The following is a 56,960-nucleotide window of genomic DNA, read 5'->3' as shown; positions in this document are numbered from 1 at the left end:
GCCACGGGGCGAGTTGCAGAGTGCCCTGGCGAGTTTCCCGGAGGTTAACGGTGCCCTGGGCATGAGCACGCTCGCGGACCTGTTCCGGACGGACCGTGTACGCAGCGAGTGGGATGTGGGTGTCGCGGCGCTGGACGGTAACCCGGAACTGGTCCGCGAGGTGGAGGCTGCACTGCAGGCGCTGCGGGATAACGGCACCCTTGAGCAGGTCTTCGCCGACTACGGCATCCGCTGGGTGGCGCCGGGTGGATCCGGGTTGAAGGCCATGTCGGGCGGTGATGGCCCGGTGGGCCTTACCCGTCAGGGGCTCGATGCCGAGCAGCTGTGCCGGAAGCACGTGCCTGCCGGGCTACTGTAATGGACGAGGCTGCGCTGCCGTCTTGCCGGAGGTGACGCCATGAAAGCGGTTCGTACACTCGTTGCGGGACTCGTGCTCGGTGTCGCGTGGACCCCCTCGGCCACGCTCGCCGGTGACGACCCGCTCCGCTCGCCGGGCTGGCATCTCATGGAGGACCGCTTCTTCCCGGATGCCGTGGTGGTGCATGACGACCGTGTCCGGGTCATGGCGCCTCCCGGTGCGGAAGACGCCACCGCGGTACACGGGTTCGTTCGCGTGGATGGCATTGATGACATCCAGCGACTGCTCGTGTTCGCGGACCTCAACCCCATCCCGCGTATCGTCGACATGCGGCCCCATCGGGCAGCGTCCGCAATCGGCTTCCAGTTCAAGGTGCAGCAGGCGACGCCGTTGCGCGCGGCCGTACAGACCGCTGACGGCACATGGCACGTGGGCGGCACCTGGGTGGACGCCGCCGGAGGCGGGTGCTCCGCACCGAGTATCGCCAGCGCCAACCCCGAGTGGCAGGACCGCCTGGGTGACCTGCGCGGCAGGAGCTGGCAGTTGGCCGACGGGCGCCAGCGGCTGAGTTTCTCCGTGATCCATCCCATGGATACCGGCCTGGCACCGGGCATCCCGCTGTTCTACGTGGAAGAGATCGGGGTTCACGGGGAAGACGGCGAACGCCTGGCCACCCTGGAGATCGACGCCTCCATGGCCGAGAATCCGGAGATCACGCTGGAGATCCCCGGCCAGGGCGTGGTGCGCGTCAGCGGCCGGGACAACAACGGCAATCGTTTCGCGGGAGCCTTGCGATGAGCCGGCCCTGGATGCCCTTGTTCGCGCTGGTGTGCTGTATCGGAAGTGCGAACGCCTACGATCTGCAACCCCGCGAGGTGGCTGACGGTGTGTGGGTCATTGAAGGGGCTCGGGAACACTTCACCCGTGAAAACCAGGGTGACATCGTCAACACGGGCTTCCTGACGACAGGGGCCGGCGTGATCGTCATCGATACCGGGCCTTCGCTCCGTTACGGTGAGGCCATGCGCGGTGCCATACGCGATGTCACTGCGGAGCCGGTGGTGGCGGTCTACATTACGCACCACCACCCGGATCACTTCCTCGGCAACCTCGCTTTCGAGGACGTTCCCATCATCGCGCTGCCCCATACCATCGATGCCATTGAGCGTGACGGCGATGCGCTGACGGACAACATGTACCGGATGGTGGGCGGCGCCATGCAGGGTACAGAGCCGTTGGTGCCCGACCAGGAGGCCAGCCCGGATGTCGACCGCTTCGGCGACCGGGAACTTGAGTACATCGCCGCTGGCGGGCACAGCGGGGAGGTTGCTGCCGACCTGGTGATCTTTGACCGGACATCCGGAGTGCTGTTTGCCGGTGACGTGGTTTTCCATGACCGGGCGCCGACGACACCCCATGCCGATCTCGACGCGTGGATCGCGGAGCTGGATCGCCTGGAGGGGGTCGACTTCCGGACGCTGGTCCCGGGGCACGGACCGGTGGCCAACGATGCCAGGCCGATCCGCCAGACCCGCGCGTATCTGCAGTGGCTGGATCGGCATCTCGATGAGGCGGCCGAGGCCGGCCTGCACGCCGCGGAAGTCATGGAGCTGGCCATCCCGGAGGCGTTCCGTTCATTGGCTGTGGTCGAAGCGGAATACAAGCGGTCCGTGGCCCACCTCTACGATGCGCGCCGCCGCAACCTGTTCGAACCCATGGAGGCGGATTGAGGTCCGCGGCGGCTGTTTTGGTGAGCGGGTTTCTCGTGGCATTGATCGCGATGCCGGCGACGGGCGAAGACCGTGTCCGGGAACTGGATTTCATCAATGACCACGGGTATCGAGAGGCGCGCTTCCGCGCACCGCTCCCGGACTGGCATCCGGAAGCGACGGTGCTGGATGCCGCTGCGCTGACGGATCTGATCCAGGGCCAGGACCCCCTGCTCCTGGATGTGATGCCGCGGATCGAGCCCGGTCACCCCGTGCACGTCATGGGGTTGCCGCCGGGCGCGCCGCGCGTCTCCCTCCCCGGAAGTGCGTGGTTGCCCAACGCCGGGCATCCGCGGCTGGATGCCCGCGTCGCGGACAGGCTGGAGCGGCTGCTTGAAGAACGGGTCCGATCGCGTGAGGGGGCGCGGCCGGTAGTGGTGTTCTGCGTGACCAACTGCTGGATGGGCTGGAACGCTGCGCGGCGCATTGCCCGTAGCGGGCATGAGGCCGTGTACTGGTACCCGGGTGGTGTGGACGACTGGGGCGGGCTGGGTGGCGACACCGAGGTGCGTACGCCCTTGATGGAGTAGGAGGATGAGCGCGTCTGGCGACCCCGTGACGCCGCTTGCGTACCTGTACGAGCACGGTGTGGGGGTGGAAAGAAACCGGCGCGTGCCGGTTTCTGGAGGGAAGCAGTAACTGGTTGATGACACGAAATAACGACGCTGCTAGCGTCAAAGACGGGCGTTGTCTATCGCCCGTCAGTCGCAATAGCGATCACAGGACCGTAAGAGTCCGTACAAGGAGGAGGGGCCATGGGGCAGACCGTGGAGCGGAGGACGAGCGCCCGGAGCGGTGATGCAGAACGAAGCGGTGCGTCTCTGAGCGAGCCGAAGGCGGTCAATGAGTCGATCATTGTCCGTTCCTGGGGGCGGTGCTGGGATGACTACCGGATCGATCGATCCACCCGATCCGGTCCCGCCGTAGTGGAGCAGCAGCGGCTGAACGAGCGCGTGGACCGATACGGTGAGTTCGTGCAACTGGCGCGCGCCGAGATGCACGCGCTGTATCAGCAGATTGCCGGCTCCGGGTATGCGTTGCTGCTCACTGATGCAGACGGGCTGATACTGGATTACGTGGGAGACCCCACGCTCAAGCGCACGTTCCAGTCAGCGGGATTGTGGCGTGGCGCGATCTGGAGCGAGGCGAACGAGGGTACCAACGGTGTTGGTACCTGCATCGCCGAGCGTCGCCCGGTGACTGTCCACCGCGACCAGCACTTCCGGAACCGTCACAATATGCTGAGCTGCTCCGGCGCACCGATTCTGGATGCACACGGGGAGCTGTTCGCGGTGCTGGACGCCTCGTCGGTCAATGCCAGGGACACCCCGGAGAGCCAGCTGCACACGCTGGCGCTGGTCACCATGTCGGCCCAGCTCATCTCCAAGTGCCGTTTCGTGGCGAGCTTCCCGGAAGGCATGATTCTGCGCTTCCACAGCCGTCCGGAGTATGTGGGACTCATCAACGACGCAGCCATGGCACTGGACGGTGACGGAAAGATCCTCGCGGCTGATCCCAATGCCGTTGCATACCTGGGCCTCGCGCATCGCTCGGATCTGGTGGGGCAGCGTATCGACCAGGTCCTTGATATCGAACCCGCAAACCTGCCGGAGCACGCCCGTCGACGTCACATGCCTTACTGGCCGGTGCGTTGTGTCAAACGGGGGACGCGCTATTTCGCCACGCTTGAGTACGGCGATCAGCAGGGGGTGCCGGGTGATCGGGTGCACAGGGCGGAGCAGGTGGTGCGCAGCAAGCCGCGTGGGCAACGCCGCCCGAGCCTTGAGGCGCTGGCCGGCCATGATCCGTCCATGCAGCGGCAGGTCGAGCGAGCGCGGCGTGTTGTCGGCCGTGGCATTCCGGTGCTCCTGCGTGGCGAGACGGGAACGGGCAAGGAAGTGTTCGCCCGCGCTCTGCATGGTGCCTGCGCGTGGTCTGAGGGGCCGTTCGTGGCCGTGAACTGCGCCGCCATACCCGAGAACCTCATCGAGAGCGAGTTGTTCGGGTATCAACCCGGCGCGTTTACCGGGGCCCGTAAAGGCGGCATGAAAGGCAAGGTGTTGCAGGCCGATGGCGGGACGCTGTTTCTCGACGAAATCGGGGACATGCCGCTGGATCTGCAGACGCGGCTGTTGCGGGTGCTTGAAGAGCAGGAAGTGGTCCCGCTCGGGGGTGAGGTGCCTATTCAGGTGGACCTTAACCTCATCAGTGCAACGCACTGCGATCTGATGGAACGGGTCGCCGATGGCCGGTTCCGGCAGGACCTCTACTACCGACTGAACGGGCTGGAGGTTGCGTTGCCCGCACTGAGAGACCGTCTTGATCGCCGGGAACTTGTTCGCGCAGTGCTCGCCGAGGAAGGGGGGGAAGGGGTCGTTGTCGAGGATGAGGCCATGCGGCGGATCATGGCCTGTGACTGGCCGGGTAATCTGCGACAGCTGCGGAACGTCCTGCGCACGGCGCTGGCGCTATGTGATGATCAGATCATCCGGGTGGATGATCTCAGTGCCGAGCTTGGTGCGCTTGAGCTGAGGTCGCTGAAAGGCACTGCCTCCGCGCGCGAGGAATCAGCCCTGGTGTCGGCCGAGCGGGACGCTCTCATCGAATCGCTGGAGCTGCATCGCTGGAACGTCAGCAAGACCGCCGCAGCCCTCGGAATGAGTCGCAACACCCTGTACCGGAAGATGCGTCGGCACGGGATTCAGCAGGACGAGCGCTGACGTGGGCTGGCTGGGTTCCGCGGCGAGGGGCGTCAGACCAGCGCCTGGGCGAGGCTGAAGACGACCACCCCGCCCACGACCGTCAGGGTGATGCTGCGGCTCGCGGCGGCAATGGCCACCACGGTGACCCCGGCGCTGACGTGTGGCCACGACCACGTGATGCCCGGGTCATCGCCCACCAGCAGCACCTGATCCACCAGCAGTGCCGCGATCACGGCCACCGGCACGTAGGTGAGCCACGCCTCCACCAGTGGCGGCAGGCGCATGCGGCGCGCCAGAGCCAGCGGCAGAATGCGCGGGATCACCGTGACCACCACACACAGGGCGATGGCCAGAAGGACCTCCGGGCGCAGGCTCATGCTGCCTCCTCGCTGCGACGTCGCCCCGCCGCCTGCTCGATGAGCACGCCGGCACTGGCCGCAACCACCGTGGTGAGCATCAGGTTGAGCGGATGGGGCTGCCAGCTGTCCAGGGCAATGATGATCACCCCGGCGAGACCGGCCACCGCGCAGCGGATGCCCATGCGCCCGCCGGCGCGGATCTGTCCCACCAGGAGCGCGGCAAACATGCCCGCCAGCGCGAATTCCAGCCCGATGGCCTCGATGGCGCCCGCCAGGGCACCCAGCAGGGCGCCGGCCACGTTGCCGGTAACCCAGGCGCTGTAGGCGGTGACGTTGAGCGCGATCATCCAGGCTGCGTACTGCAGCCGCTGGCCCATGAGGCTGGTGCCCAGGGCAAAGGTTTCGTCCGTGAGCTGTGCACCGATGACCACGCGTGCACTCAGGGGCAGGTGCTGCACGCGCGGCGACAGTGCGGTGGCATAGAGCAGGTGGCGGAGGTTCACCAGGAACACCGTTCCCACCAGCGTGACCAGGGCGCCGGCGTAGAGGTCCGCGAACACGAACTGCGCCGATCCGGCGAACAGCAACAGCGACAGCACGCCCACCTCCGCCGCACTTAGTCCGGCTTCGGCGCCGACGACGCCGGCCGCCAGGCCGATACCGGCATAGGCAATGGTAACGGGGCTGGATGCGCGTGCGCCGGCGAGAGCCGCCTGAGCAGTTGTCGTAGGTTGTTCCATGCCGGTCCTTTGCATTGGAAGGGGAAAGCTCGGAAGTATAAACAACCGGACATCCGTTACGGGAGAGGGCATAAGCTGACGGCGATGCCGTGATTGGGCTATATTGCGATGCAGCATTTATCGAGGAGAGGTTCATGGCAACGCGTGATCGCAAACTGATCGATCTGGCCCTGCAGGGGGGCGGTTCCCATGGCGCGCTCACATGGGGCGTGCTGGACCGGCTGCTGGAAGACGAGCGGCTGGAGATCGATGGCGTCAGCGGCACCAGCGCCGGGGCCATGAACGCCGTGGTGCTGGCCGACGGTCTGGAGCGCGATGGCCGCGACGGTGCCCGCGAGGCGCTGGCGGCATTCTGGCGCGCCGTGAGCCAGGCGGCGCTGTTCTCGCCCCTGCAACGCACGCCGCTGGACTGGCTCACGGGCAATTACGGCCTGGATCGTTCACCGGGGTATCTGTGGTTCGAGCACATCACCCAGATGGTGCCGCCCGCCATGCTCAACCCCCTGGGTGTCAATCCGCTGCGGGATCTGGTCACCCGGCAGGTGGACTTCGAGCGGGTGAACCACTGCAGCAAGACCAAGGTGTTTGTCACGGCCACCAACGTGCGCACCGGCCGCCCGCACATCTTCCGCCAGCCCGGGTTGACCGCCGACGCGGTCATGGCGTCGGCCTGTCTGCCGTTCATGTACGATGCGGTCACCATCGACGGCGAGGCCTACTGGGACGGCGGCTACACCGGCAACCCGGCACTCTACCCGCTGGTGGAGGACCAGGGCTGTCGCGATCTGGTGGTGGTGCAGATCAACCCGCTGGTGCGCGAGACATTGCCGCTCGGCGGGCGCGATATTCTCAACCGCCTCAACGAGATCACCTTCAACTCCAGCCTGGTGAAGGAGCTGCGCTCCATTCATCTGCTGCAGCAGCTCATCGACGCCGAAGGGCTCAAGCTCGAGAGCTATCGCGCCATGCGCCTGCACCTGATTCACGCCGAGAAGGAAGTGGAGACCCTGGGCGCGTCCAGCAAACTGAACGCCGAGTGGTCGTTCCTGACAACCCTGTTCGACAAGGGGCGTGCCTGGGCCGACCACTGGTTGACCGAGCACTTCGATGACATCGGCGAGCGGGCCACCTTCGACCTGGACCAGCTCTTCCAGGACTCCTTCCGCCCGGTCATGCACGACGAGGTTCGCGACGCGTCGAAGGGGGGCGACTCGTGATCGGCATACTGGCCATCGTCGTTTCGCTGGCGCTGCTCATCGTGCTGGCCTACCGCGGGCTCAGCCTGCTGATCCTGGCGCCGGCACTGGCCGCGTTCGTGGCGCTGGTATCGGTGGAGACGCCGCTGCTCGCCAGCTACACCCAGGTGTTCATGGGGTCGGCCGGCGATTTTATCGTGCGCTTCTTCCCCCTGTTTCTCCTGGGAGCGATCTTCGGCAAGCTTATGGAAGACTCCGGCAGTGCCGAGGCGCTGGCCCGGGCGCTGGTGGCGCGGCTGGGCGATGGCCGCGCCATTCTCGCGGTGGTGCTCGCCTGCGCCGTCATGACCTACGGCGGCGTGTCGCTGTTTGTCGTGGCCTTCGCCGTCTACCCCATCGCCGCGGCGCTGTTCCGTCAGGCCGATCTGCCCAAGCGGCTCATTCCCGGCACCATCGCCCTGGGCGCCTTCACCTTCACCATGACCGCGCTGCCGGGGACGCCGGCCATCCAGAATGCCATTCCCATGCCGTATTTCGGCACGTCTCCGTTTGCCGCACCGGGGCTCGGCATTCTCACCGGGCTGGTGATGCTGGTGCTGGGGCAGGCGTGGCTGAACTACCGTGCCGGCAAGGCGCGGCGCGCCGGGGAGGGTTACGGCAGCCATGCGGATGAGGCGCAACCGTCGGTGGACCGCACGCTGCGGGAGCGCGCCGCCGGCGAGGGCTTTGACGTGGCGGAGATCCCCCCGGAGGCGCCGCCGCGGGATCTGCCACCGCTGACCCTGGCTGTGCTACCGATTGTCCTGGTGATCGCCCTGAACCTGTTGTTTACCGCGGTGATCATCCCGGCCATGGAGACCGACTACCTGGCGGATCCCGTCTACGGCGCCACCACCATCGAATCGGTGCGCGGGCTGTGGTCCGTGGTCTCGGCGCTGGTGATCGCGAGCCTGGTGCTGGTGGCGTTGAACTGGCGCCGGCTCGCCGCGCTGACGCGCACTCTGGACGGTGGTGCCAACGCATCGCTGCTGCCCATCTTCAATACCGCCAGCCTGGTGGGGTTCGGTTCGGTGATCGCTTCGCTCACCGCCTTCGACATGATCAGCGCCTGGGTGACCACCGTCGGCGGCGACAACCCGCTGATCTCACTGGCCATCGCGGTGAATCTGCTGGCCGGCATGACCGGCTCCGCCTCCGGCGGCATGAGCATCGCGCTGGCGACGCTCGGGGATACCTATCTCGCCATGGGGCAGGCGGCCGGCATCGCACCCGAGCTTCTGCACCGGGTCACGGCCGTAGCCACGGGCGGGCTGGATGCACTGCCGCACAACGGTGCCGTGATCACACTGCTCTCCATCTGCGGGCTCACCCACCGCCAGGCGTACCTGGATATTGCCGTGGTGGGCGTGCTGGTGCCGATCATCGCCCTGGTGTTCCTGATCATGACCGGCACGTTTGTGGGGACGTTCTGATGCCCCGCCCGCCCGCCGGTCAGGCTAGAACCGGTACCGCAGCCCGGTGGTGAGGAAGTTCGAGCCGCCCGAGACGCCGTAGACGCCGAACATGCCGGAGCGGTGGTGCACGCGCGCCACCAGGCTCAGGCGCTGGTTCCCGGGCGGGCTGAACGCCAGCTCCGCGTGCATGTAGTGCAGCATGCGGCGGGACTCACTGTCGTTTTCTTTCTCCAGTGGTGGCCGCCTGGAGGCGAAGGACACACCCTGTCCGAATGCGGCACTGGTATCCACCCAGTCGTCCCAGGGAAAGTGGTTCCAGCGCACGGTCACCGCGACGTTGCTCTCCCACAGGGACTGCTTGCCCCAATGCCGCACGGCCTGCAGTTCCCCTTCCCAGGCCACGGGGCCGGGCCATTGGCCGAGATCCCGGGCAAGGATGGCTGCTCCGAGATAGGAGGCGCGCCGATGGCCGCCTTCCAGCGCCAGGATCTCCAGAAAGCGGCTGTCGTCGTACTGACCCACCAGGCCGGTGAGCGTCCAGGGGCCCGGCGTCTTGTTGGCGCCGGCCGGTACGCATGCAATCAGAAGCACCAGCGCCAACCCGGCAATACGCCGGCCGCCGCAGCTCCATGCGCGGATCGGTCCTGTTGTCGCCGGCCCGATGGTCGTCATTCGTCGTGTCAGTACTGCGTGTACACCTGCGGCTCACTGTCGGCGGCGGTGATCCGGTAGACGGTCCACGGCTCCTGCTGCTCTCCGGGCATACCGGGGGAGCCGACGGGCATGCCCGGGAGGGTAATGCCGCGGATCGGAGGGCGCTCGTCCAGCAGCTGCTCGATCACCTCAGCCGGCATGTGTCCGATGACCGTGTAAGGGCCGATATCGACTGTATGACAGCTGGCCATTGTCCGGTCAATGCCCAGCTCCCGGAAGATGGGGTTCATGGTGTCGTGATCCACAACCTCCACATCGAATCCCTGATCCTCCAGGTATTCAACGTAGACATCGCAGCAACCGCAGGTGGGCGTCTTGTGGACCGTGGCCGTGGTGGCCAGGGCGGCGCCGGGCAGCATCAGGACGGCGGTTACGGCCAGGCGTCGCAGGGTGTGATGATTCATGGTTGTATCCTCTTGAGAAATAACGGATTCAGGAGATCTTGCCGCCGAGCCGTGCCCGCTTGAGAAGCACCGAGTTGCCGATCACCGACAGCGAGCTTGCCGTCATGGCGATGACGCCGATCATCGGGTGCAGCAGCCCCACGGCGGCGATGGGGATGGCGGCCACGTTGTAGCCCCAGGCCCAGAACATGTTCTGCACGATCTTGCGGAACGTCAGCCGTGAGAGCTCCACGGCCTCCACCACCTTGGTGAGCTCGCCGCTGACCAGCGTGACGTCCGCCGCCTCGATGGCCACATCGGCGCCGGCGCCGATGGCAATGCCCACGTTGGCCTGCTTGAGCGCCGGGGCGTCGTTGATGCCGTCACCCACCATGGCCACGTGCTCGCCGTAGCGCTGCTGGAGCTCGCGGATGGCGTCCACCTTGCCTTCGGGCAGGACGCCCGCCTGGACCTCGTCGAGCCCCACCTCCCGGGCCACGGCCCGGGCGGTGCGCTCGTTGTCGCCGGTGACCATGACGCAGGCGATGCCCAGGCGGTGGAGCTCCGCGATGGCCGCCGCGGAGTCGTCCTTGATGGTGTCGGCCACCGCCACGATGCCGGCGGGCCGGTCACCGATGGCCACCAGCATGGCCGTCTTGCCCGCGTGCTCGAGTTCGGTGAGCTGCTCTTCCAGGGCGGTGACATCCATGCCTTGCTCGGTGAGCAGCCGGCGGCTGCCCACGAACACGCGCTCGCCGTCGAGTTGCGCCTCCACGCCGCGGGCGGTGTGGGACTGGAACCCGGTGACCTTGCCCACCTCCAGCCCACGCTCTTTCGCGCCCTGGACGATGGCATCGGCCAGCGGGTGGGCGGAGCCGGCTTCCACGGCGGCGGCTGCAGCCAGCACCTGTTCCTCCGTGAAGCCCGCGGCGGGCAGGGCATCGGTCAGGGCCGGCTCGCCCCGGGTGATGGTGCCGGTCTTGTCCAGCACGATGGCCTTGATGTCCTTGAGGCTCTGGATCGCTGCGCCGGAGCGGATCAGCACACCGCGCTCGGCGCCCATGCCCGAGCCCACCATCAGCGCCGTGGGCGTGGCCAGCCCCAGGGCGCAGGGGCAGGCGATGACCAGCACCGCGATGGCGGCGAGGATCGCCAGGACGATGGGCGGCTGGGTGGCGTCCACCCAGGGCAGGAAGCCTTCGCCCCACAGCAGGATGGGCTCAAGCGTGCCGCTGAAGGCAAGCCAGACCAGGAAGGAGAGCGCCGCGATGCCCAGCACCGCCGGCACGAACCGGGCGGTGATGCGGTCGGCCAGTTCCTGCACCGGCACCCGCGAGCCCTGGGCCTCTTCCACCAGGCGGATCACCTGCGACAGGAAGGTATCCTTGCCCACCCGTGTGGCACGCACCTTGAGCAGCCCCTGCTGGTTGATGGTCGCGCCCAGTACGGTGGTGCCCACCCCCTTCTCCACGGGCACGGACTCGCCGGTGGCGATGGACTCGTCCACGGTGCTCTCACCCTCGACCACCTCGCCGTCGGTGGGCACCTTCTCGCCGGGGCGCACGATCATCACGTCGCCGGCGCGCAGCTCCTTCACCGGGACCTCCACGTCCTCGCCGTCGCGCTCCACCCGGGCCGTCTTCGCGCCCATGTCCAGCAGCTTGCGGATGGCCGACGAGGCCTGGCCCTTGGCGCGGTGCTCCAGATAGCGCCCGAGCATGTGAAAGGCCATGATGGTGGCCGCCATCTCCATGAACGAGGTCATGGGGTAGACGAAGCCCACCAGGCCGATGAAATAGGGCGGCAGACTGCCCATGGAGATGAGCACGTCCATATTCAGGTGCCCGGACTTGAGCGAGCGCCACGCCGAGCGGTGGGTGGCCGCGCCGCCGGCGAGGAAGACCACCGGGAAGGCCAGCACGGCGACGATGAGGAGATACCCCGGGATCGGCTGCCAGAACATGTGGGGCATCATCAGCACCATGATCGCCGTGGTCGGGATCATGGCAATCCACAGCCGCCGCCAGGCCTGCTTCACGTAGGCCTCGTCGATGGCGGCGTCGTCGGCGTGCTCGTCCTCGCCTTCGGTCTCGACGGCGGCGACATCGTAGCCGGCACCTTCCACGGCGGCGCGCAGTGCTTCGCCGTCCGGCCCGTTGGCAGCAGTGGTGACGGTGACGCGGTGGTCCGCGATGTTGGTGCGGATGCCGTCGACGCCCTCCACGCGCTCGATGGCGGCGCGCACGATGCCGGCGCAGTGATCCGAGCCCATGCCCGGGACCACCAGTTTGATGACCGTGCTGTCGCCACCGGCGTCCACCCGGGCCACGTCGTAGCCGGCGGCCTCCACGGCATCGCGCAGCCCGTCGGCATCGGTGGCGCTGGTGTCGTAGCGCACGCTCACCCGGTGGTTGGCGATGTTGGTGCTCACCGACTGCACCCCGTCCAGGCGCTCCAGCGCGGCCCGGACGATGCCGGCGCAGTGATCCGAGCCCATGCCCGGGACGACCAGTGCGCCCTCGGCGGTGCTGTTCCTGCTGTCGAGTCTTGTGGCGTTTTCAGTCATCGACACGTAGTCCTGTGATTGATGAGATTTGAAATGCATGTGGGGGCGATTTGGGCTACCGGTCATGTCCGTGCCCCCCGCCGTGGCGGTGCATGAACAGGTGCATGATCAGGCAGCCGGCGAGCAGCAGGAACGGGGCGAAGCCGACGATGTGTTCCCAGTGGTTCGCTGCCAGGCTTCCGCCGACGAGGGCGAGACCGGCGATCAGGACCACCGTCAGAGGTGTCCCCAGGCGTTGCGTGATGCGCGTCCACATGTGCAGATCCTCCTTGCATGGCGGCTGGCGCCGGAGCGAGTATCGCTCCGCTCCCGGGTGTCACGCCGCTCCTGCGTGGCCTGCCGACTACGAGCTGCTGCGATGCTGTTCATGGTCACGGAATGCATTGGTTCAATCTCCCGCTAAAGGGAAGCGGCGCCGTCAGGCGCATTACTGCAGTAGGCTGGTGAATCAAAGGCGCAGACGCCGGGTCCGCAAATAGGTTGGGAGGGGTGGTCGGTGTGTGTCGGCCGTCGCCGTGCCGGGCAAACCGTGCAGGGTCGGGTGAGGCTGGGCGGGGCACTGAGCTGCAACTGCTGTAAAGCCATCACCGGGCGTTGGCAACTCCAGGTCACGAATGTCACTGACCAGGGCGGATGCGTTGCCGTGATGGCCGTGGTGATGGCACACGGGCGTGTCGGAAGGTCCGTGCGGGTGCACGTCCGACGCGTACTGACCGGAAAGCGCCTGAGCCGGCGCCGGACTCGCCAGTGCGACGGTGACCGGCAGCAGTATCAGCAGCACCAGCAACAGCCAGGAGCACCGGGCCGGTACGCCTCCCTCCAGGGTGCCATTGGGTTGCTGCGTCTGCATCAGGTGTGTCCGTGACGGTCAGGGGTGTACTGTCCACAGGATAGCAATGGGAGCAAGCAGGCAATTGATCCGGATCAAGATCGGATTAGTTGTCACCACTCGCTCCATGCCGCGCCGCCGGGTCGCCCGCCAGGTCGTCGATGATGGGGCAGTCGGGGCGCTGATCGCCGTGGCAGTGCTGCGCCAGATGTTCCAGGGTGCGTTTCATCGCTTCGAGTTCGGTGATCTTCTGCTGCAGCTCGTCGATGTGCTCCTGCGCCACGCGCTTGACCTCGGCGCTCGAGCGGCCCTGATCCCGCCACAGGCGCACGAGCTGCTCGATCTGCGCTGTGGAAAACCCCAGATCCCGGGCACGCCTGATGAAGCGCAGCATGTGCACTTCGGTTTCGCTGTACACGCGGTAACCGTTGTCGCTGCGAACAGCCGGGCCCACGAGTCCCACGCTCTCGTAGTATCGGATCATCTTGGCGCTGATGCCCGATGCGCGGGCTGCTTCACCGATGTTCATGATCCACTCCTTGTCGCCTGACCCCTCAGGTTACACCGCTCGCGAGGGGGCGCTCGACGTCGTCATTCGCACGTGCGGCAACGGGGTGATCGCGTTCATGCGAACGCGGGTGCTGTCGGCTTCCCGTACTTTGTAAGGCCATCGTAAGGTCGTACGCGCTAATTTGCGGCCGCGGAATAAACGGGAAGTACTAAAGGGAACAGGCGCTTAGGAGGCGGTATGCGCAAGAAGAGCATAACGACAGCGGGGATCCTGGCAATCGCGCTCGGGACGACGGGGTGTTTCAACGGAGGTAGCAGCAGCAACGGGGGCGACGAGATTGATCTGGACATTGTTCGCGCCCAGGAGGTCTATGACGGCGAGGTCGAATTGCAGGACACCGCAGATCTGACGGACGGTGACGACGCGGCGCTGGCGATGGATTTCGCCTACTTCGCCTATCTCCTTGAGACGGCCATCGATTCGTTCGAGGAAGTGACGCAGCAGAACAGATCGAACGGGAGCGAGACCGTAGAGGGGGACTGCGTAGGCCAGCCAAACGGTTCGGTCGAGGTGGAGGACGAGGCGTCGTTCGGGGATGACGGCACGAAGGAGGTCACGTCCACCTGGACCACCGACGAGGATGACGGCTATTGCGTCGAAATGCTCAGCCAGCGAGACGTGGCTGTGCGTTTCCATGGCGAGGTGACCCAGGTCACCGAGACGGACTCGCAGCACGAGAAGCGCGTCGGCGTCACGACCTACGAAGACTTCGAGATGGAGTGGGCACAACCGGAACCCAGCGACGACGATCCCCTCCAGGTCATCATCGATGGTGAGGATCACAGGGGGAATGTGCACGTGGGGAGCGAGCCGGGTGAGGATGGCGTCGAGAGTTACATTGCCATCGCCCTTGACGTCCGGCTTCCCGATCTGGGGGGTGGCGACGAGGTTCACGCCATCCTGCGGAACTTGCACATCGGTACGGACGTAGACAGCGTCATCGACATGGAACTCGCGTCGCCATTCATGGACGGTGCGGTGACCACCGATCAAGCCGGTAAGCAGCAGTTCTTCGATGGCACGTGCGACAGTGGGCCGCTTGCGCCGGGGCAGGACGCGGACAGAGGCCTTGTGACGATGATGGCCGGTGACAGCGAGTACGAAGCGGACCTCGCGGATGCGAGTCCGGGCTGCGGTGAGTTCTCTCTGTACGACAGCGGAAGCGGTCAACTCATCGGCGTCGATTACGACCTTCTGAGCCAGCTCCTCGACCAGTGATGGTGGCGAGCCGGGCTTGTGATCAGCTTATGACGCGCCCGCACCGCGGGACGTCATTCCGGCCTGGCCCGAGGGATTCCGCTCGGGCCAGATGCGGACCACTTGCCCGCACCAGCGCGCGTCCTGACTGTCCGTTTCACGGCCTCCCGGTTTGAACCGCGCGCGAGGGCGCGCTGGAGGTGACGTGTCCGTCGCTGTCGCTGCCCCCCGCCATCGGCGGGTGGAAACGCTTCAGCCGCAGGGCGTTGGACAGCACACAGACACTGGACGCGGCCATGGCGAAGGCCGCGAACATGGGTGACAGCAGCAGGCCGAGGGCCGGATACAGCACCCCCGCCGCCACCGGAATCAGGCTGGTGTTGTAGGCAAACGCCCAGAACAGGTTCTGCTTGATGTTGCGGATGGTGGCCCGGGACAGGGCGATGGCGTTGGGCACGTTGCGCAGGTCGCCGGAGATCAGCACCACCTCCGCGGACTCGATGGCGATGTCCGTGCCGGTGCCGATGGCGATCCCCACCTCCGCCTGGGCCAGGGCCGGGGCGTCGTTGATGCCGTCACCCACGAAGGCAACCCGGGCGCCGTCGGCCTGGAGCGTCTTGATGGCGTCCACTTTCCCGGCGGGCAGCACGTCCGCCACCACCTCGTCGATGCCCAGGCGCCGGGCGATGGCTGCAGCCGTGCGCTGGTTGTCCCCGGTGATCATGGCCACCCGCAGACCTTCCGCGTGCAGCGCCCGGATCGCCGCCGGTGTGGACGCCTTGATGGGGTCGGCCACGGCGATGACGGCGGCGAGGCGGCCGTCGATCGCGGCGTACAGGGGTGTCTTGCCCTCGTCCGCGAGCCGCATGCCGGTGTCGCTGAACGCCTCGGGAGCCAGCCCGAGCTCCTCCATGAACCGTGCCGAGCCGATCTGCACCGTCCGCCCATCGACCTGTGCGGTGATGCCGCGCCCGGGGTCGGCGTGGAACACCTGCGGTTCCTGCAGCCTGGCACCGGACTCACGGGCGGCCGCCACCAGCGCCTCGCCGATGGGGTGTTCCGAGCGCTGCTCCGCCGAGGCGATCAGGGCCAGGACCTCGGAGCGGTCAAACCCGGCGGCGAGCTCCAGATCCGTGAGCTCCGGGCGGCCACGGGTCAGCGTGCCGGTCTTGTCCAGGGCGATGGTGTCCGCGTTGCGCAGGGTCTGCAGGGCCTCGCCACGGCGGAACAGCACGCCCATCTCGGCCGCCTTACCGGTCCCGACCATGATGGAGGTGGGGGTGGCCAGCCCCATGGCGCAGGGGCAGGCGATGATCAGTACCGCCACGGCGTTCACCAGCGCGAAGGTCAGCGCGGGTGCGGGTCCGGCGAGCAGCCAGATGGTGAAGGTCAGCACCGCCACCACCATGACCGCCGGTACGAAGTACCCGGTGAAGCGGTCGACCAGAGCCTGAATGGGCAGCTTGGAGCCCTGGGCCTGTTCGACCATGCGCACGATCTGCGCCAGCAGCGTGTCGGCACCCACCTTGGTGGCGCGGAAGCTGAAGCTGCCGGTGCGGTTGATGGTGCCGCCGATGACTTCGCTGCCGGTCTCCTTCTGCGCGGGGATCGGCTCGCCCGTGACCATGGACTCGTCGATCCAGGAGCTACCGTCGATGATCTCGCCGTCCACCGGGATCTTCTCCCCGGGGCGGACCACGACCACGTCGCCGGCCACCACCTGGTCGATGCCCACCTCCACGGTGTCCCCGTCGCGCTGCACCCGCGCGGTCTTGGCCTGCAGGCTCAGCAGGCGCTGGATGGCCTCGCCGGTGCGCCCCTTGGCAAGGGCCTCCAGGTAGCGCCCGAACACAATCAGCGTGATGATGACCGCCGATGCCTCGAAGTAGACGTGCACCGTCCCCGCCGGCAGCACCTGCGGCGCGAAGGTGGCAACCACCGAGTAGCCCCAGGCGGCGCTGGTGCCGATCATCACCAGGGAGTTCATGTCCGGCGCGCGGTGGATGAGTGCGGGCCAGCCCTTGCGGTAGAACTGCAGTCCGGGGCCGAACTGGACCACGCTCGCCAGCAGGAAGAACAGGTAGTAGAGGTTCTGCTGGCCGATGGTGGCGTGCAGCGCATCGTGCAGGGGCGGGATGAGCATGGCCCCCATGTCCAGGATGAACAGCGGTGCCGTGAACAGCGCTGCAACCCAAAGGGAGCGCTTGAGCCGCTCCGCCTCGTCGCCGTGCCGGCTGCCGGCCTCCCGCGCGTGGGCACCGGCGTCGCTGATGGTGGTGGCCGGGTAGCGCTCACCCAGGGCGGTGATCAGGTCCTGCGGCGTGACCACCCCAGCCACCATCTCGACGGTGGCCTTGCCCGTGGCCAGATTCACGGTGGCGCTCTCCACGCCGGGCACCTGGTGGAGTCGGCGCTCCACGCTGCTGACGCAGCCGCCGCAGTTCATGCCGCCGACGGCGAGTTCCACCCGCTCGGTCCGGGGGTGGCCGTTGGTCGCGAGGTTGGTGTCGCGTCCGGTGGTCGATGTGGTGTGTACGCCCATGGTGTGAACCGCTGTGGCTGTATGGATGGATGGAGCTTAAACCTTCCAATAATTGGAAGGTCAATAGGGGGGCATGCGCTGGGTTCCCGACGCCTGTAGCCGCGTGCGGGTGTTGGTGCCACTTGGGATTCATTCGGTCGCAGAAGCGGCTTCAGCCGCGACTGTCCACACGCAGTTGCAGGAGCGGCGCAAGCCGCGACCGTTCCAGCACAGCGCGACACATGGTCGCGGCTCGCGCCGCTCCTACAACGCCCTTCATCGACTATGAGCCGCCGTGATGCTGCTCATGGTCACCGTCATCACCGCCACGCTCGCCGCCCATGCCGCCGCGCCGCTGCTGCATGCGCCCGCGCATCTGCTCCCGCTGCTCGTCGGTGAGCATGTCCTGCATGTCGTTCCGCAGGCGGATGCGATCGGCCATCATGTCGCCGTGGAGATCGGCCATGCGGCCGTGCAGTTCGCGCACGGCGTCCGGATCGGGCCGGTCGCTGTGCATGAGGGCGTGCATTTCCTCGCGCAGGTCCATCATCTCCGCCATGCGGCCGAAGTGCTGATGGCGGTGTTCGCTGCGGCGCTCACGCAGTTGCTCGCGCTGGTCATCATCCATATCCAGCCCCTGCATCATGCCCTTGCCGGACATGCCCATGCCACCCATCATGCCCATGCCTCCCTGGCCACCGCCGTGCATACCGCCGGAGCCACTGCCCATCATCGGGCAGTCCTGCATCATGCCGCCCTGGCCGCCGCCGTGCATGCCGCCGCCCATCATGCTCTGGGCACCGGCGATGCCGAGGCTGCCTGCTCCGACGAGCAGGGCCAGGCCGAGTGCTGCCTTGTACGTGCGATTCATCGTCATTTCAAAACTCCTGAGGCGGGTTCAGCCTCTGGTTGAGGACGCCCCCAGTCGGTCCTGTTGGCGCCGGAGAAACGCGCCCCGGTCGATCGGGGCGGCACTGCTCACCTCGTGAACAATGGCAAGCGGGCGCCGTGTGGCGCGGTGCTACAGGAGATGTGCGGGATCACACACGCAGGCGTTGCGTGAGCAGGTAGACCGCGACAGGGGGTAAGGCCTGGGGGGCTGGCGCCTCTGCAGCCATGGCTTGAGCGGGCGGCAGCAGACTGAGCAGCGCGCCCGGGTGGGGCCTCGGGGGGTCGCCGTCACCGGTTGGTGGCAGCTGCCGTCCCCGGTTGTCGTTGACCGCGGCAGGTGCCTGTGCGTGATGTTCCGCGTGGTCACAGACGGGCGTCTCCGGCACGCTGTTCGACGCGGCCAGGTGGACGGGGGCGGGTGCCGCGAGCACCAACGTGGCCGGGAGCAGCGTCAACAGGATCAGCAGCAACCGCAGCCAGGAACGCACGGTTCCCGGCTTGGTCCGTCCGGTGATGGCGTTGGCTGGCTGCGGTTGCATGGCGTGTGTCCACGAGCCCATCAGGGGATGCGGATCACACTACCCCGGTTGACCCGAATGCGACTTGACGCGCGTCAAGTCTGCTGCATCGCCCTGCGCGATGCCCCCGCGTAACTCCTGGGCGGCCGCCACCATGTTCTGCAGGGCGGGGCGCACGTCCTCCCAGCTGCGCGTCTTCAGACCGCAGTCCGGGTTCACCCATAACCGCTCCACCGGGATGCGCTCCGCGGCTGTGCGCATAAGCCGTACCATGTCCGCGGTGGCGGGCTGGTTGGGGCTGTGGATGTCGTACACGCCGGGGCCGATCTCGTTGGGGTAGCGGTAGTCCGTGAACGCCTCCAGCAGCTCCATATCCGAGCGCGACGTCTCGATGGTGATCACGTCCGCATCCATGGCGGTGATGGACTCGATGATGTCGTTGAACTCCGAGTAGCACATGTGGGTGTGGATCTGTGTGTCGTCGCGTACGCCGGCGGTGGCGAGCCGGAACGCGCCCACCGCCCACTCCAGGTACGCGGGGCGTTCGTCCGCCCGCAGGGGCAGGCCCTCGCGGAAGGCGGGTTCGTCCACCTGGATCATGCCGATCCCCGCCGCCTCCAGGTCGGCCACCTCGTCACGCAGCGCCAGGGCAATCTGGAATGCGGTATCGCGGCGCGGCTGGTCGTCCCGCACGAACGCCCACTGCAGCATGGTGACCGGCCCGGTGAGCATGCCCTTGACCGGGCGCCGGGTGAGTGACTGCGCGTAGCGGCTCCATGCCACGGTCATGGGCCCGGGGCGTGCCACGTCGCCGTAGATCACCGGCGGTTTGACGCAGCGGCTGCCGAACGACTGCACCCAGCCGAAGTGCGTAAACGCGTAGCCGTCGAGCTGTTCGCCGAAGTACTCCACCATGTCGTTGCGCTCCGCCTCGCCGTGCACCAGCACATCCAGGCCGACGGCTTCCTGCTCGTGGATGGCGTGGGCGATCTGCTCGCGCAGGAAGGTGTCGTAGGTGGCGGCGTCGATGCGGCCCTGGCGGTACTGGCTGCGCGTGCGCCGGATCTCCGCCGTCTGCGGGAAGGAGCCGATGGTGGTGGTGGGCAGTAGCGGCAGGTCGAAGCGCCGCCGCTGGACCTCGGCGCGGTCCGGGTACGCGCTGGCCCGCTGGAACGGTTCCGCGCCAAGACCGGTCACGCGCTCGCGCACGTCCGCGCGGACCACGCTCCCGGCACCCCGCCGTTCGTTGTGGATGCGGGTGCTCTCGGTGAGTGCGTCGGCGACGGCGCCGCGGCCCCGGTTCAGGGCGGTGCCCAGAGTGGCGAGTTCATCCAGCTTCTCGGTGGCAAACGCCAGCCAGCTGCGCAGCGTCGGATCCAGGTCCGTCTCGTGACGCAGGGTGACCGGCACATGCAGCAGCGAGCACGACGGCGCCAGCCACAGGCCGTCCCCCCGCGCCTCGTGGAGGGGCTCCAGCCCGTCCAGCAGCGCTTCCAGGTCGGCGCGCCAGACGTTGCGGCCGTCGATTACGCCCAGCGAGAGCACCCGCTCCCGGGGCCACCGCCGGTGGATCGTCTCCACTTCGTCGGCGCCGCGCACGGCGTCCACGTGCAGCCCGTCCACCGGCAGGCCAAGCACCGTGTCCAGGTTGTCGCGCAGGGGGCCGAAGTAGACGGTGAGCAGCAGCGATGGCCGGTGGTCGGCGTGGTGCAGCTGTGCGTACGTGCGCGCCACGGCGTCACGCCAGGCGTCGGGCAGGTCCGTGGCGAGAACGGGCTCGTCGATCTGCACCCACTGGGCGCCGGCCTTGCCGAGGGTCTCCAGCAGCTCGCGGTAGACCGGCAGCAGCGTGTCGAGCAGCTCCAGGGCGTCGGCGCCGTTGTCCCGCGCCTTGCTCAGGGCCAGGTAACTCACCGGGCCGAGGATCACCGGCTTGTACGGCACGCCCAGCTCCCGGGCGGTGCCGATGGCCTGCAGCAACGGCTCCGGGTTCAGGGAGAAGTGCGTGTCCGCCTCCAGCTCCGGGACGATGTAGTGGTAGTTGGTATCGAACCACTTGGTCATCTCCGCGGCGGCCACCGGGCTGCCGCTGGGGGCCCGACCGCGTGCCAGACGGAAATACTGGTCGCGCTCGCTGGCGGCGGTGCCGTCACGGACCCGCGCCGGCAGGTGGCCCACCAGGAAGCTGGTGTCGAGCACGTGGTCATAGAGCGAGAAGTCGCCCACGGGCAGCCAGTCCAGTCCGGCCTGGTGCTGGGTGATCAGGTTGTGACGCTGCAGCCCGGCCACTGTCTCGTCCAGCGCCCGGCCGTCGTCGTCGCCCCGCCAGTAGGCTTCCAGGGCGAACTTCAGCTCACGCTTCTCGCCGATGCGCGGGAATCCGATATTGTGAATCGTGCTCATGGTCTGTGCTCCTTTTGCTGATTCCGTTCATGAAGAGGGCACTCTAGACCGATATAAACATGAACAAAAATGGTAATTCTTGTTTTAGATTGTGAATTCATCTCATGTTGAGTGCCGGTTCTGCCGCTGCCGGCCTGCTGCGGGGTGAGCCGCCATCCAGTGCTCCTCTTCGTCCAGAAGGATCAGACGCGCAGGCGCAGGGTCCGCAGGTAAACGGGGAGGGTCGGTCGGGGATCGACAGTTCGGCTTAGCGATTGTCTGGACTCGATCTAAAGCGTACCTTGTAACGCTATGCATCGCGCCCGCTGGATCGTCATCATTGTTCTGATCCTGCAACTGCTCCTCGGGGGGGCGGTGCATGCGCATGCGCCCGATCTGCACGGTGCGCACGGGCACGCGGCCGAGTCAGCTCATGCGGATCATGAGCATGAGGGCAGCACCCACGATCACCACGACCACGCGGGCCAGTGCGGGCTCTGCGGGTCCTGCTCCGGTGCCGCGCCAGCGCCCATGGCCAGTACCGAGATCGAGCCCAGTGGCGAGCACTTCGCCGGTGCTTTGCCGGGGCATCCCCATCAGCGCATCGACACCCTTCTGAGACCTCCCAGACACCGCGTTTGAACGTGTGCGTGGCCGCGCGGGCAGCTGCCCTAGCTGCCCTGCGGTCGCATTCCCGATTCGTTCCAACGAGGTGACAGCATGTCCAGCAATCACGATGACCGGCATGACGATGCCGGCGGGGCGGCGACCGATCCCGTTCGTCGCCGCTTTCTGAAGACCGCGGGCGCCCTCGCCGGCGGTGCGGTGGCCGCCGCGCCCTTCGCCGCCTCCGGGCGCTCGCCGGAGGATTTCGGCGTGGCACCCCGGCACCTGCACGAGCCGGGCAAGGGCTCCATGATGTTCATGGAGGACCACGCCCACGACCATGATCGTCATATCCTCCCCGGCGCGCCCGATGACGTGGATTACCGGGTGTTCGACATGACCTTCGACCTGATCGAGCACGAGCTCCTCCCCGGGGTGAAATTCCCGGCGTTCGCCTTCAACGAACAGGTGCCCGGGCCGGTGTTCCGGGTGCAGGAGAACGACTGGATCGAGGTGAACGTCACCAACAACACCGAGGAGATGCACACCATCCACTGGCACGGGGTGGATCTCATCTACACCATGGATGGCGTGCCCATGATGTCCCATGACCCGGTGCACCCGGGGGAGACATTCACCTACCGCTTCCAGGCCCGCCCCCACGGCACGCGCTTCTACCACTGCCACTGGGGCACGCCGCTGCACATGATGTCTGCCCTGCACGGGGCGTTCATCATCGACTCCCCCAACGACCCCATCCGCGAGCAGTTCCCCTACGAGCGGGACTACGTGCTGGTGCTGGAGAGCTTCGATCTCGAATTCACCCGCGAGCACATCAACGAGGTGCTCGAAGGCATGGGGCAGGTGAACAAGCTCATGCGCGACGGGCGGCTGTCGGCGGCCACCCACGGTTTCTTCAAGCGCTACGAGGACTTCGTCAAGGCCATCGAGGAGGGCTGGCGGCCGCCGTACACCCGCGGCAACGCGCCCGGCGGCACCATCACGCCCAACTTCTTCGCCATCAACGGCAAGTCCTACCCGTCCACGGTGGGGGAGCACGGTCACCTGCGCATCCGCCAGGGGGAGTACATCCGCATCCGGCTCATCAATGGCGGCATCTCGGACCACCACATGCACCTGCACGGGCACCAGTTCTGGAAGGTGGCCGAGGACGGCAACCCGCTGCCGTATCCCATCAAGCTCAACACGGTGCCGGTGACGCCGGGCAAGACCGTGGACATCATCGTCTACGGCGACAACCCGGGGTTCTGGGATTTCCACGACCACAAGGAGATTCACAGCCGCAACAACGGCATCTACCCGGGGGGCATGATCACCATGCTCGAGTACGAGGACATGGGCGATCCGCCCTACGTGCCGTCCACCACCATCAACCAGTGAGGAGGTGCCGCATGAAACAGCATGCCCTGATGATGACCGGCGCGCTCCTCACGGTGGTGTTGCCGGCCAGTGCGTTCGAGATCGACCCCCACGTGCCGCCGGAGATCGTGATCGGCGGGCGCGGCCTGGCGACCGTGGATTTCGAGCAGCTCCAGCGTGTCGACGACGGCGCCACCTCCGAGGAAGGCGTCAACATCGATGACTCCAGCCTGCTGCTCGGGTTTGCCAAGCACCTGCACGACGACAACCACTACGGTTTCGGCGCGTTCGGCTTCAAGGCCCTGGGTGATACCGAGATGAACGAGAGTGTCTTCCTGCACCAGGCCTACGCCGGCGTTGGTGGCCGGCAGTGGGAGGCCCGCGCCGGGCGTACCGGCCTGCCCAACAATCTGGTGCGCTTCCCCACGGTGCGGGATGACGATCTGCTCGCCTACACCCACGTGCCCAACGCCCGCCTGGCCGGTGACAGCGACACGCTTAACCTCTACGGCGAGCAGGTGGCGGCCGACTGGTGGTTCACGCCGTATCTCGGAATCACCGCCGCCGCGCTGGCGCGGCCGGAGGGCGCGCCCGACAACCCGCGCTACGGCAGCTTCAACAGCGGCTCGGTGGGCCTGCACTACCGGGTGCCGGAGACCATGGATACCGACCGTGGACTGACTTTCGCGGGCCTGTCCGTGGACGTGCAGCCCTTCGATGAGCGGGATGGTCTGGACGATGGCGACCTGGTCACGGTCCAGCTCGGGGCGGGGTTCAACATCAGCGGCCACCCGGAGCGGCTCCTGCACCTGGACACCCAGCTCATGTGGAGCCAGGGCGAGGACTACGGTTCCCTCGAGAGTGGCCTCCAGCGGGTGCGCAGCGATGCCACGGCCGCCGTGGCCTCCCTGCGCTATCGTCACCGGCCCTACCTGCAGCAGCGCTGGCAGGCGGCGCTGACCGTGGCCGGGCAGGACTACGGCGATTTCGACAATGCCCGCCGCTACGCGGTGGCTCCCAGCTTCGCCTGGCGGCTGGGCAACGGCATCGATGCCGTGGCCCAGGTGGCCCACGAGCGCTACGAGGGTGACCTGCGCCGCGGCGTTGGCCTTGAGCACGAAACCACCGTGCAGTTCGGCGTCAGCATGCAGTTCGACCACACCTTCAACCAGTCCGTCGGTCGGCGCGACGACATCATCCACCTGGAGCACGACATGCTGCTGCCGGGTCCGAGTTTCGGAGGACACTGATCATGAACCGGAATCTACTGGCAACACTGCTGTTCGCCCTGGCCCTGGCGGCCTCACCGCTGGCCCTGGCGGAGAACGACCACGACCACGGGGACCACGGGGATCACGGGGATCACGGGGATCACGGGGATCACGGGGATCACGGGGATCACGGGGATCATCACCACGACGACCATGATGACCATGCCCATGATCACGACGCCGAGGAGGGCGAGGGTGCCTGGTCCTACCTGGAGCGGGACAATCCGGAGCCCTACGCTGCGGATGAGCGCCACGAAATGCTGCCGGTCCCACAGTTCGGCCACATGTATGTCCAGGCTGACCGCGTGGACGCGGACACCCGCTGTAATGCCCTGCTGGAGGCGTCACACGTGATGGTGGACCGGGAGACCCGGGAAGGCTGTGGCGAGACCGTCGAAGCCGACCATGATGATCACGACGATCATGATGACCATGGTGATCACGACCATCACGATCACTGAGACGCCCGTTAGCCCGGCCGCCCCGCGGGGTGGTCGGGCCCAAGGAGGAAGCCATGCTGCAGTCACTGCCCAACTGGCACCCGATTTTCGTTCACTTTACGGTGGCGCTGTTCTCCGTTGCCGTGCTGCTCTACATCGTTGCCCATTTCAGCCCTCCCGGGGCGTTCGGCCGCACGGTTCGCATGGCCGCCCGGGTCAATCTCGCCGTGGGCGTGCTGTTCACCATCGGGACGCTGCTCAGCGGCTGGTACGCCTACAACACCGTGCCCCACGACGCGGCCTCCCACGCCGTCATGACCACCCACCGCAACTGGGCCCTGATCGCCTCGGCCGCATTCGGGGTGCTGGCCATCTGGGCGGTGCGCTACTGGCTGCGGAATCAGCGCGAGGGCGGTGCGTTCGTCCTGGCGGCCGCCATCGCCGCCACACCGTTGATCGTCGCCGGACATTACGGCGGTGAATTGGTCTATGGTCACGGCGTCGGCGTGCAGTCCCTGCCGGACACGGACGGTCACACGCACAACGGCGACGATCACGACCATGATCACGACGATGCCCATGAGGACGATGACCACGGGCACGATGACGAGCATGGCGACGACGGTCATGATCATGATGACCCGGGCGAGAACGACGATCATGCCCATTGAGGATGTCTGTACCGCCCGTGATGAGCCACACTGCCCTTGGTGACCACGATCAACTGGCTTGTCGGGAGATACAGTAATGACGATGTTCGAGGGAATGGTTGGGCTGCATCTGGTCTGGATGCTCGTGATGGCGGCAATCGTCGTCGTCCCGTTCTGGCGGATCTGCAGCAAGGCGGGATACCCGGGCGGGCTCAGCCTGCTGATCCTGATCCCGCTCGTGAACCTCGGTTTCCTCTACTTTCTGGCGTTCTCCCAATGGCCGGCGCATCGTACGTTCAGGTAACGGCGCGGCGCGCGGCGGGCTCCGCGCCATGCCTGATCCGGGTCTGGCTCAGTGCTGTCGCCGCCATATGCCGCTTCCCGTCAGGCGGCCACGGTCGTGCGCCCGGTCGAGATCCTGGGCCGGCCCCTTGGGCACGATCAGTGTCGGGTTGATCGCCGGGTTGGTGTAGTACCCCACTTTGATGTGATCCAGGTTGACCGTCTCGCGCACGCCCGGCCACTGGTAGAGCTCGCGCAGGTAGTTGGCCAGGTTGGGGTAGTCCTCGATCCGCCGGATGTTGCACTTGAACGCCCCGTGGTAGGCAGCGTCGAAGCGCACCAGCGTGACGAACAGCCGCCAGTCCGCCTCGGTGAGATGGTGGCCGGCCAGGTACCGGTGTTCGGCCAGGTGCGCCTCCAGGCGATCAAGGGCGTCGAACACGTCGGTGACGGCCACGTCGTAGTGTGCCTGTTCCCTGGCGAAGCCTGCCCGGTAGACGCCGTTGTTCACCTTGTCGTAGACGAGCGCGTTCCAGGCATCGATCTCGTCGCGCAGCGGTTCCGGGTAGAAATCCAGGTCATTGCCGGTGAGATGGTCGAAGGCCGTGTTCAGGATGCGCACGATGTCGGCGGACTCGTTGTTCACGATCTGCCCCTGGTCCCGGTCCCACAGCACCGGCACCGACACCTTCCCCGTGTAGCCGGGGTCGGTGGCGGTATAGAGCTGGTAGTGACGGGAGACCGGCCCCAGACTGGGGCCGGCGTCCGCGGGGTGGGCGTAGGTCCAGCCTTCGTCGCCGAGCACGGCGTCGGCGACGGAGACTGGAATCAGTGCCTCCAGGCCCTTCAGCTTGCGCATGATGAGCGTGCGCGACGCCCAGGGGCACAGGTAGGCGACGAACAACTGGTAACGCCCTGCTGCGGCAGGACAGGCCGGGCGGCCGTCGGGGCCGGGCTCACCACCGGGCGTGATCCATGCGTGGAATCGGGTTGGTTCCCGTCGAAAGGCCCCGTCCTCGATCTCACCGTCGGCGATGTCGCCCTTGACCCATTGGCCGTTGACAAGTCCTGGCATGACCTTCCCCCCTCAGAAGCGCAGCCCGATGCGCCGGTCCACGGAGAACTCACCACCGCCACGCAGCAGCACTGCAATCGCCAGCACGAGCCACATCAGCGGATACTCCACACCGCCCTCGGTCCAGAAGAAACCGTAAGGCAAGTGAACGCTGAGCGCGACTGCAAGCAGTACGGCGACGGCCAGCGCGGCGGGGCGTGTCAGGATGCCAAGCACCAGGGCGAGGCCGCCAAAGAACTCCACCAGCCCGGCCAGCAGCGCGAACAGGATGCCGGGCTCCATGCCCAGGGTTTCGCCGAAGTAGGCTCCGGTGCCGGTCAGCCCGTGGCCGCCGAACCAGCCGAACAGCTTCTGGGCGCCGTGCGGGATGAGCAGCAGGCCGGTGGTGACACGCACCAGCGGGTAGGCCAGAAACGCCAGCCTGTCGGCGGTGCTCACGGTGGTGGTGGATGGGTCGATCGGTGTCGTCGTCATGGTTTCACTCCTTAGATCGTGTTCTCGGGTGTGTTCAGGTAACCGGAGCAAAGGATGACGGCGTTTCCTTTGGTGCGTAAGACGGCTAATGTGGAACGTATGGTTGACGATCTGGAAACGCTTGGCGGTTCTCTTGAGGATGTGCGTGCGTTCTGTGCGGTGGCCGAGTTCGGGACGGTCTCGGCGGCGGCCCGGCATACGGGCGAAACCAAGGGGGCCGTGAGTCGCCGTGTGTCCCGCCTGGAGCGCCGCCTCGGGGTGCGGTTGCTGGCTCGCACGCCCCGTGCCGTGACGCCCACCGAGGAAGGCCTGGCGTTTCATGCCAAGGCCAGGGACGCCCTGACCTGGCTGGATGAGGCGGCGGAGGGTGCCCGTCAGTCGCAGGCGGTGCCGCGTGGGCACCTGCGCATCACCGCACCGGTGGACTTCGGCATGGATGTTCTGCCCGAACTGGTCGCCCGCTTCCGTACCCTGCATCCGCAGATCACGGTGGAACTCCTGTTAACGGACGCCCCCATTGATCTTGCCGCCCACCGCATCGACCTGGCTCTGCGCGCCACCGTGGAGGCGCTTCCGGACATGGGGTACCGGGCCTCGGCGGTTGGCCGGTTCCGCATCGGGCTGTACGCCTCACCGGGCTATTTGAGCGCCCGTGGCGGTGCACCGGAAGCACCCCCGGACCTCGCCCGTCACGACCTTGTAACCAAGCAGGAGCTCGCCGGCGCTGTTCAGTGGACGTTGACCGACGCCCGGGGGCGCAGTAGCCAGGTGGTCACCCGGTCCGTGGTTGCGGCGAGTGACTATGCCGGTGTGCTGCGAATCGCCGCCGCGGGGAGCGGCATCGGGCCTGCGCCTGATCTTGTCGCCGCTGCGTTCGTGGCAGCCGGGGTCGTGGAGCCCGTTCTCCCGGCATGGCGTCTCTCCGAAGGCACGCTTTACGCCATAACCCTGGGCGGACGCGATGCGCCGGCGCGGGTTCGCGTGTTCCGGGATTTCATGCGGGAGCGCCTGGGTGCAGGCGGGTAACGTAACGAGCCGGTCAGGCGTCGGTGGCCCGTCTGGTCGGCCGGTGCCGCCGGTTACGCAAGTCCTCTTCGGATAGTTCGCCACGCAGGTATTGCTCGGCGGTCAACAGGAACAGGCGATGAAAGAGATCGTGCAAGGCCTCCTCGCGTTCCAGTTCGGCGAGGAGTTCGCCTTTTTCGGGATCCTCGGGCTCATAAGGCTTGCGATACTCCCAGACAAGGCGTAGCTCGTTGGAGGACGTATCCTTGATCTGGAGCACCGGGTTTCTTCCGTTGAGCTGAGCGATAACCTGGTATGGCATGGGTGCTGCTCCAATGTTGACCTGTTTCGCGAATGCGAATCATTATCATTCGCGGAGAGAGGTTCTCTGTCAAGCGTTTCCTCAAGGTGAACTCGTCCAGCGCTCCAGCACCGCATCGATGGCCTCCTGGTCCACGCTCTTCTCGTTGTCGCGGTGCGTGGCCGCCTGCTCGAACAGGGGGCGGATGATGGCCATGCCTTCACTATCGTCGGTGAGCCGGATTCCCGATTCGGCGTCGATCCGTTCCTGCCACGCCTGACGGACCTGTGCCCAGAAATCGCCGGTCGCGTCCCATTCGTCGTACACCGGTGAGAAATCGACGCCGTCGGTGAGTCGGTACTCGTTGAACCCGAACTCCCTTACCAGGGGGGCATCCACCGCTTCGCCATCGCGCCGGACCTTGGTGTTGTCCTGTTCGTGGGTCCATCCATCAGGGGTGATCGTGTGACGGTTCTCGACATTCAGTGCGTTGTAGTCGCTACGGGCGGTGTACTCCCGGCGCGGCAGGGGGCGCCAGGTGCGATCGGACGTCCAGGTGGACACGCCGGAGCGGTGATTCCAGTGCCCGGTGCCGCAGTAGCGCGGCGCGTCGCTGACTTCCCAGACGCACTGGGTCCAGGAGCCCTCGGCGAGATCCTCGGGGACCGGGCGCACCTGCCAGGTCTGGTCGGCGGTGAACTGGAGACGTTCCTGTGCTTCGAAATGCCAGTCCTGACGCCAGTGCTTGGTGACATGCTCGCCGTCCGGACCCAGAAGGATGTGCTGCAGCACGATCCGCTCCGGGCTGTCCTCGACAACGAGCACAACCTCGGTCGCGTGACTGTCCTGGTCGCCCTGGCGCTCGTAACCGGGTTTCAAGGGCACGGTCTCGCGGAAGTGGAACGCCACCTCGTACTCACCGGCCATCGCCAGGATGGCACGCCGGTCGCGCTCCTGGGATTCAGCGGTGTTCTGGATTGCCGCCAGACGGTCGTTGCCGTCTCCCGCCATCAGGTTGGCGGGGGATAGCAGTGCGGCAGAGAGCAGGCCCGCCGAAATCGCGTTGGGCCGAAAGGTAACAATACTGATCATTGACTCGCCTCCTGGGTACGCAGTCGGTGGGGTGCGTTCGGCATTCAACCGACAGCTGGCCGCTTGATGCAGCGCAACCCCGTTCAGTGGGATTTAAACGCGATTGCGACGCATTCGCAATTCCAGGAGTCAAACCGATACATCGTCCGATGCACTCAGGAGGGGTGCCGTGTCGGTTGCCCCGCGTCCTCCCGTCCTTCAAAGCCGACTGAGAGCAGGCAGTGGTGTTGACAGGCAGGCCGTTATCAGATGGTATTGCGAACAAGTCGTATTTGCGATCCATCCCGTGTTCGTGTGTAGCGTGATCAAATCGGAGGTGTCCATGTGGGGGCGTCAAACCTGTGCGTGTTGCGTCCTGGCTCTTGGTGCAGCTCTGGGTGTGGGGGCTCCCGTTGCGGTCGCGCAGGACGTGGGTGTCCAGTTCAGGGGGGATGCGCTTGATCCGGACCCGGGTGAGAGCAGGAAGCACAGGGAGCAGGTCGTCGATTTTCTGGCAGGTTTGATTCGCGAGGCGGCAACGGACTGTATCGAGCACGATCAAACACTCAGCGTCACTGTCAGTGGGCTTCGCCTCAGCGGGCGAGAACCCCTGCATGACAATCCGGAGCAGACGCGACGGGCATCCGCTACAGATTGGCCGCGCATGGACGTGGAATGGACCCTGAAGAATGCTCACGGCCATGTTGTTGCCAGCGAATCAGAAACGCTCACGGACCGGGAGTACCTCGAGAGGCATGCCATCCGTGGGTCCGCGCGCCCACTACCCGCAGAACACCACATGGTCCGGGAATGGGTCAGCCGCTCCGTATGCAGCCCCTGATCCGGTGACATGAGCGAACCTCCCGTAAAGCTCTTCGGTCCCCGTTGTGTCTATCTACGGTCACTGTCCATGGAGGTGAACGGCACCTCGCATCAGGAGAGCCCCAAGCCAACGGTGACATTCGCGTTTGATACGACGGTTACCTACCTTGGGGAGGCCGCGTATGAAGTCATATTGCGACTGCAAGTCGAGGGACATTGGTCATCCGGACCGTGTTACCTCTGTGAAGTGCATCAGGCGGGATTCTTCCTGATCCGCGGCTTTCAGGGGCGCGCCCTGGACGTGGTTCTGGAGGTCAATTCCCCCTTTCAGCTGTTTCCCTACGCCGCGAACGCGGCCAACACCTCCATCCGTCGGGCCGGCTTCACTCCTGAGCTTCCCGAGCGGGTGGATTTCGGTGTCTTCTTCCAGCGACGGCGTCTGCCGAGGCTTGAGGTGCCTCCCCGGGTGCCGCGGGTCTGACTTGGCGGCCCCCTCTCTCTTGGTGTAATGCAAATAACAATCATTCCTATTGTGATCCGTTTCGTGATGTCGTAGCCTGGCGACATCGTGTGTTGTGACGTCGCGACGTGTACGGAGCCGCCTTGCTCGGGCGGCACTCAATCTGTTGCTTAGAAGAGACTCACCGGAGGGTAAGACAGTGATCTACGTTGAAACCGACAACGGCGAGGGCGGGTCTGGTACCCACGAGCCGACGTGCTGCAAGGGGGCGGGGCTGCCCGCCCTGGATCAGTCCGATGGGGGGCATGGTACCGGTGCCTGGAAGATGCCGGTGGGTGTCATGGTCGGGCTTGCGGTAGGTGGCGCCATGACCGGTGCCCATGCCGACGAGGCTGAGTCTGGAGCCGAAGGTCTGGGTGCCATTGATGTGGACTTCCAGCCGGAACGCATGTCCAGCCCGAAGTATCCGCGTGATCTCGTCGATACGCCACGCATCGTAACCGTCCTGCCGCAGGACCTGCTTGAAGAGCAGGGTGTCACATCCGTGCAGGATGCCATGCGCAACGTCACCGGTATCAGTCTGCAGGCCGGTGAGGGCAATCCCCCCGGCGGCGATAATCTCAAGATCCGCGGTTTCAATGCCCGGGACGATCTCAACACCAACGGCGTCCGGGACCTGGGCAACTACTTCCGCGACCCCTTCTATGTGGACCAGATCGAAGTCGTCAAGGGGCCCAACTCGACGTACGGCGGCCGTGGCACGGCCGGCGGGAGCGTGAACTTCGTCACCAAGCAGCCGATGCCCTTTTCACGGAACCGTGTGCAGGTGAGCGCGGGCACGGACGACCTCCGCCGGGCAACGGCCGACATCAATCAGCCTTTGGATGACAACAGCGCCTTTCGCGTGAACCTCATGACGCACACGGCGGATATGCCAGGCCGTGACCTCGGCGAGGAGAATCGGCACGGCATCTACGGTGCCTACACCTGGGGTTTCCAGCGCGACACCCTGGTGACCCTGGACTACCTCCGGCAACGCCAGGACAACGTGCCCGACATGGGACTCCCCGGTGACCGGGAGACCCGGGAGGAGCGGGGCGGGGGAACCGGACGGATTCCCGGTGGCGTCGACTTCAGCAACTCCTATGGCCACCGGGATGACTACCAGCGCGTCGATGTTGAGGAAGTGGGGCTCGCCGTCGAGCACATCATCAACCGCAACGTGCAGGTGCGGAACCAGACCCGCTACAGCGCCGTTGATATCGATTCCGTCACCAGTTCGCCCCGCATTCGCACTACCGAGGACGGTTCTCTGGACGGTGCGCTCGGGATCGGGGACATGAAGCCCCGGGATCAGGAAGACCGCTCCATCGTCAACCAGACCGATTTCATCTTCGATTTCGAGACGGCCGGCCTGCGGCATGACCTGGTTGCAGGTTTCGAGGTCGGTCGCTACTCGCAGGAAAATCGCCGCCGCCCGGACGTCTCCGGCGACCTGGACGGACAGCGTGTCGATCTGTTCAACCCGTCCACGCGCCATCGGACGCGTCCGCAGGCGCCTTACGACCGTTCCACCAACAAGCTGGAAGTGGACGAACTGGGCCTGTACGTGCTCGATACCATCTCCTTCAGCCCGCAGTGGGACCTGAACCTGGGTGCGCGCTGGGACCGGGTCGAGGGAACCGCCAGCGAGCGCGGCCACGACATCGGCTACATCGATGGCGACGGTCAGTTTCAGCAGTGCTCGGCCGACCTGAGTGAGGACGGCTGCCGCGAGAACCAGGACGACATTACCCGCACGGACAGGGAGTTCAGCTATATGGCCGGGGTCGTCTACAAGCCCGCTCCCAACGGTTCCATTTATGCGTCCTACGGAACCGCGTTCGAGACCCAGTCCAGCTTTGATCGCGGCCTGGTTCAGCTTGCCGGCGGTGGCGCTTCCGAAGTTGCCGATCCGGAGACGTTCAACGTAGACCCGGAGCGGACCCGGACGGTGGAGCTCGGTACCAAGTGGGAGCTCGGTGAAGGCATTTCCGTGAACGCGGCGATCTTCCAGTCCGACAAGACCGATGCCGTCATCACCGACGACGATGAGGATCTTATCCTCGGCGGACGCGAGCGCGTTCGGGGTTTCGATTTCGTGGCATCTGGCCGTATTACGCCGCGGATCAACGTCCATGCGAGCTACACGTTCCTGGACTCGGAGGTCCGCAGGGGGGACAACGCGTTCCAGCGTGGACAGTCCCTGGGCAATACCCCTGAGCACACATACTCCCTGTTTGGAAGCTACGACCTGACTCCGGCCTTCACGCTCGGTGGCGGGCTCTACGGGGCGTCGAGCCAGACCAGTGGGTTGCAGGACGCGCCGCTGGATGAGCTCCGGGCGAACGGGGACCGTACGAACGTGGAAGTCGGCGGGTATACGGTGTTCCAGGCGTATGCACGCTACCGTGTTGACGACAATCTGCAGTTCCGGGTCAACGCCGACAACCTGACCGACAAGGACTACATCCAGCAGCTTGCAAGCGGCGGTGCCCAGGGCATCCCCGGTCCGGGGCGGAGCGTGGTTGGCACCGTCCGGTACGATTTCTGAGGTCGTGATGATTGTCTGTATCGATAACGTACTGACGCAGGAGGAGCTTGCCCACATGCGTGGGCAGCTCCTCCAGGGGGACTGGGCACACGGAATCAGCGCGGGACCCCAGGCCCGGCAGGTAAAGAACAACCTCCAGCTCCCGGATGATTCGCCGGCGCTGCCCGAACTGCGGCAGACGGTCATGCGAGCGTTGAACCGCAGTCAGCTGCTCGTGACCGCAGCTCTGCCGTTCAAGATTCTGCCGCCGAACTTCAACCGATACACGGGTGAGACCAACGCTTACGGGCTGCACACGGACAGTACGCTGAGGCCGTTGCCTGACGGCAGCTATCTGCGTACGGACGTCTCCGCGACGTTGTTCCTGTCGGGCCCGGAAGAGTATGAAGGTGGTGAGCTCACCATTGAGGACACGTACGGGCAACAGCAGATCAAGCTCCCTGCGGGGAGCATGGTCGTCTACCCCTCCGGTTCCATTCACGAGGTTCGGCCGGTGACCAGCGGGGAGCGATTGGGCTGTTACATGTTCATGCAGAGTCTGGTGAAGGATCAGGAGCAGCGCCGCCACCTTTTCGAGATGGACCGCTCACTGGTGTCCCTGAGAAAGCGTTACGGGGAGGGTGACTCGGACGTGGTTCGCCTCACGGGCCTCTACAACAATCTGCTCCGGCGCTGGTCCGAGTGCTAGGTGTACCCATACCGTCTCCCAACCGCCTCGCCCGCACGCCGGGCCAGGCGGTTGGGCATCAGGGTGCGGAGGCGTCGGTGTCGTTGCTCAACGGCACCGGATAGAACGTCAGAAAACTGATAGCGGTTTCGCTAACGGCGGGCCGGTTGATCTTCCATTTCCCCTGCAGAATAAGAAAATAAAAAGAGACATCCGGGGGTTGCGCCAAAAAGTGAACAACAGTACTATCCCCACCGCTTGAGGAACATTTAGCGAGGTAACAGAAAAACCCGATGGACGACCCTAGTAGTCGATCTTGGAACTCCGGGGATATCCGCGTGAGCGGATCGCGCCCGGCCGTACTGCCCGCCTGAAGTCCTCTGCCGCGCTCGCGGCATCCCTTCCAGGCCGGCGCATGGCCTGGTGCTCCCCAGAAATGAAGCGTCGCGGCAAGAGTCGCTGATTGCGCGCGTTTGCGTGTGATCGTGTCGTTGCCGTGACTGGACAGCGGTTTTTTCAAACCGGCTGACGGGATGTTTTTGTCTGAAGAATCCGGAGCGGTTTTTTCAGAGAAAGGCAGTGTCCGTTGGCCATGGAAATCCATTGCCTAATGGGAGCGAAAATCATGGCTAATGAAACGGTACTGAACGAAGTGGCCCGGGACGGGAGCCTGGCGCCTCGTGTTAATGAGCCCGTGGATGGGGTGATGAAGGATTCCTTCGTCCGGGTCCCCACCGGAGCCACTGCGGGGGAGACGCTGCGCAAGGTCAAAACCTATCCCCTGGATGATGTCGCCGCATCCGTTGTGTTCGTGGACGGCAACGGCGGCGGCTATGCCGGATTCGTCCGCCTCGGGGCGCTGGTGCGTGCGGACGAGGAGACCACGGTGGATCAGCTCCTGGAGGGGCACGATGTCCGGGTGAGCTCCGGGACGGACCGCGAGCAGGCGGCGCGGCTTCTCCAGCGGCATGATCTGGCGCTGCTGCCGGTGGTCAACGAGAGCCAGCGGCTGGTGGGTGTGCTGCGATTCGACGATGCCATGGACATTCTCGAGGAAGAGGCCTCCGAGGATGCGTACTGGAAGGCGGGCGTGGGTGATGTGCTGCACCACCAGGACGCCGTGCGCAGTGAAAAACTCACCCAGGGTCCCATCGGGTACACCCTCAAGGTCCGCATGGCGTTTCTGCTGGTCACCCTGGCCGGTGGCATGATGGTGGGCGGCGTCATCGATCACTTCGAGGGCGCGCTGGAGGCCCTCGTGGCGCTGGCGATCTTCATCCCGGTGATCATGGACATGGGCGGCAACGTGGGCACCCAGTCCACAACGATCTTCGCGCGCGGCCTGGCCCTCGGCCACATCGACCTCAAGCAGTTCTTCCGTGTGCACATGGTGCGGGAGCTCAAGGTCGCCGTCTGCATGGGTCTGGTGCTTGCCACGCTGGGCGGGATCATCGCCTGGGCCTGGCAGGGTGCGCCCAACGACATCCCCATGCTCGGGGTGGTTGTGGGTATCTCGCTGATGTTCGCCATCACCACCGCGTGCCTGCTCGGCTTCCTGCTGCCGTGGCTGTTGCTGAAGCTGGGTGTGGACCACGCACCGGGCGCGGATCCGTTCATCACCACCATCAAGGACTTCAGCGGGCTCGCCGTGTACTTCATGACGGCGGCGTGGTTGCTGCCGGTCACCCTTTGACGCGTACCATCCGCGAATGACGTCATCCGCCATGACCTGGCCATCGGGCCCCGGTGCCCAGGTCATGGTTGGATCCCTGAACGTTTCGAATCAGAGGACAACACCATGATCCAGAAGAATCAGAATGCCATCACCAACTGCACCGCCGCAGCCCTGTTTCTGGGCTTCAGCGGTGTGGCCAGCGCCCAGGGCGAGTTCAGCGTCGGGGTGTTCAGCGACTACATCGACAACGGCGAGTCCCGCTCCGGCAACAACGCCGTGGTGCAGGGTGCGTTCGAGCACAGCCACCACACCGGTTTCTTCGCCGGCACGGCGATTTCCAACCTGAGTAACGACTCGGGTGATGAGTTCCACGGGCACGAGATCGTACCGTTCGTGGGATACGGGTTCGCTGCCGGCCCGGTGGATCTGGAACTGGCCTACGAGTACATCGCCACGCCGGACGTCTCGGGCGCAACCTACGAGGGCGAAGCCATTCTCGGCGCCTCGGTCGGCCCCGTGTCTGCGGAGGTCGGCTACATCACCAATGCCCATGATCGCGATGCCGAGGGCAGTGTGGTCTATGCCATCGGTGCGGGCCACGAGTTCATGCCCGGGGTCAGCGTGGACGGCGCGGTGGGGTATGACGACCCGGACGACGAGAGCGGCACTGCGTTCTGGGAGCTGGGCATGAGCCGTGAGATGGACCAGGGCACGATCTCGCTCACCTACGCCTCCCGCGACGAGAGCGACGCCCAGAACCTGTTCGTCGCCGGTTTCAGCACCAGCTTCTGATCGAGGCAGTCAGGGGCAGGCGTCCCCAAGCGCGCGCTCCGGGGGTGTGCACCCTCGGGGCGTTTCTGTCACGGTAACGCCATAGTGCCGAGCTACGCTGCGGGCAGCGCATCGGTGCTCCCCCGCTGTGGAGGCATGGCAATGGATGTTCTCGACTCGGCGGCGCCACATCTCTTCACGGCTTCTCAGCTGGTAACAGCCGTGGTGCTGGGGGCCCTGATCGGCTACGAGCGCCAGCGGCGCCAGCGCATGGCCGGGTTGCGTACCAATGCGCTCGTGGCGCTGGGTTCCTGCGCGTTCGTGATTCTCGGCATCATGATGCCCGATGAGATCAGCCCCACCCGCGTGGCGGCTCAGGTGGTCTCCGGGATCGGGTTCCTGTGTGCGGGCGTCATCATGCGTGACGGGTTCAACGTACGCGGCCTGAATACCGCGGCCACGTTGTGGTGCTCGGCCGCCGTCGGCGTCCTGGTCGGGTCGTCGTTCTTCGTCGAAGGCACCCTGGTGGCGCTCACCGTGGTGGCGGCCAATACCGTGTTGCGGCCCCTGGCGTCGCGCCTGAACCGGGAGCCGGTCGACGAGCAGACGGAGTTCGAGGGGGTTTACAGCCTGCGCGTCGTGTGCCCGCCCGCCGACAAGGCGCATATCCGCGCACTCCTCATGCAGACCATGGATCAGGGGCCGCTGACCATCCGCTCCCTGCACAGTGCCGAGCAGGCGGAGGACCGCGTGGAGACCGAGGCGGAGCTGGTCGGTGTCGGTGAAAACAGCGCGGCAATGGAGCGTCTTGTCAGCCGCCTCAGCCTTGAGGACTCGGTGAACGAGGTGAGCTGGCGCTTCCTGGGAGAGAACCAGGTTCCAGCCCAGAACGTGCTCAGCCGCGAGGTGGAGCGGAAATGAGTCGTGTATGGGGCGGCTGGGGGCGTGACGGCACGGCGGTGGCGCTGCGCGCGCTACTCGAGCGCCGGGACTGGCGCAGGTTGGCAGAGTTGGTCGAGCCGCTGCCGCCGGCGGATGTTGCCTCGGTCTTCGCCGACGTCCCGGAGGTGGACTGGGTGTTCCTTTACAAGGTGCTGCCGGTAGACCACGGCGCCGAGGTGTTCTCCTACCTCCACCAGCAACAGCGCGAGCGCCTGTTCGGTGAATTGACGCCGCAGGAACGGGAGGCGCTGTTGGCCCGCTTGCCCGCCGATGATCTGGCGTTCTTCATCGCACGCCTGGACGCCCCGGAACGCGCCCGCAGCATGCAGCTGCTGGACAAACGGCGCCGTGCCCACGTTCGACGCCTTCTGCGCCATGCCCCCGGGACCGCCGGGCGCCTGATGACCACGGAGGTGATTCGTCTCCGCCGGGATCGCACCGTGGGGGAGGCGCGACGGCTGATCCGTGACATGGCAGGCCGCGCAGAAACCGTGGAAACCCTGGCGGTATCCGCCGCTGACGGGGCGTTTGCCGGCCTCGTGACACTGGAGGTGCTGGCGCTTGAGGGTGACGACACGACGCTGGCGGCGCTCGCCGCGTTGCCGCCGGCGACCGTCTCCGCCGACGCGTCCTGCGAGGAGGCGGCGCGACTCCTCAAGCACTACGATATGCTCGTGCTGCCGGTGCTTGACGACAACGGCCGCCTGCTCGGGCTGATCACCAGTGACGACGCCCTGGACGTCATGGAAGCGCTGACGACGCGCTCGTTTCATCATTTCGGCGGTGTGTGGCCCGCAGTCGCCTCCGTGCGCATGGCCGACAGTGTCGCGATGGCCCGCAGCCGCGTCGGCGTGCTCCTTGGCTGTGGCCTGATCGGGCTCGCGGGGGCAGGACTGCTGGCCGTCGCCCTGCCATACCTGCAGGCGTTCGTGTACAGCCTGTTCCTGCTGCCCGTCATCCTTGCGGTCGCGGGCAACGTGGCCATACAAACCGCCGCTTTGCATCTGCGCACGCCGGTTCCTGCAGGCGCCCGGGCCTGGTTCGCCGGGCTGCGCCAGGAGCTGGCGATCACTGTCGCGCTCGGGGCGACGCTACTTGGCGTCGTTGTGCCGGCAGCCTTCTGGCTGGGAGGCAGTGGCCTCGCGTTGCTGGCGGGCATTCTTGTGCCGCTGTGCGCCGCTGCCGGCGGCCTCGTCGGCGCCGGCGCGCCACTACTGCTGCGCCGGCTGGGCCTGGATCCGGCGTTCGCGGGCACGCCCATGCTGACCACGCTGGCAGATGTGCTCGCGCTCGGCCTGTTCCTGCTGGCGCTCGTAGGCATGTCCGCGTTGGGGGTAGGGTAGGCACCGGGGCCTCGCGACGTCAGGCCGGACAACGAGGGAAGGACGAACAGGCATCACGAACCGATTCCCATCAATCCAAAGGGGAGGACTCCAGATGGAGAAAACAGAACTGATCGAGCAAACCATTTCGCTGTACCGCGGTGAGCACTGGGATGCCCTGGACAGCCACCTGGAGCTGATGGCTGTCCAGGACATCGCAGAGGCGTTGACCGAGCTGGAATCCGGCGAGGCAACTGGCCTCCTGCAGCGCCTGCCGCAGGATCGCCGTCCATCGGTGTTCGCGTACGCGTCACCGGCCACCCAGCTCGGCATCCTCAAGGAGCTGGACGACGAGGACGGGCGCTTCATCCTCTACCACCTCCTGCCCGACGACCGTACCGCCGTGCTCGAGCGGCTGGAGCCGGACGATCTCCAGAGCATGCTGCGACTGCTCTCGCCGGAGAACGTCAAGGAGGCGCTGCGCCTGCTCGGTTACCCCGAGGAGAGCGCCGGGCGCATCATGACGCCCAGCTTCCTGACGGTACGGGCAGGCTGGACGGTGGAGCACGCCCTGAAGCATGTGCGCGAGCACAGCACTGCGGGAGAGACGGTCAATGTCGTCTTCGTGGTCGATACCCGCGGCGCCCTGCTCGGGCGGGTACGCCTGCAGGACTTCGTGCTCGGTGATCCCGGGCGGCGCATCGAGGAAGTCATGCGGGAGGATCCTGTCAGCGTGGTGGTCTCCGAGGACCGGGAGGAAGCCGCGCGGCTGATGAAGCACTACGACCTGGAAGTGCTCCCCGTGGTGGACCACACCGGGGTGATGCTGGGTATCGTGACCGTGGATGACGTCATCGACGTGGTGGAAGAGGAGGCTACCGAGGACTTCCACAAGATGGCCAGTGTCAGTGCCCTGAACTACAGCCTCAAGGACGCGCGACCGTCGCTGCTGTATCGCAAGCGGGTGGGCTGGCTGGTGCTGCTGGTGTTCGCCAACGTCTTCGGCGGCACGGCCATTGCCTACTTCGAGGAGACCATCGAGGCGGTGGTGGCGCTGGTGTTCTTCCTGCCCCTGATCGTGGACTCCGGCGGCAATGCCGGCTCTCAGTCCGCCACCCTGATGGTGCGTGCGCTTGCCACCGGTGACGTGCGCATGAAGGACTGGCTGCGGTTGTGGGGCAAGGAGCTGGGTGTGGCCATCGGGCTGGGCGCGACCATGGCGCTTGCCGTTTCAGTCCTCGGACTGTGGCGCGGCGGCACCGAGCTCGCGCTGATCGTTTCCCTGGCCATGCTCTGCGTCGTGATCATGGGCAGCATGATCGGCATGCTACTGCCATTCGGGCTGGCCCGGTTCAACCTGGACCCGGCCGCCGCCAGTGCGCCGCTGATCACCTCGATCGCCGACTTCTTCGGCATCCTGATCTACTTCTCCATCGCCACGGCGTTCCTCACGCTTCCGGGCTAACCAGGCGTGGCAGAAAGGCGTTCATGACAGCGAAGTGGAGCCGGTACACCGGCTCCACTTCGATCCCCGAACTCACCGGTGACCATGGAGCGGAATCGGCATCCGTTGCAGTGACTGGTTATGCGCTGGCGTGACACCCGGTCCATGAACGTCGTGGGGTGAAATGCCTGTCCCGCGTCACTGCCTCAAAGGCAGAGATTCCCCTCGGTTCTCCCCCGCCGGCAATAGTGCCGGGTTTCCACCCTCGTGGGTTGCCAGCAGCCGTTTGTTTCTTCCAGGGTAAGTTGGTGATCCGTGCCGGCGACGGCGTCGTCCTTAAAACCCCACCGCTGGACCAGGCCGGTGGCGGTGTCCTGATCGTGCCGGATGCGAACGTTGATGGTCAGGTCGTCGGATTCTTCCGACTCAATCAGACCATGGGAAGCCGCCCAGGCTTCAGTGGTTTCCCGCGGGTCGGTGCACCCGCTGGGCCTGGTCTCCAGGGCCGGGGTGTGTTCCCAGTCGGTCACCGCCGGTTCAAAGCCGAGATCAGCGGGTGCCCGCTCCAGGTAACCCGCCCACTCAGGCTGTACAAAGAAATCATCATCCGACTCATTCGCACAACCCGCAAGCAACAGCCCTACGAAAATAGCCATGAACAGTCGTCGCCGCAGACCCATCAACCGGCTCCTTACCGAGTCAGAATGGTCGCCTTCGCCGCATCCAGGTCGAACCGTTGTTCCAGGAAGTATCCGCGTGAGCGTGGCTCCACTTCAACCGACTGTCCTGATGCCATGAAAATAGCCAGGGCAGGCAGTGACTTATCATCAATGGAGTGCAGCGCGGGGCGAAGCTGATCAACTCCCCGTTGAGAATGATTCCTAGTCGACGTATTCTACGCCAACCTTAATGGACTCCCCCGGCGTTGTAAGGAAACAAGCAGATGCCCCAGCGACTCCCCCTCGTGATGGTCTGTTCTCTGGCCCTCTTTGCCTGCTCGGAACAGCCGGAAACTCTGCAGTTCAAGCCTGATGATGGCGAAAATCGTCGTTATCAGATGTTTAGCGAGATCTCTATTGAGGCAACCAGCTCGTATGGAAGCAACTCGGAGCGCGTGCGTAGCCATATGTTCATGGACTACGACGTCGAAGAGGCATCGTCTACCTACGATATATTGATGCAGCCCCGTTATCTACGGACGCGTTTCCGCCGTGGCAGTGGCGGGTTCAGTAGTACGGATGAACCCAGTTACGGGCAGGAAGAGCTGCACTCCTTGATGGAAAGCGGTTTCACCATGGTCGTGGATAAACAAAGTGGTGAACCCAGCGATTTCATTATTCATCACCATATAGACCGCCTGGAAGACGATGGATTTGATCCCATCGGCGAGCTACTGCAGGACGAAATCAGTCGTCCTGGCTATCCCAGCGGCATTCTGTTGGAGGTAGGCGCCACCCATGAGATCCCTTCCGACGATGATGTTTCCCCTGATGTCACTCTGACGGTGAAAGAGCTGCATGATGACGCCGTGACTCTGACCATGCAGGGGGAAAATGAGGAGGTCAAGCTTTACGGTTATATGCTGTTAGAGCGTGAAACGGGGTGGTTGAAACGGTCGGCTTTGATTGTCGATATGCCTTTGCAGCATGAATACACGGACGGCCATGTCAGAATGTTCGGTACAGTGATTCCGGCTGACGACTGGCAGTTCGGTGAAGACCTGGAGTTCTTCGAGGACGACGCACAGGGGTTCCCCATCGACACTTCGGCTCAGCCAGATTCCCTGGATGACATGGAGATGGCCGATGTGGAGAAAGTGTTCCCGACCCGCAGCGGAAACATCGATTATTTCGACAGCAGACTGACCCTAGAGTACGTACACGATGTGTTTGATAGCAATAGCCTGGGGCATATCGAAATAAGTGATTTCCAGGCGCTGGATAAGAATGGCGATGCTTTGGATATCACGCTGCATGGACTGAGTGCCTTCTCGTTTAATTTCGGTGACGGTGAGCCCATGCGGACGCATGTGGATGTATACCCGCTGGGCTGGAGCGATACGGCAAAGAAGCTGGAACAGTTAGGGGCAATTGAGGGGACCGTGAAACGTTTCCCGGTCACGCACGAGGTAGTGGACCTGCTCGTAGAGGAGAATGAAACCGTCCTGGAACATCATGGCGCGCGTGCGGTGCTCACGCCCACCGAGGAAGATGGCGTCTACCGGCTCAAGCTGGCGCATAGCGAAAACGCTTATTTCGGAGCAGCCATTGATGGCCCGAGTGACGGTATTGTCGAGTATGATCGCGCCGAGAACACGCCTGCATGGCTGGATGGCCGGGAGCGCGGTCTGCTTGAGGTGATACGGCAGGGGTACTACCCCAGAACGCATACACTTTATTTCGAAGACGAGCGCCCTGATGCGATCCGCTTGATGACTCATCTCATAGGGGATGAGCCTATGGACGAAAGTAAGGTGCGTTTCTATGACCCCGATGCCGCATTAAGCAATATCGAGCTGGAGCCCATGTCCAGTACGTACCTGTTTTTTGAGTATCCGGATTATGCGATGCCCTCGCACCAGGGGCTCGAGTTTCAGGTTGACAGCATTGATGAGGTGGAGCCGGTTAGTTTTGGCCGCCCGCAACTGTATCTGACGCTCACTCAGGAACAGGCTGCGTTGTGCGAGCTGGAACAGGCGTCGGGGACCAAGGAAGCAGGACGGGCGCTTACCTGGCGGGAGAATGACCCTCGTGGGCAATACGTGCAGCGGGAGTTGTCGCTACCCCAGGAGGTGGTGTACCAGTTGACGACCGAGGACGGGGTGCGGGAGTTCTTCTACGAGCATGAAGTGGCGCTCAGTATGGTGTGTGACGGTGAACCGGAATGGGAAACGTTGCATCTGGACCTGGGTGAGCATAGCTGGCTGGTAGAGGTGGCCGAGTTACTGGGGGATGACTGGGCGGAGGCCTATGGGGATATGCTGTTGGCGGATTTCCTGCGTCGTTACCGTTTTCTGGACGGAACGGGCGCCGCTTTGACGCTGGTACCGCCGCCGGACTTTGATGGGCAGCAACGGGCGGATTTCACACGTCTGACAGTGAACGAGTTTGTAACCCAGGAAGGCTTTCTGCGTATCGCCGGACGTGTGGACCGGATAGAGAAGCTGCAGGCCTCGGGGGAGGCCTTTACACGTGAATGGCAGCATCAGTTCCCGCCGCTGCCATCAACTGATGCTCCCCACCAGGGTTGAGCCGGGGGACATGATGAGACTATTGGCTATCGTGTTGGCACTTGTTCTTCCCGTTTCCGCAGCGGTCGCCGACAGTATATGGCTGGATGAAAACATGCGGCCCGTGGAAGAGGACGAGGCCTCTTTCGTCCTGGACGAAATCGTGGAGACGGATGAAGGTTACCGGATGCGGGCCAACTTTCTGTCGGGAGAGTTACGTTTTGAAAGTTTTCTCGACCAGGCAGATATAGCTGATAGTACGCTGATAGGCGATTATCGTCTCTACTTCCGGTCAGGGCAGGTGCGCCAGGAGGGGACCCGGGATGAGAATGGCCTGCATCAGGGAACTGTCATTACTTATCACGAGAACGGCAATGTAAGCTGGAAAGCTCCCTATAAGGACGACCAGGTGCATGGCCTGTATGTCAACTATTATGAGGACGGCAGTCTCCTTCGCGAGCAGTATGTCGAGAACAACGAGCGGCACGGTGAGTACAGGGCTTACTACCCGAGCGGCCAGCAACGGATGCAAAGCCATTATGTTGATGGCGATAAGGACGGTGTGGAAAAGCGCTGGAATGAAGAAGGCGTTCTGGTGGCGCTGAGAAATTACCAGGAAGGGCGTTTGCACGGGCTGTCGGAACAGTATTTCGATGATGGGCAGATAAGAACGCGTGGCCAGTATGATACGCGCACTCCGGTAGGCGAGCACAAAACGTGGTATGCCAATGGCGATCTGGCGAGTTATACGGTCTTCGATGACGAAGGTAATGAGGAGATCGCGCGGACATACTACGAGGATGGAAGTAAGGAACGCATAAAAGAGCCGGTCGATTCAGAGTATGGACCGGCAATGGTGACGGAAGAGTACAACGAGTCCGGACAGGTGCGTCGTCGGATCACCAGGAGCGACGACGGTCGATGGTCTCTAAGACAGCGGTACGATGCGAACGGGGACCTTATACAAAGGAGTGAAAGCCTGGACGGAAGACGTCACGGCCGCTCTTACACAGAGCGTTGGGATGGCGGCTACACCGAGGCGGAATCCTTTGAGGGGCAGTATCACGGCAAGTACGAGGAAGTCGACGGGGACGGCAACGTTGTGGCGTCGGGTTCCTATAAGCACGGAACGCGTGTGGGGGAGTGGTACCAGGACATAGGCCATCTTCAGCTCCATGAATATTATGACGAAGAGGGCAGGCTGCACGGCGAGCGCCGGGAGCTGGACGCGGACGACGAGTTGGTATTACTCGAGCACTATCGTCATGGCGAGCGCCATGGAGAGGTTCGTGGCTACAGGAACCAGGAACTCGTCGCGAAGGGAGAGTATATCGAAGGTCAGCGCGAGGGACCGTGGAGAATCCAGGGGAGTTATGCTCGCGATGGGGCGTTTATGGAAGGAGAGTTCTCCGCAGGTCGGCGGGTAGGCGAATGGCGCAAGTATTCCGATGAGGGCTATGTTGTCGGGATCGCCCAGTATGACGCGGAAGGTCAGTATGATGGTCGGCAGCTGACCTTTGAAAAGAACGGCGCGTTACAGAGAATGGCTGAGTATCAGAACGGCGTCCTTCACGGCGAAGAGCGCTATTATTTCCAGGGCGTGCTTTCCTCGGTACGCATCTATCGGGATGGTGATGTGATTGAAGAGAGATCGCCTGACGATATGAGTTGAACCCTGCCGCAACGGCCCGCGCTGGGCTCTTGCGCTGTATCACACCCCTGCGCCTGGCAACCTCCCCGGTTGCGGCGAGCAACAGTCCAAACGGCTTCGTCACCGATACGCTCTCGCCAGCGCGTCGGTGACGAAGGGTTCATCGTCCTGCGGCGTGTGCCGCTTGTCCCGGGATCCATCCAGCAACGCCGCTTGCCCAAGAAGGGAGCGCGCATCACGTTCAATGCTCCCTGGTAGTGCAAGGGGCGGGTGAATGCGACTTCGCCTGACCCGCCAGAAGTATTCCATCCACTTGTTTTGTAATTGTATTTGTCATCTTGAATACAAGATGGCATTTCATTTGCAGTCTCCTGTCCAGGGAATCAACGCCACTGGTAACAGGCTCGAGTGAGGCGCGATGTGCGTACCTCACGCCTAAGGAGATGACATATGGATCGCCGAACTTTCCTTCGTAACAGTGCTCTGCTGGCAGGAGCGGGTGCCGCTGTGCCCGTGTTCAAGCTGATGCCTGCGAAGGCAGTCGCTGCCTCCGGTGGCAGTCTGGTCGTTGCCATTGGCGATGGTCCCAACAGCATGGACATCCATAGAGAGGGCACCAACCGCCCGGCTTATGCGCTTGCGGTCAATCTCTACGATCGTCTGGTCACTTTTGGTCGCCAGGAGTTAGAAGACGGCAACTTTGCCTATGACTACAACACACTGGAGCCAGAAGTCGCGGAATCTTGGACTGTTGCCGATGACGAGATGTCGGTGGACTTCAAGATTCGCAAGGATGCGCGCTTCTGGGACGGGAGGCCGATTACGGCTCACGATGTCAAGTGGTCTTTCGACCGTGCAGTGTCTGTCGGGGGGTTCCCGACTACGCAGATGGGCGCCGGGTCGTTGGAAGATCCAGAGCAGTTCGAGGCGGTCGACGATGAGACCTTCCGTATTCACTTCATCCGCAAGAGCAAACTGACGTTACCCAACCTCGCTGTTCCAGTCCCGATCATCATTAACTCGGAAGTTGCCAGGGAGCATGCCACCGACGATGACCCCTGGGCGACGGATTATCTGCACCGTAACCCCGCCGGTAGTGGGGCCTTCAAACTGCATAGCTGGGATCCCGGCGTGCAGGTGGTCTATCAACGGAACGAGGACTGGATGAACGGCCCTGTTCCCGAGGTTGAGCAAGTCGTGCTGCGGGAAATGCCTTCAGCATCGACCCGGAGGGCTATGGTGGAGCGCGGAGACATCGACATCGCCATGGATCTGCCGCCCCGGGACGCCAGGGACCTGGTGCGTGCGGGAGAGGTCAATGTCGCCGGGGTGCCTATAGAGAACTGCTTGCACAGCGTCGGTCTCAACCTCGAGTTTGAACCGTTCAAGGACAAAAGGGTGCGACAGGCAATCGCCTATGCCATCCCGTACCAGGACATTTGGGAAGCCGCAGCCTACGAGCGCGGTGTCCCGATGTTCGGCGCGGACTCCTTCGAGCCGGCGACAGCGGAGTGGCCGCAACCTTTTCCCTACGATACCGACTATGACAAGGCACGGGAGCTTCTGAACGAGGCGGGCTACGGTGACGGTTTCGAAGTCCCGATCTCGTTGAACCTCGGCCTTGCCCATTGGAGTGAACCGGCGGCCGCGTTGATCCGGGAAGGGCTGCGGCAAGTGGGTATCGATGCGACTGTCGAGGAAATTCCCGGCGCGAACTGGCGCACGAGAGCGCTGGTGGAAAAAGAGTTGCCAATGCATCTGAAGAACTTCGGAGGGTGGCTTAATACTCCTTGCTATTATTTCTACTGGGCGTACCTGGAGGGCAACCTCTTTAACTCGATGAATTATCATAATGATGACGTGGCGCGCCTGGTTGATGAAACACTCCACATGGAAATGGACCACCCGGATTACGAAGACAAAATAAAAGAACTCATTGCGATTGCGTTTGACGAGGTTCCGTTGATTCCGCTTTATCAGCCGAACCTTGAAGTTGCCATGCAGCCGTCGGTGAGCGGCTACGAGCACTGGTTCCATCGTCGTCTCGACGCCAGGCCCCTGAAGCAGAGCTAAGAGAATCAGACGATGTCCTCCTCCACCCTGAAAACCGTGGGCCGGCGTCTTCTGGAAGCCGTGCCCACGTTACTTGGGATCATCCTCGTCACCTTCTTGTTGACGCGGGCTTTGCCGGGCGACCCGGCGGCATTCTACGCAGGCCCCGCGGCGGACGAGCAATCCATCGCTCAGGTGCGAACGGCAATGGGACTGGATCAGCCTCTGCCGGTCCAGTTCGGTCACTATGCCGCCGGGCTGATGCGAGGGGACTGGGGTGTCTCGATGAATACGGGGCAGCCCATCATCGAAGAGCTCCAGCGGCGTTTGCCTGCCTCTCTGGAGTTGACCCTTTACGGGCTGGCATTGGCAGTGCTTGTCGCGGTGCCGCTCGGTGTGCTTGCAGCGACTCGTCCCAACAGCTGGGTCGATCACCTGTGCCGTGTGCTGGTTACGGCGGGTGTCTCCATGCCCGTGTTCTTCACGGGCCTTCTGCTGGTCTACGTCTTCTATTACCAGCTCGGTTGGGCGCCCGCGCCGACGGGGCGTATGTCGCTCATGGCGATTCCACCGGACACGGTGACAGGGATGTTGCTTATTGACAGTATCCTGACGGCGAACGTCGAGGCCTTCGTCGACAGCCTGCGGCATCTGGCTCTACCGGTAATCACCCTCGCGCTGTTTGCCCTCGCGCCGATTGCCAGAATGACCCGAGGGTCGATGATCAGCGTGCTGGAAAGCGACTACATCCGCACTGCTCGTGCGAGTGGCCTTTCTCCGAGAACGATACTTTTCACGTATGCACTACGCCATGCGATGCTTTCCGTTCTCACTACACTTGGAATGGTTTTTTCCTTTCTTTTGGGTGCGAATGTTCTGGTGGAGCAGGTCTTTTCCTGGCCCGGTATTGGGTCCTTCGCCGTGAATGCTCTGGTTTCCTCCGACTATGCAGCGATACAGGGGTTCGTACTCTCGATGGCGCTTCTGTTCGTCAGCCTCAATTTATTGATCGACCTGCTTTATGCGGTTATCGATCCCCGCGTTGGAGGTGACCAATGATCATCTCGCGGAGCACATGGCGTCACACGGGCTACGTCTTGAGCGAAAACCCGCTCACGATCGTTGCGTTCAGCCTGTTTGCGCTGATCGTCTTCGTGGCGGTATTCGGTCCGATGCTTGCCCCCTATGACCCGTTGGCGAGTAGCGCAAGTCGACTACAGCCGCCGTCACTGGATCACTGGTTCGGAACGGACCATCTGGGGAGAGATGTGCTGAGCCGTGTTATGTACGCGACTCGGCTGGACCTCACGATCGCTTTGGCAGCTGTTGCCATGGGCTTCCTGGCAGGGGGCCTCATGGGGGCTATCGCGGGATTCTATGGTGGCTGGGTCGACAGCATCATCAGTCGTGGTATCGATACCATCATGGCGTTTCCCCTGTTTGTCCTGGCCATGGCGTTGGTTGCCATCATGGGAAACAGCGTGGAGAACGTTGTCTATGCGACTGCAATCATTAACACCCCATTCTATGCCCGTGTGGCTCGCGCGGAGATTGGTATCCTGAAAAAGAGTGGATTTGCCTCGGCCGCCAAGGTCGCTGGAAACACGGACGCAAGGCTTCTGGCGAGGCATCTTTTCCCTAATATCCTTCCCCCGTTGATGGTGCAGGTTTCCCTTAATATGGGGTGGGCCATTCTTAATGCCGCGGGACTGTCCTTCATTGGAGTCGGCGTTCAGCCTCCCACGCCTGAGTGGGGGATCATGGTGGCTGAGGGCGCAGACTACATTATCTCTGGCGAGTGGTGGCTCGTGCTGTTTCCCGGGCTGGCGCTCATGCTCGCGGTGCTCTGCTTCAACCTCATGGGAGACGGCATGCGTGACCTGGTAGACCCTCGGAGGCGGACGTGAATACACCGCTACTGAAGGTGAGCAACCTCACCGTTGATTTCAAGACACGCTCCGGTCAGGTCCATGCTCTGGAGAACGTTGGTTACTCGGTGAACAAGGGAGAAATGGTCGCGGTTGTAGGCGAGAGCGGCTCGGGGAAATCCGTTTCCGCATTTGCGGTCATGGGGCTACTTGATGCTGCGGCGCAGATCCGGTCTGGTGACATCCGTTTCGATCAGATGGACCTGCTATCCATGCGCGAAGAAGAGCTTGCCCAATTGCGCGGACGGGAAATGGCAATGATTTTCCAGAACCCGGCCAGCGCGTTGAATCCCATCCGAAAAGTGGGGCAGCAGATTGAGGATGTTCTCAGGCGGCACGGCCCGGTCAGCTCCCAGGACGCACGGGAGCGAGCCATCGCTGCACTGGCTCAGGTACGCATTCCTGCGCCGGAGAGACGCTATGATGCCTACCCCTTTCAATTGTCCGGTGGCTTATGCCAGCGCGTCATGATCGCGATGGCTTTGTGCTGCCACCCGAGGCTCCTGATCGCCGATGAGCCCACAACAGGGCTGGACGTCACCACCCAGGCAACGGTAATGGACTTGCTCGCAAGCCTGGGAAGTGAGCGAGATATGGGGACGTTGCTCATAACCCACGATCTGGCTCTGGCCTCTCAGTACGCGGACAGGGTTATCGTGATGCATGCCGGACAGATCGTGGAATCTGCGGAAACCAGGACACTACTGGAGTCGCCCAGACACCCGTATACCGCCGGCCTGGTCGAGGCGGCGCCAGGTGCCGCTCGCGGGATCGAGGAGCTGCGTGCCATTCCGGGAGGGATCCCGGATCTACGCGGTGACTTGCCACCCTGTCGGTTCGCGGGCCGCTGCAATCGTCACCTTGCATCTTGCGACGATCCCGGACCCACGCTGGAGCAGGTGACGCCAGATCATTGGGTCGCATGTCGGAGACCGCTATGAGCGCTTTGCTGGAAGTGCGCAGTCTTGAAAAGCTCTACCCGGTCGCAGGCGATCTGCCTTTCTGGTTGGAGCGGGCCAGGGCCTGGGCCAACCACAGGAAACCGCATCGCCCCCGGCTGCATGCTGTCGATGGCGTCTCGATCGAGGTTGCCGCGGGTGAAAGCGTTGGACTGGTGGGTGAGTCGGGTTGTGGCAAATCGACACTGGTCGGTTTGATCAACCGACTCATTGAACCCACCCGAGGGGCCATCTTCTTCGATGGCGAGGACATCTCGAAGATCTCTGTCGGGAAGTTCCCAACTCACCAGCGACGGGGCGATATCCAGGTCGTATTCCAGGACCCGCACGGGAGCCTCAATCCTCGCTTCACGGCGTTCGATTGCATCGCCGAGCCCCTGAGGAGGATTCGCGGTGCCTCGAATGACAACATCGCGGCGAAGGTTGAAGAGCTTGCCACGAGTGTCGGGCTGCCACTTGAATTACTGGACCGGTTGCCGCATCAGCTTTCCGGCGGGCAGAAAGCCAGGGTCAATATCGCCCGTGCTCTGGCGCCTGATCCCCGGCTGCTGATTCTGGATGAGCCGACTTCCGCTCTCGATGTGTCCGTTCAAGCCGTGGTCTTACAGCTGCTGACAGACTTGAGGCGGGAGCGGGGGATCAGTTACCTGTTCATATCACACGACTTGAACGTGGTTCGTCTTCTTTGCGAACGCGTCGTCGTGATGTATTTGGGCCAGGCAGTGGAAGAGGGGCCGGCGGACGAGGTGTTTCGTGCTCCGAAACATCCGTACACGCAGGCGCTTATTTCTGCCATACCTGCACCGAATGCTCAGCGTGACCCGAACCGGTTGAGGGCAAGAGGGGAACTGCAAAGCCCTATTGATCCCCCGCCCAACGCATGCCGATTTTACGGGCGTTGCCCGCGTGGGGACGCCTATTGCGGACAGGCGGCGCCAGGGTTCTCGGAAGTAGGGCCTGCACATCGTGCCGCGTGTCACTACGTCGCTGTTGATGATGGCCGGTCGGTCGTGACGGAGGGCAAGAACCCTTGAGACTGCGACATGAAGGCATGGCAGATGAACAGCGCCGGCCGTCCCGGAGACGCTCTCCCGGACGCCAGGCGGACAGGGTGTATGTGCGACTCAAGGAGTGCCTGTTCCTGGAGCCATGGGCTCTGCCTGGCATGAAATGGACGGAACACGGTCTATCAACACTGTTCGGGACAAGCCGTGCCCCTGTGCGTGAAGCCCTTCAGCGTCTGGTGCAAGAGCGGTATCTGGCCGCGCATTACCGCAACGGCTACACGGTCAAGGGGTTCAGTACGGAGATGTTCAAGGAGCTCACGGATGTGAGGATACTCCTTGAATGTCAGGCACTACGGTTGTCACGCGACCACCCCGCACTCACCGAGGAGCTCGAGACCCTTCGGCATGTATGGGAAGCCCCCGAGGAACGGGTGTCGTTCGATCACATGACCCGCATGAACCGTGAGTTCCATCTGAGCCTGGTGCGGCTTGGCGGCAACGAACAGTTGTCGAGGGTACATGCGGACGTGCTGGAGCGCGTCGAAGTGGTCCAACGGCTGGATTTCACTGCCCATGACAGAGTCGAGGCAACGTACCGCGAGCACCTCGGCGTCATCAATGCATTGGCCAGGGGGCAGACGGAACAGGCGGTGAGTGAGCTTACCGACCACATTCAGAAGTCCACTGCCGCCGTTAATGACCGAATGACGGATTATTTTGAAGCGCCCCCGACACCCAGGAGCCCCGGGTAGCCGGGCTGCAATCGTGCATCGTCACGGTCAAAAGGAATAGTCAATGACGTTCACAATCTCGGAATGCCTGTCTGCCTACCGTACTGGCCATATGACAGTGCGTGAACACGTTGCCGCCGTCATGCGAGCCATTCGTACAGACGATGCCCGCAACGTCTGGATCACCATCCTCAATGACGCGGAGGTTGAGCCGTACATCAAGGCGCTTGAGCACGCGGACCCGGATCAGCTGCCACTCTACGGGATTCCCTTCGCCATCAAGGACAACATCGATCTGGCCGGTATCGAGACCTCGGCTGGATGCCCGGACTACGCTTACGTGCCTGATCAGTCTGCTTTCGTGGTGCAGCGCCTCATCGACGCCGGCGCCGTACCCGTTGGTAAAACCAACCTGGATCAGTTTGCGACAGGCCTGGTTGGTACACGCTCTCCCTGGGGAGCGTGTCGTAATGCTCTGGATCCGGCTTACGTTTCCGGTGGATCGAGTTCCGGCTCGGCGGTCGCCGTCAGCCTCGGTCACGTCGCCTTCTCGCTTGGCACTGATACTGCGGGCTCTGGCCGGGTCCCGGCAGCGTTCAACAATGTGGTCGGCGTCAAGCCAACCCGCGGGTTACTGAGTGCGAGAGGGGTGGTTCCCGCGTGCCGCACTCTCGACACCGTTTCAATATTCTCTGCCACCGCCGCAGACGCTCAGAGGGTGCTGGAGGTGGCCAGCGTATTCGACCCGCACGATGCATTCGCCAGAGCGGACAGCGTGCCAAGCCTCGGGCACGGGCGCATCCTGACTGGGCGTTTTCGTTTTGGTGTCCCCAGAGAGGAGCAGCTCGAGTTCTTCGGTAACGCTGACGCGAGGAGGTTGTTTCAGGACGCTGTGCAACAGCTTGAATCACTCGGAGGCGTATCCGTAGAGCTGGACTTCGAGCCCTTCCTGCAGGCAGCCGAGTTGCTCTATGACGGTCCCTGGGTCGCGGAGCGCTACGCCGCCATCCGCGAACTGATAGAACACCAGCCCGAATCACTGATGGACGTGACTCGTACGATCATCGGGGGTGGCAGGAACCCGCTCGCAAGCGATGCATTCGAGGCAGAGTACCGTCTTACGGAGATAAAACGGGCAACCGAAGCCCACTGGGCGGATGTTGATCTCATGGTCACGCCGACGGCCGGTACCATCTATACCATTGATGCGGTCAGCGCCGCCCCTGTACAGCTCAACAGTAACCTCGGGTATTACACCAACTTCATGAATCTGCTGGACTACAGCGCGCTGGCTGTGCCTGCAGGTTTTCTGGGGAACGGACTCCCTTTCGGCGTGACCCTCTTTGCGCCGGCATTCTATGATCATGACCTGCTCGCCGTCGGCGACCGGCTTCATCGAATACAGTCTTTGCCGCTGGGTGCTACCGGACAAGCGGTCCCGGACGATGACCCGGTTGCCGCCCGTCACGAGCACACGGTGACAGTGGCCGTTTGTGGCGCTCATATGCGGGGTCTGCCGTTGAACTGGCAACTCACCGCGCGCAGGGCACGTTTCCTATGTGTCACGCGCTCCGCAGCCGAGTACCGCTTCCATGCACTTGCAGGCGGCCCACCATATCGCCCTGGGATGGTGCATGTCGGGGATGGCGGCGGCGCGGTGGAGCTGGAACTCTGGGAAGTGCCAGCCGATCAATTCGGGTCTTTCGTTGCCGGCATTCCGGCGCCTCTGGGTATTGGCAAAGTTCGGCTGGCTTCCGGCGACACGGTGCCAGGGTTCGTTTGCGAAGCGAGCGGTGCCGAGGGGGCTGAAGATATCACTGAACTTGGATCCTGGCGGGCGTGGCTTGAGACCGTTACCGAGGCGACTGGCCGTCACGGATAGCGGCCACTCGCAGTGACGCTACGACGAAAAAATGTAGTTTTTGATATCGGTAATGTTGTTGTTCGCTGGTCTCCGCTGGAAATTTTTAGCACTCTCTTTCGGCGGTAGATGTGCTGCTTATGTGAAGCAAACAAGAATTCCCGTACTTGATCCTTTTGATCTAATTAAGCCGTGTAAATATTCAGGCTAACGGTGAACGTGATCGCGCCGGTCAGGAGGCCCTGGCCACCTTGATGCGTTGAAAACACCATACCCGGGCGGCGCTGTCAGGTGGGTGTAACGTCCGGGTGATCAGAGTGTTACATCTGTAAAGGCGGACTGTTTCAGGTGTAACGCCGGTTGCCGTGCTGATCGATGCGCCGCCGGCCCCCTGGCTGGGTGGGGAGGCGCGGTAATGCCCCTCCGAACAGTACCTTGCGGGAACTGCCGACTGATGCCCGGCGATTGGCACGAGACCTGCTGACCCTTCGGGTGAAGGCCTGGCGAACAGGGCCATCAACGTGACGTGGAAGCCCCCGGGCCAGGTGCCTGTGGACCGGCGAATCACGCCAGTTAGAGGAGTGTAACTCATGCAACTGAACGGAAAGACGGCGCTGGTGACCGGAGGGGGGCGCGGTATCGGTCAAGGAATCGCCCTGGCTCTGGCGGAAGCGGGCGCGGATGTGGCCGTTGCTGACCTGGATACCGACATTGCGAGGGAAACCTCTGCTCGGATCGAGGCACTTGGCTGCCATAGCACCCCCTTTCAGGTCGATGTCACGGACTCGGGCTCCGTCAATAAACTGATCGGTGACGTGGTCAGCACCTTTGGTCAGCTCGATATCGCCGTCAACAATGCAGGAATCATCAGCATCAAGTCGGTCGACGCGCTCTCGGCCGAGGACTGGGATCAGGTCATGGCTGTCAATGCCAGGGGCGTCTTCCTGTGCACCCAGGCTGAACTGGGCGTCATGCGCCCCCGGCAGTTCGGCAGGATCATCAACGTTGCATCGATCGCTGGAAAGATCGGTTTTCCCGACCTCTCTCACTATTCCGCGTCCAAGTTTGCCGTCATCGGTTTTACCAATGCTGTCGCCAAGGAAGTCGCTGCCGAAGGCATTACGGTGAATGCGCTTTGCCCCGGAATCGTCGGAACGGGAATGTGGCGAGGAGAGGATGGTCTCTCCGGCCGCTGGCGACAGCCAGGAGAGAGCGAAGCAGAGTCCTGGGAACGACATCAGAAGACGCTCCTGCCGCAGGGCGTGGCGCAGACCCCGGAGGATATGGGGCAGTTGGCCGTCTACCTGGCCAACGCCGAGCATGTGACGGGACAGGCCATCGCCGTCGACGGCGGATTCTCATTGTGAGGTGACGAGATGAACAACACCATGAAAGCCGCAGTATGGTACGAGGCCAGGGACCTCCGGGTGGAAGCCGTCGACATTCCGGCCCTCGAGGACCCGCACCAGGTCAAGGTCAAGGTGGCTGCCTGCGGGATCTGTGGCAGCGATTTGCACGAGTATGCCGCCGGGCCGATATTCGTGCCCGTGGACGCGCCGCACCCGATGAGTGGTGAGCGGGCGCCGATCGTCATGGGGCACGAGTTTGCCGGCGAGGTCGTTGCGGTGGGAGAGTCGGTCACCCGCGTTAAACCGGGCGACCGGGTTGCCATAGAGCCCATTCTTTCGCCGCACCGGGACGGTGCCTACGTGATGGAACAGTACAACCTCACACCGCTGCTGGGCTTCCACGGGTTGTCCGGTGGCGGCGGCGGGTTCGCTGAATACACGGTGCTCGGTGAACATATGGTCCATCCCATGCCGGACGATCTCTCCTTCGAGCAAGGTGCCTTGATCGAACCTGCGGCCGTGGCGTTGCACGCTGTGCGGCAGAGTGGTCTCCGGGCGGGGGATACCGCGGCGGTTTTCGGGGCGGGGCCGATCGGCCTGATGGTCATAGAAGCCCTGAAGGCGGCCGGGGCAGCTGCCATTTATGCCGTCGAGGTCTCTCCATCCCGTCGCGCGAAGGCGCAGGAGCTGGGCCCGGTGGCGCTCGATCCGGAGAGTGAGCTTGTCCCTGTCCGGGGTATCTCCTGAGTCGGACGTGATGGAGCAGATGTCCATCATCCGGAAAAGACACCCTGCCTTACCGGGTATCGCTGCTTGCCTCCCTGTGGCGTGCGGCATGGGATACGTCGTCCCCGCCCGGCCGTTCACTCCGCCGTTCCGCCGTAATGGCGTTCCGGGGGCGGAAAGCCGCAGGATGTGCCGTCGGTTTCGCGCACGCGGTCTTCCCAGGGAAGGGTGTATCGACCTGCCACCAGGTCGTGCATGTAGGTGTAGGGGCAGTCCCGGGCTCCACCTTTCACGGCAACGTAGCCGCGATGGCCAAACTGATAGATGTTGTTCTCCACCCCCCAGATCTCCCGGGCTTCGTCCACCAGGTCCGGACGGACTTCGGCGGTGATGATCTCATCGGCAAGGCCGTTACCTTCGACCAGCGGAACGCCATCGTGGCCGACGACCATGCCTTCACCCATGGAGTTGAAGGTGCCATCGCTGCCTGCCAGACAGACGTTGGCCGTAACCATGAGATTGCAGAACGCATTGGCCTGATTCGTGATCGTCCACGAGTGGCGAATCGGGGCGGTGTAGCCGGCGGTGCGCAGCATGATATTGGCCCCCTTGTAGGCGCACTCGCGGGCCATCTCCGGGAACATGCCGTCATGGCAGATGATCAGGCTCAGCGTGGAGCCGTTAGGGCCCGGGCAGACGGGAATGCCAAGATTGCCCGGCTCCCATGGCTCCACCGGGACCCAGGGGTGGAGCTTGCGGTAAAAGAGCTGGATGGTGCCCTGGTCATCAATGATGATTCCGGTGTTGTAGGGCATCCCGTCCGGGTTGTACTCCATGATGGAGAAACAGCCCCAGATCTGATGTTCCCTGCAGGCGGCCTGGAACGACTGGACCTCCGGGCCGTCGCCGCGACACATGATGGCCGGATCCGTGTTCATGGACAGGCCGTGAAGGCAGTATTCCGGGAAGACGATCAGATCCATGGTGGGCATCTGGCGGCGTGCCTTGCCCACCATGTTGCACACCCGCCGGGTCTGCTCCTCCAGCTCCTCTGGTGTCTCCACAC

Annotated in this window: 52 protein-coding genes and 1 pseudogene (2 of these 53 cut by a window edge); 35 read left to right on the top strand and 18 right to left on the bottom strand. The window is 64.0% G+C overall.

Going from position 1 to position 56,960, the window contains the following annotated elements; translation table 11 throughout:
* From BMZ02_RS07350 to BMZ02_RS07330, 5 genes are all read left to right on the top strand, one after another.
* Positions 1 to 358: the final stretch of a substrate-binding periplasmic protein gene (locus BMZ02_RS07350; protein ID WP_171909845.1), read on the top strand. It extends 650 nt beyond the left edge of the window; the window shows 358 of its 1,008 coding nt (coding positions 651–1,008); its start codon lies beyond the left edge, outside the window; the stop codon is at positions 356 to 358.
* A 39-nt stretch (positions 359 to 397) separates the two neighbouring features.
* Complete coding sequence (locus BMZ02_RS07345) at positions 398 to 1,156, top strand: quinoprotein dehydrogenase-associated SoxYZ-like carrier (RefSeq protein WP_091641479.1); 759 nt, start codon at positions 398 to 400, stop codon at positions 1,154 to 1,156.
* Complete coding sequence (locus BMZ02_RS07340; protein WP_091641477.1) at positions 1,153 to 2,088, top strand: quinoprotein relay system zinc metallohydrolase 1; 936 nt, start codon at positions 1,153 to 1,155, stop codon at positions 2,086 to 2,088. Before BMZ02_RS07345 ends, BMZ02_RS07340 begins: the two co-directional genes overlap by 4 nt.
* Positions 2,089 to 2,108: 20 nt before the next feature.
* On the top strand, positions 2,109 to 2,657 hold the full coding sequence (locus BMZ02_RS07335; RefSeq protein ID WP_139209170.1) for a rhodanese-like domain-containing protein: 549 nt from the start codon (positions 2,109 to 2,111) through the stop codon (positions 2,655 to 2,657).
* A 225-nt stretch (positions 2,658 to 2,882) separates the two neighbouring features.
* Complete coding sequence (locus tag BMZ02_RS07330) at positions 2,883 to 4,847, top strand: sigma-54-dependent Fis family transcriptional regulator (RefSeq protein ID WP_091641473.1); 1,965 nt, start codon at positions 2,883 to 2,885, stop codon at positions 4,845 to 4,847.
* A gap of 32 nt (positions 4,848 to 4,879) precedes the next feature.
* On the opposite strand, the gene BMZ02_RS07325 is transcribed toward BMZ02_RS07330, so the two are convergent.
* Both BMZ02_RS07325 and BMZ02_RS07320 read right to left on the bottom strand, forming a co-directional pair.
* Positions 4,880 to 5,206 carry an AzlD domain-containing protein gene (locus BMZ02_RS07325; RefSeq protein WP_091641470.1) on the bottom strand — a complete coding sequence of 109 codons (327 nt, stop codon included), beginning with the start codon at positions 5,204 to 5,206 and terminating at the stop codon, positions 4,880 to 4,882.
* Positions 5,203 to 5,928, bottom strand: coding sequence for an AzlC family ABC transporter permease (locus tag BMZ02_RS07320; RefSeq protein WP_171909844.1), 726 nt, complete (start codon positions 5,926 to 5,928; stop codon positions 5,203 to 5,205). The genes BMZ02_RS07325 and BMZ02_RS07320 overlap by 4 nt, the downstream gene beginning before the upstream one ends.
* Positions 5,929 to 6,062: 134 nt before the next feature.
* On the opposite strand from BMZ02_RS07320, the gene BMZ02_RS07315 reads away from it, so the two are divergent.
* Entirely contained in the window at positions 6,063 to 7,145 is a 1,083-nt protein-coding gene (locus BMZ02_RS07315) for a patatin-like phospholipase family protein (RefSeq protein WP_091641465.1), read from the top strand.
* Positions 7,142 to 8,596 carry a GntP family permease gene (locus BMZ02_RS07310; protein ID WP_091641463.1) on the top strand — a complete coding sequence of 485 codons (1,455 nt, stop codon included), beginning with the start codon at positions 7,142 to 7,144 and terminating at the stop codon, positions 8,594 to 8,596. Before BMZ02_RS07315 ends, BMZ02_RS07310 begins: the two co-directional genes overlap by 4 nt.
* A gap of 24 nt (positions 8,597 to 8,620) precedes the next feature.
* On the opposite strand, the gene BMZ02_RS07305 is transcribed toward BMZ02_RS07310, so the two are convergent.
* The 5 genes from BMZ02_RS07305 to cueR all read right to left on the bottom strand — a co-directional run bounded on the left by BMZ02_RS07305 (position 8,621) and on the right by cueR (position 13,599).
* On the bottom strand, positions 8,621 to 9,250 hold the full coding sequence (locus tag BMZ02_RS07305) for a hypothetical protein (protein ID WP_139209169.1): 630 nt from the start codon (positions 9,248 to 9,250) through the stop codon (positions 8,621 to 8,623).
* Between the two features lie 8 nt (positions 9,251 to 9,258).
* Entirely contained in the window at positions 9,259 to 9,696 is a 438-nt protein-coding gene (locus tag BMZ02_RS07300) for a DUF411 domain-containing protein (RefSeq protein ID WP_091641457.1), read from the bottom strand.
* 28 nt (positions 9,697 to 9,724) lie between these two features.
* On the bottom strand, positions 9,725 to 12,241 hold the full coding sequence (locus BMZ02_RS07295; RefSeq protein ID WP_091641454.1) for a heavy metal translocating P-type ATPase: 2,517 nt from the start codon (positions 12,239 to 12,241) through the stop codon (positions 9,725 to 9,727).
* Positions 12,242 to 12,296: 55 nt separating this feature from the next.
* A complete protein-coding gene (locus tag BMZ02_RS07290) occupies positions 12,297 to 12,497 on the bottom strand; it encodes a DUF2933 domain-containing protein (protein ID WP_091641451.1) in 201 nt (66 codons plus the stop codon).
* A gap of 679 nt (positions 12,498 to 13,176) precedes the next feature.
* Positions 13,177 to 13,599, bottom strand: a complete 423-nt coding sequence (gene cueR, locus BMZ02_RS07285) for a Cu(I)-responsive transcriptional regulator (RefSeq protein ID WP_091641448.1) — start codon at positions 13,597 to 13,599, stop codon at positions 13,177 to 13,179.
* A 219-nt stretch (positions 13,600 to 13,818) separates the two neighbouring features.
* Here cueR and BMZ02_RS07280 point away from each other — a divergent pair, with 219 nt between their 5' ends.
* Positions 13,819 to 14,859 (top strand): hypothetical protein, encoded by a 1,041-nt coding sequence (locus BMZ02_RS07280; RefSeq protein WP_091641445.1) that lies wholly within the window; start codon positions 13,819 to 13,821, stop codon positions 14,857 to 14,859.
* A gap of 136 nt (positions 14,860 to 14,995) precedes the next feature.
* On the opposite strand, the gene BMZ02_RS07275 is transcribed toward BMZ02_RS07280, so the two are convergent.
* The 4 genes from BMZ02_RS07275 to metE form a co-directional block, all read right to left on the bottom strand.
* On the bottom strand, positions 14,996 to 17,380 hold the full coding sequence (locus BMZ02_RS07275; RefSeq protein ID WP_091641442.1) for a heavy metal translocating P-type ATPase: 2,385 nt from the start codon (positions 17,378 to 17,380) through the stop codon (positions 14,996 to 14,998).
* 262 nt (positions 17,381 to 17,642) lie between these two features.
* Positions 17,643 to 18,236, bottom strand: coding sequence for a Spy/CpxP family protein refolding chaperone (locus BMZ02_RS07270; protein ID WP_216110736.1), 594 nt, complete (start codon positions 18,234 to 18,236; stop codon positions 17,643 to 17,645).
* A gap of 163 nt (positions 18,237 to 18,399) precedes the next feature.
* Entirely contained in the window at positions 18,400 to 18,789 is a 390-nt protein-coding gene (locus BMZ02_RS07265; RefSeq protein ID WP_091641439.1) for a hypothetical protein, read from the bottom strand.
* Positions 18,790 to 18,828: 39 nt separating this feature from the next.
* The gene (gene metE, locus BMZ02_RS07260) at positions 18,829 to 21,171 is read right to left on the bottom strand and encodes a 5-methyltetrahydropteroyltriglutamate--homocysteine S-methyltransferase (RefSeq protein ID WP_091641436.1); all 2,343 of its coding nucleotides are present in this window, start codon (positions 21,169 to 21,171) and stop codon (positions 18,829 to 18,831) included.
* Positions 21,172 to 21,462: 291 nt separating this feature from the next.
* Between metE and BMZ02_RS07255 the strand changes: the two genes are divergently transcribed.
* The 6 genes from BMZ02_RS07255 (at position 21,463) to BMZ02_RS07230 (ending at position 25,801) form a co-directional block, all read left to right on the top strand.
* Entirely contained in the window at positions 21,463 to 21,792 is a 330-nt protein-coding gene (locus tag BMZ02_RS07255; RefSeq protein WP_091641433.1) for a DUF2946 family protein, read from the top strand.
* A 78-nt stretch (positions 21,793 to 21,870) separates the two neighbouring features.
* Positions 21,871 to 23,157, top strand: a complete 1,287-nt coding sequence (locus BMZ02_RS07250) for a multicopper oxidase family protein (RefSeq protein ID WP_091641430.1) — start codon at positions 21,871 to 21,873, stop codon at positions 23,155 to 23,157.
* 11 nt (positions 23,158 to 23,168) lie between these two features.
* Complete coding sequence (locus BMZ02_RS07245; RefSeq protein WP_091641426.1) at positions 23,169 to 24,386, top strand: hypothetical protein; 1,218 nt, start codon at positions 23,169 to 23,171, stop codon at positions 24,384 to 24,386.
* 2 nt (positions 24,387 to 24,388) lie between these two features.
* Entirely contained in the window at positions 24,389 to 24,868 is a 480-nt protein-coding gene (locus tag BMZ02_RS07240) for a hypothetical protein (protein ID WP_091641423.1), read from the top strand.
* Positions 24,869 to 24,921: 53 nt separating this feature from the next.
* Positions 24,922 to 25,518 (top strand): DUF2231 domain-containing protein, encoded by a 597-nt coding sequence (locus BMZ02_RS07235; protein WP_091641420.1) that lies wholly within the window; start codon positions 24,922 to 24,924, stop codon positions 25,516 to 25,518.
* Positions 25,519 to 25,594: 76 nt separating this feature from the next.
* On the top strand, positions 25,595 to 25,801 hold the full coding sequence (locus BMZ02_RS07230; RefSeq protein ID WP_216110735.1) for a hypothetical protein: 207 nt from the start codon (positions 25,595 to 25,597) through the stop codon (positions 25,799 to 25,801).
* 48 nt (positions 25,802 to 25,849) lie between these two features.
* On the opposite strand, the gene BMZ02_RS07225 is transcribed toward BMZ02_RS07230, so the two are convergent.
* Together BMZ02_RS07225 and BMZ02_RS07220 are read right to left on the bottom strand one after the other, a co-directional pair.
* On the bottom strand, positions 25,850 to 26,854 hold the full coding sequence (locus tag BMZ02_RS07225; RefSeq protein ID WP_091641417.1) for a glutathione S-transferase family protein: 1,005 nt from the start codon (positions 26,852 to 26,854) through the stop codon (positions 25,850 to 25,852).
* A 12-nt stretch (positions 26,855 to 26,866) separates the two neighbouring features.
* Positions 26,867 to 27,328: a DoxX family protein gene (locus BMZ02_RS07220; protein ID WP_091641414.1), complete on the bottom strand. Its 462-nt coding sequence runs from the start codon at positions 27,326 to 27,328 to the stop codon at positions 26,867 to 26,869.
* A 99-nt stretch (positions 27,329 to 27,427) separates the two neighbouring features.
* Here BMZ02_RS07220 and BMZ02_RS07215 point away from each other — a divergent pair, with 99 nt between their 5' ends.
* Positions 27,428 to 28,354, top strand: a complete 927-nt coding sequence (locus tag BMZ02_RS07215; protein ID WP_091641412.1) for a LysR family transcriptional regulator — start codon at positions 27,428 to 27,430, stop codon at positions 28,352 to 28,354.
* A 13-nt stretch (positions 28,355 to 28,367) separates the two neighbouring features.
* Here BMZ02_RS07215 and BMZ02_RS07210 read toward each other — a convergent pair whose 3' ends face one another.
* Positions 28,368 to 28,655: a hypothetical protein gene (locus BMZ02_RS07210; RefSeq protein WP_091641409.1), complete on the bottom strand. Its 288-nt coding sequence runs from the start codon at positions 28,653 to 28,655 to the stop codon at positions 28,368 to 28,370.
* A gap of 81 nt (positions 28,656 to 28,736) precedes the next feature.
* A complete protein-coding gene (locus BMZ02_RS07205; RefSeq protein ID WP_091641406.1) occupies positions 28,737 to 29,726 on the bottom strand; it encodes a DUF6607 family protein in 990 nt (329 codons plus the stop codon).
* A 322-nt stretch (positions 29,727 to 30,048) separates the two neighbouring features.
* Here BMZ02_RS07205 and BMZ02_RS19390 point away from each other — a divergent pair, with 322 nt between their 5' ends.
* The 4 genes from BMZ02_RS19390 (at position 30,049) to BMZ02_RS07185 (ending at position 34,268) form a co-directional block, all read left to right on the top strand.
* On the top strand, positions 30,049 to 30,546 hold the full coding sequence (locus tag BMZ02_RS19390) for a DUF3016 domain-containing protein (protein ID WP_091641404.1): 498 nt from the start codon (positions 30,049 to 30,051) through the stop codon (positions 30,544 to 30,546).
* A gap of 9 nt (positions 30,547 to 30,555) precedes the next feature.
* Positions 30,556 to 31,008: a protein-export chaperone SecB gene (locus BMZ02_RS07195; protein WP_091641402.1), complete on the top strand. Its 453-nt coding sequence runs from the start codon at positions 30,556 to 30,558 to the stop codon at positions 31,006 to 31,008.
* Between the two features lie 178 nt (positions 31,009 to 31,186).
* On the top strand, positions 31,187 to 33,580 hold the full coding sequence (locus tag BMZ02_RS07190; RefSeq protein WP_245753972.1) for a TonB-dependent receptor: 2,394 nt from the start codon (positions 31,187 to 31,189) through the stop codon (positions 33,578 to 33,580).
* 7 nt (positions 33,581 to 33,587) lie between these two features.
* Positions 33,588 to 34,268 (top strand): Fe2+-dependent dioxygenase, encoded by a 681-nt coding sequence (locus BMZ02_RS07185; protein WP_091641399.1) that lies wholly within the window; start codon positions 33,588 to 33,590, stop codon positions 34,266 to 34,268.
* 58 nt (positions 34,269 to 34,326) lie between these two features.
* Here the strand turns inward: BMZ02_RS07185 and BMZ02_RS18785 are convergent, their stop codons facing one another.
* Entirely contained in the window at positions 34,327 to 34,851 is a 525-nt protein-coding gene (locus BMZ02_RS18785) for a hypothetical protein (protein WP_139209168.1), read from the bottom strand.
* Positions 34,852 to 35,004: 153 nt separating this feature from the next.
* Here BMZ02_RS18785 and BMZ02_RS07180 point away from each other — a divergent pair.
* The 5 genes and pseudogenes from BMZ02_RS07180 to mgtE form a co-directional block, all read left to right on the top strand.
* A pseudogene (locus BMZ02_RS07180) lies at positions 35,005 to 35,940 on the top strand (magnesium transporter); the annotation flags it as partial.
* A gap of 105 nt (positions 35,941 to 36,045) precedes the next feature.
* Positions 36,046 to 36,714, top strand: a complete 669-nt coding sequence (locus BMZ02_RS07175; RefSeq protein ID WP_091641393.1) for a TorF family putative porin — start codon at positions 36,046 to 36,048, stop codon at positions 36,712 to 36,714.
* A gap of 141 nt (positions 36,715 to 36,855) precedes the next feature.
* Positions 36,856 to 37,614 carry an MgtC/SapB family protein gene (locus BMZ02_RS07170; RefSeq protein WP_091641390.1) on the top strand — a complete coding sequence of 253 codons (759 nt, stop codon included), beginning with the start codon at positions 36,856 to 36,858 and terminating at the stop codon, positions 37,612 to 37,614.
* Positions 37,611 to 38,978: a magnesium transporter gene (locus BMZ02_RS07165; RefSeq protein WP_091641387.1), complete on the top strand. Its 1,368-nt coding sequence runs from the start codon at positions 37,611 to 37,613 to the stop codon at positions 38,976 to 38,978. The genes BMZ02_RS07170 and BMZ02_RS07165 overlap by 4 nt, the downstream gene beginning before the upstream one ends.
* A 94-nt stretch (positions 38,979 to 39,072) precedes the next feature.
* Positions 39,073 to 40,422, top strand: coding sequence for a magnesium transporter (gene mgtE, locus BMZ02_RS07160; RefSeq protein WP_091641385.1), 1,350 nt, complete (start codon positions 39,073 to 39,075; stop codon positions 40,420 to 40,422).
* A gap of 185 nt (positions 40,423 to 40,607) precedes the next feature.
* On the opposite strand, the gene BMZ02_RS07155 is transcribed toward mgtE, so the two are convergent.
* Positions 40,608 to 41,081 carry a hypothetical protein gene (locus tag BMZ02_RS07155; RefSeq protein WP_091641382.1) on the bottom strand — a complete coding sequence of 158 codons (474 nt, stop codon included), beginning with the start codon at positions 41,079 to 41,081 and terminating at the stop codon, positions 40,608 to 40,610.
* Between the two features lie 263 nt (positions 41,082 to 41,344).
* Here BMZ02_RS07155 and BMZ02_RS07150 point away from each other — a divergent pair, with 263 nt between their 5' ends.
* From BMZ02_RS07150 to BMZ02_RS07100, 11 genes are all read left to right on the top strand, one after another.
* A complete protein-coding gene (locus BMZ02_RS07150) occupies positions 41,345 to 43,651 on the top strand; it encodes a hypothetical protein (RefSeq protein ID WP_091641379.1) in 2,307 nt (768 codons plus the stop codon).
* Positions 43,593 to 45,302 (top strand): toxin-antitoxin system YwqK family antitoxin, encoded by a 1,710-nt coding sequence (locus BMZ02_RS07145; RefSeq protein ID WP_139209167.1) that lies wholly within the window; start codon positions 43,593 to 43,595, stop codon positions 45,300 to 45,302. Before BMZ02_RS07150 ends, BMZ02_RS07145 begins: the two co-directional genes overlap by 59 nt.
* Positions 45,303 to 45,731: 429 nt before the next feature.
* Positions 45,732 to 47,354 carry an ABC transporter substrate-binding protein gene (locus BMZ02_RS07140; protein WP_091641374.1) on the top strand — a complete coding sequence of 541 codons (1,623 nt, stop codon included), beginning with the start codon at positions 45,732 to 45,734 and terminating at the stop codon, positions 47,352 to 47,354.
* 12 nt (positions 47,355 to 47,366) lie between these two features.
* Positions 47,367 to 48,392, top strand: coding sequence for an ABC transporter permease (locus BMZ02_RS07135; RefSeq protein WP_091641371.1), 1,026 nt, complete (start codon positions 47,367 to 47,369; stop codon positions 48,390 to 48,392).
* Complete coding sequence (locus BMZ02_RS07130) at positions 48,389 to 49,240, top strand: ABC transporter permease (protein ID WP_091641368.1); 852 nt, start codon at positions 48,389 to 48,391, stop codon at positions 49,238 to 49,240. The genes BMZ02_RS07135 and BMZ02_RS07130 overlap by 4 nt, the downstream gene beginning before the upstream one ends.
* Positions 49,237 to 50,202 (top strand): ABC transporter ATP-binding protein, encoded by a 966-nt coding sequence (locus BMZ02_RS07125; protein WP_091641365.1) that lies wholly within the window; start codon positions 49,237 to 49,239, stop codon positions 50,200 to 50,202. Before BMZ02_RS07130 ends, BMZ02_RS07125 begins: the two co-directional genes overlap by 4 nt.
* A complete protein-coding gene (locus BMZ02_RS07120; RefSeq protein ID WP_091641932.1) occupies positions 50,199 to 51,254 on the top strand; it encodes an oligopeptide/dipeptide ABC transporter ATP-binding protein in 1,056 nt (351 codons plus the stop codon). The genes BMZ02_RS07125 and BMZ02_RS07120 overlap by 4 nt, the downstream gene beginning before the upstream one ends.
* Positions 51,255 to 51,271: 17 nt before the next feature.
* Positions 51,272 to 51,979 carry a GntR family transcriptional regulator gene (locus BMZ02_RS07115; protein ID WP_091641363.1) on the top strand — a complete coding sequence of 236 codons (708 nt, stop codon included), beginning with the start codon at positions 51,272 to 51,274 and terminating at the stop codon, positions 51,977 to 51,979.
* 43 nt (positions 51,980 to 52,022) lie between these two features.
* Complete coding sequence (atzF, locus tag BMZ02_RS07110) at positions 52,023 to 53,840, top strand: allophanate hydrolase (protein ID WP_091641360.1); 1,818 nt, start codon at positions 52,023 to 52,025, stop codon at positions 53,838 to 53,840.
* 569 nt (positions 53,841 to 54,409) lie between these two features.
* Positions 54,410 to 55,186, top strand: a complete 777-nt coding sequence (locus BMZ02_RS07105) for an SDR family NAD(P)-dependent oxidoreductase (protein ID WP_091641357.1) — start codon at positions 54,410 to 54,412, stop codon at positions 55,184 to 55,186.
* Between the two features lie 9 nt (positions 55,187 to 55,195).
* A complete protein-coding gene (locus tag BMZ02_RS07100; RefSeq protein ID WP_281244312.1) occupies positions 55,196 to 55,915 on the top strand; it encodes an alcohol dehydrogenase catalytic domain-containing protein in 720 nt (239 codons plus the stop codon).
* Between the two features lie 116 nt (positions 55,916 to 56,031).
* On the opposite strand, the gene BMZ02_RS07095 is transcribed toward BMZ02_RS07100, so the two are convergent.
* Positions 56,032 to 56,960: the 3' portion of a formamidase gene (locus BMZ02_RS07095; protein ID WP_091641353.1), read on the bottom strand. It continues 73 nt past the right edge of the window; only the last 929 of its 1,002 coding nucleotides appear in the window; its start codon lies off the right edge, out of view — the gene reads right to left on this strand; its stop codon occupies positions 56,032 to 56,034.

Source organism: Aquisalimonas asiatica (genome assembly GCF_900110585.1).
GTDB classification, from domain to species: domain Bacteria; phylum Pseudomonadota; class Gammaproteobacteria; order Nitrococcales; family Aquisalimonadaceae; genus Aquisalimonas; species Aquisalimonas asiatica.
The sequence above is the reverse complement of the archived record's forward strand: the minus strand, read 5'-3'. Positions and strand labels throughout refer to the sequence as shown.

Bases quoted from the DNA above. Each gene is read 5' to 3' on its own strand.
- BMZ02_RS07345 (WP_091641479.1), top strand. From the start codon at position 398: ATGAAAGCGGTTCGTACACTCGTTGCGGGACTCGTGCTCGGTGTCGCG.
- BMZ02_RS07340 (WP_091641477.1), top strand. From the start codon at position 1,153: ATGAGCCGGCCCTGGATGCCCTTGTTCGCGCTGGTGTGCTGTATCGGA.
- BMZ02_RS07330 (WP_091641473.1), top strand. From the start codon at position 2,883: ATGGGGCAGACCGTGGAGCGGAGGACGAGCGCCCGGAGCGGTGATGCA.
- BMZ02_RS07325 (WP_091641470.1), bottom strand. From the start codon at position 5,206: ATGAGCCTGCGCCCGGAGGTCCTTCTGGCCATCGCCCTGTGTGTGGTG.
- BMZ02_RS07320 (WP_171909844.1), bottom strand. From the start codon at position 5,928: ATGGAACAACCTACGACAACTGCTCAGGCGGCTCTCGCCGGCGCACGC.
- BMZ02_RS07315 (WP_091641465.1), top strand. From the start codon at position 6,063: ATGGCAACGCGTGATCGCAAACTGATCGATCTGGCCCTGCAGGGGGGC.
- BMZ02_RS07305 (WP_139209169.1), bottom strand. From the start codon at position 9,250: ATGACGACCATCGGGCCGGCGACAACAGGACCGATCCGCGCATGGAGC.
- BMZ02_RS07300 (WP_091641457.1), bottom strand. From the start codon at position 9,696: ATGAATCATCACACCCTGCGACGCCTGGCCGTAACCGCCGTCCTGATG.
- BMZ02_RS07295 (WP_091641454.1), bottom strand. From the start codon at position 12,241: ATGACTGAAAACGCCACAAGACTCGACAGCAGGAACAGCACCGCCGAG.
- BMZ02_RS07290 (WP_091641451.1), bottom strand. From the start codon at position 12,497: ATGTGGACGCGCATCACGCAACGCCTGGGGACACCTCTGACGGTGGTC.
- cueR (WP_091641448.1), bottom strand. From the start codon at position 13,599: ATGAACATCGGTGAAGCAGCCCGCGCATCGGGCATCAGCGCCAAGATG.
- BMZ02_RS07280 (WP_091641445.1), top strand. From the start codon at position 13,819: ATGCGCAAGAAGAGCATAACGACAGCGGGGATCCTGGCAATCGCGCTC.
- BMZ02_RS07275 (WP_091641442.1), bottom strand. From the start codon at position 17,380: ATGGGCGTACACACCACATCGACCACCGGACGCGACACCAACCTCGCG.
- BMZ02_RS07270 (WP_216110736.1), bottom strand. From the start codon at position 18,236: ATGACGATGAATCGCACGTACAAGGCAGCACTCGGCCTGGCCCTGCTC.
- BMZ02_RS07265 (WP_091641439.1), bottom strand. From the start codon at position 18,789: ATGCAACCGCAGCCAGCCAACGCCATCACCGGACGGACCAAGCCGGGA.
- metE (WP_091641436.1), bottom strand. From the start codon at position 21,171: ATGAGCACGATTCACAATATCGGATTCCCGCGCATCGGCGAGAAGCGT.
- BMZ02_RS07255 (WP_091641433.1), top strand. From the start codon at position 21,463: ATGCATCGCGCCCGCTGGATCGTCATCATTGTTCTGATCCTGCAACTG.
- BMZ02_RS07250 (WP_091641430.1), top strand. From the start codon at position 21,871: ATGTCCAGCAATCACGATGACCGGCATGACGATGCCGGCGGGGCGGCG.
- BMZ02_RS07245 (WP_091641426.1), top strand. From the start codon at position 23,169: ATGAAACAGCATGCCCTGATGATGACCGGCGCGCTCCTCACGGTGGTG.
- BMZ02_RS07240 (WP_091641423.1), top strand. From the start codon at position 24,389: ATGAACCGGAATCTACTGGCAACACTGCTGTTCGCCCTGGCCCTGGCG.
- BMZ02_RS07235 (WP_091641420.1), top strand. From the start codon at position 24,922: ATGCTGCAGTCACTGCCCAACTGGCACCCGATTTTCGTTCACTTTACG.
- BMZ02_RS07230 (WP_216110735.1), top strand. From the start codon at position 25,595: ATGACGATGTTCGAGGGAATGGTTGGGCTGCATCTGGTCTGGATGCTC.
- BMZ02_RS07225 (WP_091641417.1), bottom strand. From the start codon at position 26,854: ATGCCAGGACTTGTCAACGGCCAATGGGTCAAGGGCGACATCGCCGAC.
- BMZ02_RS07220 (WP_091641414.1), bottom strand. From the start codon at position 27,328: ATGACGACGACACCGATCGACCCATCCACCACCACCGTGAGCACCGCC.
- BMZ02_RS07215 (WP_091641412.1), top strand. From the start codon at position 27,428: ATGGTTGACGATCTGGAAACGCTTGGCGGTTCTCTTGAGGATGTGCGT.
- BMZ02_RS07210 (WP_091641409.1), bottom strand. From the start codon at position 28,655: ATGCCATACCAGGTTATCGCTCAGCTCAACGGAAGAAACCCGGTGCTC.
- BMZ02_RS07205 (WP_091641406.1), bottom strand. From the start codon at position 29,726: ATGATCAGTATTGTTACCTTTCGGCCCAACGCGATTTCGGCGGGCCTG.
- BMZ02_RS19390 (WP_091641404.1), top strand. From the start codon at position 30,049: ATGTGGGGGCGTCAAACCTGTGCGTGTTGCGTCCTGGCTCTTGGTGCA.
- BMZ02_RS07195 (WP_091641402.1), top strand. From the start codon at position 30,556: ATGAGCGAACCTCCCGTAAAGCTCTTCGGTCCCCGTTGTGTCTATCTA.
- BMZ02_RS07185 (WP_091641399.1), top strand. From the start codon at position 33,588: ATGATTGTCTGTATCGATAACGTACTGACGCAGGAGGAGCTTGCCCAC.
- BMZ02_RS18785 (WP_139209168.1), bottom strand. From the start codon at position 34,851: ATGGATTTCCATGGCCAACGGACACTGCCTTTCTCTGAAAAAACCGCT.
- BMZ02_RS07175 (WP_091641393.1), top strand. From the start codon at position 36,046: ATGATCCAGAAGAATCAGAATGCCATCACCAACTGCACCGCCGCAGCC.
- BMZ02_RS07170 (WP_091641390.1), top strand. From the start codon at position 36,856: ATGGATGTTCTCGACTCGGCGGCGCCACATCTCTTCACGGCTTCTCAG.
- BMZ02_RS07165 (WP_091641387.1), top strand. From the start codon at position 37,611: ATGAGTCGTGTATGGGGCGGCTGGGGGCGTGACGGCACGGCGGTGGCG.
- mgtE (WP_091641385.1), top strand. From the start codon at position 39,073: ATGGAGAAAACAGAACTGATCGAGCAAACCATTTCGCTGTACCGCGGT.
- BMZ02_RS07155 (WP_091641382.1), bottom strand. From the start codon at position 41,081: ATGGGTCTGCGGCGACGACTGTTCATGGCTATTTTCGTAGGGCTGTTG.
- BMZ02_RS07150 (WP_091641379.1), top strand. From the start codon at position 41,345: ATGCCCCAGCGACTCCCCCTCGTGATGGTCTGTTCTCTGGCCCTCTTT.
- BMZ02_RS07140 (WP_091641374.1), top strand. From the start codon at position 45,732: ATGGATCGCCGAACTTTCCTTCGTAACAGTGCTCTGCTGGCAGGAGCG.
- BMZ02_RS07135 (WP_091641371.1), top strand. From the start codon at position 47,367: ATGTCCTCCTCCACCCTGAAAACCGTGGGCCGGCGTCTTCTGGAAGCC.
- BMZ02_RS07130 (WP_091641368.1), top strand. From the start codon at position 48,389: ATGATCATCTCGCGGAGCACATGGCGTCACACGGGCTACGTCTTGAGC.
- BMZ02_RS07120 (WP_091641932.1), top strand. From the start codon at position 50,199: ATGAGCGCTTTGCTGGAAGTGCGCAGTCTTGAAAAGCTCTACCCGGTC.
- BMZ02_RS07115 (WP_091641363.1), top strand. From the start codon at position 51,272: ATGGCAGATGAACAGCGCCGGCCGTCCCGGAGACGCTCTCCCGGACGC.
- atzF (WP_091641360.1), top strand. From the start codon at position 52,023: ATGACGTTCACAATCTCGGAATGCCTGTCTGCCTACCGTACTGGCCAT.
- BMZ02_RS07105 (WP_091641357.1), top strand. From the start codon at position 54,410: ATGCAACTGAACGGAAAGACGGCGCTGGTGACCGGAGGGGGGCGCGGT.
- BMZ02_RS07100 (WP_281244312.1), top strand. From the start codon at position 55,196: ATGAACAACACCATGAAAGCCGCAGTATGGTACGAGGCCAGGGACCTC.